This window comes from Bradyrhizobium sp. AUGA SZCCT0222 (assembly GCF_018130205.1).
Classification (GTDB): Bacteria; Pseudomonadota; Alphaproteobacteria; order Rhizobiales; family Xanthobacteraceae; genus Bradyrhizobium.
The window spans coordinates 1-56,171 of the sequence record NZ_JAFCLX010000020.1; the positions used below are offsets into that span (position 1 = coordinate 1).

General features: G+C 62.5%; 55 protein-coding genes and 3 tRNA genes (1 of these 58 running past the window's edge). 37 read left to right on the top strand and 21 right to left on the bottom strand.

The window, feature by feature from the left end:
* Positions 1–452: 452 nt before the first annotated feature.
* Complete coding sequence (locus tag JQ629_RS18810) at positions 453–1,646, bottom strand: GNAT family N-acetyltransferase (protein ID WP_212413932.1); 1,194 nt, start codon at positions 1,644–1,646, stop codon at positions 453–455.
* Between the two features lie 129 nt (positions 1,647–1,775).
* On the opposite strand from JQ629_RS18810, the gene JQ629_RS18815 reads away from it, so the two are divergent.
* Positions 1,776–2,828: a polysaccharide deacetylase family protein gene (locus JQ629_RS18815; RefSeq protein WP_502753133.1), complete on the top strand. Its 1,053-nt coding sequence runs from the start codon at positions 1,776–1,778 to the stop codon at positions 2,826–2,828.
* Between the two features lie 9 nt (positions 2,829–2,837).
* Here JQ629_RS18815 and JQ629_RS18820 read toward each other — a convergent pair whose 3' ends face one another.
* Positions 2,838–3,044, bottom strand: coding sequence for a DUF2842 domain-containing protein (locus tag JQ629_RS18820; RefSeq protein WP_192733494.1), 207 nt, complete (start codon positions 3,042–3,044; stop codon positions 2,838–2,840).
* 107 nt (positions 3,045–3,151) lie between these two features.
* On the opposite strand from JQ629_RS18820, the gene JQ629_RS18825 reads away from it, so the two are divergent.
* Positions 3,152–4,243 carry a COX15/CtaA family protein gene (locus tag JQ629_RS18825; RefSeq protein ID WP_212413934.1) on the top strand — a complete coding sequence of 364 codons (1,092 nt, stop codon included), beginning with the start codon at positions 3,152–3,154 and terminating at the stop codon, positions 4,241–4,243.
* A 119-nt stretch (positions 4,244–4,362) separates the two neighbouring features.
* The gene (locus tag JQ629_RS18830; protein WP_212413935.1) at positions 4,363–5,175 is read left to right on the top strand and encodes an FTR1 family iron permease; all 813 of its coding nucleotides are present in this window, start codon (positions 4,363–4,365) and stop codon (positions 5,173–5,175) included.
* 3 nt (positions 5,176–5,178) lie between these two features.
* Here JQ629_RS18830 and nadC read toward each other — a convergent pair whose 3' ends face one another.
* From nadC to JQ629_RS18870, 8 genes are all read right to left on the bottom strand, one after another.
* Entirely contained in the window at positions 5,179–6,048 is an 870-nt protein-coding gene (gene nadC / locus JQ629_RS18835; protein WP_212413936.1) for a carboxylating nicotinate-nucleotide diphosphorylase, read from the bottom strand.
* On the bottom strand, positions 6,045–7,598 hold the full coding sequence (locus tag JQ629_RS18840; protein WP_212413937.1) for an L-aspartate oxidase: 1,554 nt from the start codon (positions 7,596–7,598) through the stop codon (positions 6,045–6,047). The genes nadC and JQ629_RS18840 overlap by 4 nt, the downstream gene beginning before the upstream one ends.
* Complete coding sequence (gene nadA / locus JQ629_RS18845) at positions 7,595–8,581, bottom strand: quinolinate synthase NadA (RefSeq protein ID WP_212413938.1); 987 nt, start codon at positions 8,579–8,581, stop codon at positions 7,595–7,597. Before nadA ends, JQ629_RS18840 begins: the two co-directional genes overlap by 4 nt.
* A 54-nt stretch (positions 8,582–8,635) precedes the next feature.
* The gene (locus JQ629_RS18850; protein ID WP_249135145.1) at positions 8,636–9,652 is read right to left on the bottom strand and encodes an NUDIX hydrolase; all 1,017 of its coding nucleotides are present in this window, start codon (positions 9,650–9,652) and stop codon (positions 8,636–8,638) included.
* A complete protein-coding gene (locus JQ629_RS18855) occupies positions 9,624–10,160 on the bottom strand; it encodes a hypothetical protein (protein ID WP_212413939.1) in 537 nt (178 codons plus the stop codon). The genes JQ629_RS18850 and JQ629_RS18855 overlap by 29 nt, the downstream gene beginning before the upstream one ends.
* 202 nt (positions 10,161–10,362) lie before the next feature.
* Entirely contained in the window at positions 10,363–11,643 is a 1,281-nt protein-coding gene (locus tag JQ629_RS18860) for an O-acetylhomoserine aminocarboxypropyltransferase (protein WP_192733486.1), read from the bottom strand.
* Between the two features lie 263 nt (positions 11,644–11,906).
* Positions 11,907–12,488, bottom strand: a complete 582-nt coding sequence (locus JQ629_RS18865; protein WP_212413940.1) for a CoA-binding protein — start codon at positions 12,486–12,488, stop codon at positions 11,907–11,909.
* Positions 12,489–12,621: 133 nt separating this feature from the next.
* On the bottom strand, positions 12,622–13,446 hold the full coding sequence (locus tag JQ629_RS18870; RefSeq protein WP_212413941.1) for an enoyl-CoA hydratase: 825 nt from the start codon (positions 13,444–13,446) through the stop codon (positions 12,622–12,624).
* A gap of 96 nt (positions 13,447–13,542) precedes the next feature.
* On the opposite strand from JQ629_RS18870, the gene JQ629_RS18875 reads away from it, so the two are divergent.
* From JQ629_RS18875 to JQ629_RS18900, 6 genes are all read left to right on the top strand, one after another.
* Positions 13,543–13,971, top strand: coding sequence for a PaaI family thioesterase (locus JQ629_RS18875; RefSeq protein WP_212413942.1), 429 nt, complete (start codon positions 13,543–13,545; stop codon positions 13,969–13,971).
* Between the two features lie 154 nt (positions 13,972–14,125).
* Entirely contained in the window at positions 14,126–14,590 is a 465-nt protein-coding gene (rplM, locus tag JQ629_RS18880; protein WP_212032288.1) for a 50S ribosomal protein L13, read from the top strand.
* Position 14,591: 1 nt separating this feature from the next.
* Entirely contained in the window at positions 14,592–15,068 is a 477-nt protein-coding gene (rpsI, locus tag JQ629_RS18885; RefSeq protein WP_212413943.1) for a 30S ribosomal protein S9, read from the top strand.
* A 238-nt stretch (positions 15,069–15,306) separates the two neighbouring features.
* Positions 15,307–16,524, top strand: a complete 1,218-nt coding sequence (locus JQ629_RS18890; RefSeq protein WP_212413944.1) for a GGDEF domain-containing protein — start codon at positions 15,307–15,309, stop codon at positions 16,522–16,524.
* Positions 16,525–16,738: 214 nt separating this feature from the next.
* Positions 16,739–16,936, top strand: coding sequence for a hypothetical protein (locus JQ629_RS18895; protein ID WP_249135146.1), 198 nt, complete (start codon positions 16,739–16,741; stop codon positions 16,934–16,936).
* A gap of 226 nt (positions 16,937–17,162) precedes the next feature.
* Positions 17,163–17,465 carry an antibiotic biosynthesis monooxygenase family protein gene (locus tag JQ629_RS18900; RefSeq protein WP_192733478.1) on the top strand — a complete coding sequence of 101 codons (303 nt, stop codon included), beginning with the start codon at positions 17,163–17,165 and terminating at the stop codon, positions 17,463–17,465.
* Positions 17,466–17,467: 2 nt separating this feature from the next.
* Here the strand turns inward: JQ629_RS18900 and JQ629_RS18905 are convergent, their stop codons facing one another.
* Positions 17,468–18,574, bottom strand: a complete 1,107-nt coding sequence (locus JQ629_RS18905; RefSeq protein ID WP_212413945.1) for an AI-2E family transporter — start codon at positions 18,572–18,574, stop codon at positions 17,468–17,470.
* A 244-nt stretch (positions 18,575–18,818) separates the two neighbouring features.
* Between JQ629_RS18905 and JQ629_RS18910 the strand changes: the two genes are divergently transcribed.
* From JQ629_RS18910 to JQ629_RS18930, 5 genes are all read left to right on the top strand, one after another.
* Positions 18,819–19,520 (top strand): hypothetical protein, encoded by a 702-nt coding sequence (locus JQ629_RS18910; RefSeq protein WP_212413946.1) that lies wholly within the window; start codon positions 18,819–18,821, stop codon positions 19,518–19,520.
* Between the two features lie 224 nt (positions 19,521–19,744).
* The gene (locus JQ629_RS18915) at positions 19,745–20,515 is read left to right on the top strand and encodes a gamma-glutamyl-gamma-aminobutyrate hydrolase family protein (RefSeq protein ID WP_212413947.1); all 771 of its coding nucleotides are present in this window, start codon (positions 19,745–19,747) and stop codon (positions 20,513–20,515) included.
* Between the two features lie 61 nt (positions 20,516–20,576).
* On the top strand, positions 20,577–21,644 hold the full coding sequence (locus tag JQ629_RS18920; protein WP_212413948.1) for an extracellular solute-binding protein: 1,068 nt from the start codon (positions 20,577–20,579) through the stop codon (positions 21,642–21,644).
* 244 nt (positions 21,645–21,888) lie between these two features.
* On the top strand, positions 21,889–24,195 hold the full coding sequence (locus JQ629_RS18925) for a hybrid sensor histidine kinase/response regulator (protein ID WP_249135147.1): 2,307 nt from the start codon (positions 21,889–21,891) through the stop codon (positions 24,193–24,195).
* 179 nt (positions 24,196–24,374) lie between these two features.
* Positions 24,375–26,138: a caspase family protein gene (locus JQ629_RS18930; RefSeq protein ID WP_212413949.1), complete on the top strand. Its 1,764-nt coding sequence runs from the start codon at positions 24,375–24,377 to the stop codon at positions 26,136–26,138.
* 114 nt (positions 26,139–26,252) lie between these two features.
* Here JQ629_RS18930 and glnA read toward each other — a convergent pair whose 3' ends face one another.
* Positions 26,253–27,662: a type I glutamate--ammonia ligase gene (gene glnA, locus JQ629_RS18935; RefSeq protein ID WP_212413950.1), complete on the bottom strand. Its 1,410-nt coding sequence runs from the start codon at positions 27,660–27,662 to the stop codon at positions 26,253–26,255.
* A gap of 156 nt (positions 27,663–27,818) precedes the next feature.
* Positions 27,819–28,157, bottom strand: a complete 339-nt coding sequence (locus JQ629_RS18940; protein WP_027537227.1) for a P-II family nitrogen regulator — start codon at positions 28,155–28,157, stop codon at positions 27,819–27,821.
* 365 nt (positions 28,158–28,522) lie between these two features.
* Here JQ629_RS18940 and JQ629_RS18945 point away from each other — a divergent pair, with 365 nt between their 5' ends.
* Both JQ629_RS18945 and JQ629_RS18950 read left to right on the top strand, forming a co-directional pair.
* Positions 28,523–30,022 carry an NAD(P)H-hydrate dehydratase gene (locus JQ629_RS18945; RefSeq protein ID WP_212413951.1) on the top strand — a complete coding sequence of 500 codons (1,500 nt, stop codon included), beginning with the start codon at positions 28,523–28,525 and terminating at the stop codon, positions 30,020–30,022.
* Positions 30,000–30,461 (top strand): GNAT family N-acetyltransferase, encoded by a 462-nt coding sequence (locus JQ629_RS18950; RefSeq protein WP_212413952.1) that lies wholly within the window; start codon positions 30,000–30,002, stop codon positions 30,459–30,461. The genes JQ629_RS18945 and JQ629_RS18950 overlap by 23 nt, the downstream gene beginning before the upstream one ends.
* Positions 30,462–30,472: 11 nt before the next feature.
* Here JQ629_RS18950 and JQ629_RS18955 read toward each other — a convergent pair whose 3' ends face one another.
* From JQ629_RS18955 to JQ629_RS18970, 4 genes are all read right to left on the bottom strand, one after another.
* Positions 30,473–30,820 carry a helix-turn-helix domain-containing protein gene (locus tag JQ629_RS18955; RefSeq protein ID WP_249135148.1) on the bottom strand — a complete coding sequence of 116 codons (348 nt, stop codon included), beginning with the start codon at positions 30,818–30,820 and terminating at the stop codon, positions 30,473–30,475.
* A complete protein-coding gene (locus tag JQ629_RS18960) occupies positions 30,810–31,145 on the bottom strand; it encodes a type II toxin-antitoxin system RelE/ParE family toxin (protein WP_249135149.1) in 336 nt (111 codons plus the stop codon). Before JQ629_RS18960 ends, JQ629_RS18955 begins: the two co-directional genes overlap by 11 nt.
* A gap of 117 nt (positions 31,146–31,262) precedes the next feature.
* Positions 31,263–32,345 (bottom strand): enolase C-terminal domain-like protein, encoded by a 1,083-nt coding sequence (locus JQ629_RS18965; protein WP_212413953.1) that lies wholly within the window; start codon positions 32,343–32,345, stop codon positions 31,263–31,265.
* A 10-nt stretch (positions 32,346–32,355) separates the two neighbouring features.
* Positions 32,356–33,684 (bottom strand): multicopper oxidase family protein, encoded by a 1,329-nt coding sequence (locus JQ629_RS18970; RefSeq protein ID WP_212413954.1) that lies wholly within the window; start codon positions 33,682–33,684, stop codon positions 32,356–32,358.
* 137 nt (positions 33,685–33,821) lie between these two features.
* Between JQ629_RS18970 and JQ629_RS18975 the strand changes: the two genes are divergently transcribed.
* The 7 genes from JQ629_RS18975 to JQ629_RS19005 all read left to right on the top strand — a co-directional run bounded on the left by JQ629_RS18975 (position 33,822) and on the right by JQ629_RS19005 (position 41,949).
* Positions 33,822–33,906: transfer RNA gene (locus JQ629_RS18975), tRNA-Leu, on the top strand.
* Between the two features lie 165 nt (positions 33,907–34,071).
* Positions 34,072–35,433 carry a trigger factor gene (tig, locus tag JQ629_RS18980; protein ID WP_212413955.1) on the top strand — a complete coding sequence of 454 codons (1,362 nt, stop codon included), beginning with the start codon at positions 34,072–34,074 and terminating at the stop codon, positions 35,431–35,433.
* A 253-nt stretch (positions 35,434–35,686) separates the two neighbouring features.
* Positions 35,687–36,322: an ATP-dependent Clp protease proteolytic subunit gene (locus tag JQ629_RS18985; protein WP_192733466.1), complete on the top strand. Its 636-nt coding sequence runs from the start codon at positions 35,687–35,689 to the stop codon at positions 36,320–36,322.
* 429 nt (positions 36,323–36,751) lie between these two features.
* Positions 36,752–38,026, top strand: a complete 1,275-nt coding sequence (clpX, locus tag JQ629_RS18990; RefSeq protein ID WP_027537232.1) for an ATP-dependent Clp protease ATP-binding subunit ClpX — start codon at positions 36,752–36,754, stop codon at positions 38,024–38,026.
* 323 nt (positions 38,027–38,349) lie between these two features.
* Positions 38,350–40,776 (top strand): endopeptidase La, encoded by a 2,427-nt coding sequence (gene lon, locus JQ629_RS18995; protein WP_212263556.1) that lies wholly within the window; start codon positions 38,350–38,352, stop codon positions 40,774–40,776.
* Positions 40,777–40,882: 106 nt separating this feature from the next.
* Positions 40,883–40,958: transfer RNA gene (locus tag JQ629_RS19000), tRNA-Val, on the top strand.
* Positions 40,959–41,088: 130 nt separating this feature from the next.
* Positions 41,089–41,949, top strand: a complete 861-nt coding sequence (locus JQ629_RS19005) for a class I SAM-dependent methyltransferase (protein ID WP_212413956.1) — start codon at positions 41,089–41,091, stop codon at positions 41,947–41,949.
* A gap of 90 nt (positions 41,950–42,039) precedes the next feature.
* On the opposite strand, the gene JQ629_RS19010 is transcribed toward JQ629_RS19005, so the two are convergent.
* The 3 genes from JQ629_RS19010 to JQ629_RS19020 form a co-directional block, all read right to left on the bottom strand.
* Positions 42,040–42,207, bottom strand: a complete 168-nt coding sequence (locus JQ629_RS19010; protein WP_212413957.1) for a hypothetical protein — start codon at positions 42,205–42,207, stop codon at positions 42,040–42,042.
* A gap of 120 nt (positions 42,208–42,327) precedes the next feature.
* Positions 42,328–43,584, bottom strand: coding sequence for a peptidase T (gene pepT / locus JQ629_RS19015; RefSeq protein WP_212413958.1), 1,257 nt, complete (start codon positions 43,582–43,584; stop codon positions 42,328–42,330).
* A 169-nt stretch (positions 43,585–43,753) separates the two neighbouring features.
* Positions 43,754–44,053, bottom strand: coding sequence for an HU family DNA-binding protein (locus JQ629_RS19020; RefSeq protein WP_212208117.1), 300 nt, complete (start codon positions 44,051–44,053; stop codon positions 43,754–43,756).
* Between the two features lie 227 nt (positions 44,054–44,280).
* Between JQ629_RS19020 and JQ629_RS19025 the strand changes: the two genes are divergently transcribed.
* Positions 44,281–44,357 (top strand) — tRNA-Asp (locus JQ629_RS19025).
* Between the two features lie 161 nt (positions 44,358–44,518).
* Here the strand turns inward: JQ629_RS19025 and JQ629_RS19030 are convergent.
* A complete protein-coding gene (locus tag JQ629_RS19030; protein WP_212413959.1) occupies positions 44,519–44,719 on the bottom strand; it encodes a hypothetical protein in 201 nt (66 codons plus the stop codon).
* Between the two features lie 803 nt (positions 44,720–45,522).
* Here JQ629_RS19030 and JQ629_RS19035 point away from each other — a divergent pair.
* The 13 genes in view from JQ629_RS19035 to JQ629_RS19095 are tightly spaced (at most 18 nt apart) and all read left to right on the top strand, a layout consistent with a single transcriptional unit that may run on beyond the window.
* Positions 45,523–45,888 (top strand): NADH-quinone oxidoreductase subunit A, encoded by a 366-nt coding sequence (locus JQ629_RS19035; RefSeq protein ID WP_192733458.1) that lies wholly within the window; start codon positions 45,523–45,525, stop codon positions 45,886–45,888.
* The gene (locus JQ629_RS19040) at positions 45,879–46,475 is read left to right on the top strand and encodes a NuoB/complex I 20 kDa subunit family protein (protein ID WP_192733457.1); all 597 of its coding nucleotides are present in this window, start codon (positions 45,879–45,881) and stop codon (positions 46,473–46,475) included. Before JQ629_RS19035 ends, JQ629_RS19040 begins: the two co-directional genes overlap by 10 nt.
* 12 nt (positions 46,476–46,487) lie before the next feature.
* The gene (locus JQ629_RS19045; RefSeq protein ID WP_212413960.1) at positions 46,488–47,099 is read left to right on the top strand and encodes an NADH-quinone oxidoreductase subunit C; all 612 of its coding nucleotides are present in this window, start codon (positions 46,488–46,490) and stop codon (positions 47,097–47,099) included.
* Between the two features lie 2 nt (positions 47,100–47,101).
* Positions 47,102–48,292, top strand: a complete 1,191-nt coding sequence (locus JQ629_RS19050) for an NADH-quinone oxidoreductase subunit D (RefSeq protein WP_212263546.1) — start codon at positions 47,102–47,104, stop codon at positions 48,290–48,292.
* Positions 48,292–49,260, top strand: a complete 969-nt coding sequence (locus tag JQ629_RS19055) for an FkbM family methyltransferase (RefSeq protein ID WP_212413961.1) — start codon at positions 48,292–48,294, stop codon at positions 49,258–49,260. Before JQ629_RS19050 ends, JQ629_RS19055 begins: the two co-directional genes overlap by 1 nt.
* 3 nt (positions 49,261–49,263) lie before the next feature.
* Positions 49,264–49,875, top strand: a complete 612-nt coding sequence (nuoE, locus tag JQ629_RS19060; RefSeq protein WP_212413962.1) for an NADH-quinone oxidoreductase subunit NuoE — start codon at positions 49,264–49,266, stop codon at positions 49,873–49,875.
* Complete coding sequence (locus JQ629_RS19065; RefSeq protein ID WP_212413963.1) at positions 49,872–50,087, top strand: hypothetical protein; 216 nt, start codon at positions 49,872–49,874, stop codon at positions 50,085–50,087. Before nuoE ends, JQ629_RS19065 begins: the two co-directional genes overlap by 4 nt.
* A gap of 18 nt (positions 50,088–50,105) precedes the next feature.
* Positions 50,106–51,431, top strand: coding sequence for an NADH-quinone oxidoreductase subunit NuoF (nuoF, locus tag JQ629_RS19070; protein ID WP_192733451.1), 1,326 nt, complete (start codon positions 50,106–50,108; stop codon positions 51,429–51,431).
* Between the two features lie 5 nt (positions 51,432–51,436).
* Entirely contained in the window at positions 51,437–51,925 is a 489-nt protein-coding gene (locus tag JQ629_RS19075; protein WP_212413964.1) for a hypothetical protein, read from the top strand.
* A gap of 7 nt (positions 51,926–51,932) precedes the next feature.
* On the top strand, positions 51,933–54,008 hold the full coding sequence (gene nuoG, locus JQ629_RS19080) for an NADH-quinone oxidoreductase subunit NuoG (RefSeq protein WP_212413965.1): 2,076 nt from the start codon (positions 51,933–51,935) through the stop codon (positions 54,006–54,008).
* A gap of 10 nt (positions 54,009–54,018) precedes the next feature.
* Entirely contained in the window at positions 54,019–55,059 is a 1,041-nt protein-coding gene (nuoH, locus tag JQ629_RS19085; RefSeq protein WP_212413966.1) for an NADH-quinone oxidoreductase subunit NuoH, read from the top strand.
* Between the two features lie 13 nt (positions 55,060–55,072).
* Positions 55,073–55,561, top strand: a complete 489-nt coding sequence (nuoI, locus tag JQ629_RS19090) for an NADH-quinone oxidoreductase subunit NuoI (protein ID WP_212263767.1) — start codon at positions 55,073–55,075, stop codon at positions 55,559–55,561.
* Positions 55,562–55,570: 9 nt separating this feature from the next.
* Positions 55,571–56,171, top strand: partial view of an NADH-quinone oxidoreductase subunit J gene (locus JQ629_RS19095; protein WP_212413967.1) — the 5' portion only. The gene runs 38 nt beyond the window's last position; only the first 601 of its 639 coding nucleotides appear in the window; the start codon lies at positions 55,571–55,573; the stop codon falls past the right edge of the window.

The following is a 56,171-nucleotide window of genomic DNA, read 5'->3' on the forward strand; positions in this document are numbered from 1 at the left end:
AGCTGAAACGGCAGTGACGGAGTCAACCAAGAACTCGTCTCCGGGGAGATCACGGCATAAGCCGTAAAGCCATTGCGCAGGGAAGGCCGGGTGTTCTCCGCTGCCCTGTATGCTCGTGTGCAGCCTACTTAGTGCAAACCGCACACGAGACCGCGGGTGCAGCGCGCACCCGGTCTTCCCTGCGCCCTCTCTATGAGAGGGTGGGAAGTTTCTGGCAAAGCTCGGGCGCAATGCGTCGCGAGAATGCGAAGGCGTGTTCAGTGCACAGTGCGGCAACAAATTCCGCCGTCGTCCCGGCCTTGAGCCGGGACCCATAACCACAGGAAGCAGTTTTGCGAAAGGTCTCTGTTACCGAGCTTCTATTGAGAGATCACGCGGTATGGGTCCCGGCGTTCGCCGGGACGACGAAAGAGAAGCGCCGACATTCTCGCAACTCGTTCTCTTGCGCCGCGTTAGCTGAACGCATTCCGCAGCTTCTGCGCCATCTCGAGCAGGGCCGGATTATGCTTCACCATGCGCTTGGTACGGTTCAGGCCCGACATCACGCCCGCGGCGAGCTTGCCGCGCTGGCTCAGCGAGATAAAACTGTCGAAGATCGGTTCGTCGTCCTTGCAGAACAGCCGCTTGTAATCGTCCGATCCGATGCCGAGATCGAAGGCGCGATAATCTTTGGCTGCGAAGTGATCGATGATGTCGCGCATCAGGATCAGGCCGGGGCTGTATTTCGAATTGGCCGACATCGTATAGGTGTTGAACATCATCGAGAAGCGATGGCCGTCGTCGACGCCGGTGAAGATCGCGATCACTTCGTCGTCGCATTCGAGCGCGTGGATATCGATGACGCGGTTGCCGCCGGCCACTTGTGCCGCGCAGGCGCTGCGGATGAAATCCTCGATGCCGGGCTCGGCGAATACGTCAGGCAGTTTCTGCTCGGCCATCCGCAGCGGCTTGATGCGGAAGAACCAGTCGAGCAACCGCGTGATGTCGGCGTCGGTGGTGGCGACGTAGTAGCGATAGCCGGGCAGGGCCTGCAGCTTGCGCGCCTTGCCCTTCAGGCGCTGCCGGAACGACTTGCTGATCAGCGTCGTGGGCTCAGCACCGGGCTCCATCTTCAGGAGCGGGCAGTCGTTGGCAGAGGGTTGATGCGGCAGCAGCGCGATCGGGTTCGGCAGATCGCGCCAGCGTAGCGGCTGTTGATGCAGCGCCAGCACGTCGGCCTCGGCGCGTTGCGCGATGGCCGCGATCAGGCCCTCGATATCGGCCCGCGTTGCGGTCGCGGCAAAATCCTTGTCCCACAGCGCCATGTTGAAGGTCGAGTGCTTGCCGCCCATGAAGCTGGCGCAGCGCGCGCCATAGACATGCCTGACCGCGAGCGGCAGCAGCATCAGCGGCCGGCGCTCCGCGTCGTAGGCGATCACGATGAAGGGGGTGAGGCCTTCGCGCGCGCCGACATTGCGCTGCCAGGCGCTGACGAAGTCGAAACGCTGAAAGGGCGTCGAGGATTGCTGCTGTGCGTTTTCCAGAGCGCGCCAGATCGCTTCGGCGCCTGCGAGATCGCGGATGATGTCGATGCCGGCGATGCGCCCCGGTTTCGACCAGGTTTGCGTATCCGCCGTTCCGTTTTCAATCGCGGCAGCCATGGTCATCGCAGAACCCTGTAGGAAATTGTTTACAATTTTCGGCTTTGGCGCGACCTTCGCAGGGAAATGTCAACAAAGAGTAATAACAATGCGGGCGCGGCGAGGCACCGCGCGACCGTGTTTGGGGGCGGGACGTTGGGTCAGGACGTCGGGTTTTTGAAGCGGGCCCAAATGGAGCTCGCTTATTTCAGCGGCTACGCGCGGCTGAAGCAGCGCGGAAGCGGCGGCGCCGGTGTCGTGCTGCGGTTCGAACGCGTGCGCGGGCGGCAGCCGCGACGGTTCCAGCCGCTCAAAGCTGATGAAATCACCCCGCAATTTCTCGACCGGCTGATCCGGGCTGTGAAGCGCTGGAAATATGACATCGTCTCGATGGACGAGGTGTGCCGGCGTGCGGTCACGCTGCCGACGGCCAATCGGTTTGTCGCGCTGACATTTGACGGCGGCTACAAGGACGTGATGACGGCGGCCTATCCGGTGCTGGCGAAGCACGCTGTTCCCTTCACCATCTACCTCCCGACGGCGTTTCCGGACGGGCTCGGCGAGGCATGGTGGCTGGCGCTGGAAGAAATGATCGCGCGGGAAAACCGCATCAGCCTCGTGATCGATCGCAAAGAGCGGCATTTCGCGACGCGAAGCGCTTCCGATAAATATCAGGCGTTTGATTTTTTTTCGAGCTGGATGCGGACGCTGTCGCCGCCGGATCTTTCATTCGCCATCAACGATCTCTGCAAGCGCTATTCGGTCGATCTTGCGGGCCTGTCGCGCGGCGCGTCGATGGACTGGGACGACCTGACCAGGCTCGCGGCCGATCCGAACGTGACGATCGGCAGCGCCACGGTGAACTATCCGGTTCTGTCGAACCTGAAAGACGCCGACGCCCAGCGCGAGATGACGATGGGCAAGGCGGTGGCGGAAGCCGCCTTCCACCGCACCATCAAGCATTTCGCCTATCCGTTCGGCGATCGCGACGCCTTTCGCCGGGCGCACGTGGCGATGGCGCAGGAGATGGGTCTCGCCAGCGCGGCAACCGTGCTGCCGGGCGTGGTCGCTTCGAAGGGATATACCAATCTGCACGCTTTGCCGCGCGTCGCCTGGGACGGACGGCAGCGTTCGCTGCGCATGATGCGGGTGATGCTGTCGGGGGCGTTTCTTCCGCAGGTAAAGGCGAAACGAACCAATTGGGGGTGAGTGCAAAATTCAGGCGTCGGGCCGCGACATCCAGCTGATGATCGGCATCGCCGGCAGCACCCATCCAAGGCCCGCCACGACGTAGAAAATCGATTGCAACAGCCCGGAATTGGCCAGCCAAGGCGTCTGCGCGATGGTCATGCCGAGCAGAGACCAGACCACGACGAGCACCAGCAAAAAGATGGTTCCGACGAATTTGCGGGTACGGATTGTCATGGCGGATATGTGAAGCCTTTACTGAGCTTAGAGCCTGTTGCGCGCGGGAAGGGGCGGACTATAAGGGGCGCAGCAATTCAATCAAGCATGGGCATCAACAGGGTTCAATGACCGGTATTTCCGCCAACGAGGGGCTGCCAAACCGCGCCGTCAGATGGTGGCTGTTTGCGGTCGCGGCCCTGATCGCGATCATGGTGCTGGTCGGCGGCGCCACGCGGCTGACTGAGTCCGGATTATCGATCGTCGAGTGGAAACCCGTCACCGGAACCTTGCCGCCGTTGACGGATGCGCAATGGGCGCAGGCGTTCGAGGGCTACAAGACCATTCCGCAATACCGCGAACTCAACGCCGGCATGAGTCTTGGCGAGTTCAAGACCATCTTCTGGTGGGAATGGAGCCACCGGCTGCTCGGGCGCGTGATCGGCGCGGTCTATCTGCTGCCGTTCCTGTTCTTCCTCTGGCGCGGCATACTCGGGCCTGAGCTGAAGCGGCGGTTGTGGGTGATCTTCGGCCTCGGCGCGCTGCAGGGTGCGGTCGGCTGGTGGATGGTCGCCTCGGGGCTCACGCACCGGATCGAGGTCTCGCAATATCGGCTGGCGACGCACCTGGTGCTGGCGCTGGTGATCTTCGCGGCGATCGTCTGGACGCTGCTGCGGTTGGCAGACCGGCCGCAACCCACCGCGTCTTCGCGGCTCAAAATCACCAGCGTGGCGCTACTGGCGCTGACCTTCGTGCAGATCTATTTCGGCGCGCTGGTCGCGGGCCTGCGTGCGGGCAGGGTATACAACACCTGGCCGCAGATCGACGGCGCCTTCATTCCATCCGCAGCAAGGCTGTTCTTCGAAGATCCATGGTGGCGCAATCTGTTCGACAACACGCTCACGGTGCAGTTCGAGCATCGCATGACCGCCTATGCGCTGCTGGCGCTGGCGGTGCTGCACGCTATCGATGCGGTCGCCTCGCGCGCCGGGACGGCCGTGGTCCGCGGCGCCTGGTGGCTGGTCGTTGCGATCGTCGTGCAGGCGGTCCTCGGCATCCTCACGCTGCTGCATCAGGTGCCGATCGACCTGGCCCTGGCCCATCAGGCGGTCGCGATGGTCGTCCTGACGCTGGCGATTTTTCAGACCGAGCGCCTGGTCGCGCGCCGTACGGAACCGCGCCGCGAAGGATTGGTTCAGCCGGTGGGGCAGCCCGGCTGAAAGGGAGAACTCTAAAGCTATTCTAATCTAATGCGATGGCTTGACGCGCTTGTGTCGGGCGTCGCGCTTTACTTGAAATATCCGGACGATAAAACGAACCGGAAATCAGGGTTTCCATCATGTCCTCAGCATTCATCCAGGCCGCAATCATCCTGCTCCGCGAGGGGCTTGAAGCCATGCTGGTGATCGCGGCGCTTGCGGGCTATCTGAGAAAGGCCGGCTCTGCGCACCGTGTCGGCGCGCTGTATGGCGGCGCACTGGTGGCAGTCGGCGCCAGCTTCATCGCCGCCTGGGCGTTCGCCGTGTTCAATTCCGGCGACCACAGCGACGTTCTTGAAGGCGTCATCATCCTGTTCGCCGCCGCCTTGATGCTCTATGTCAGCGGCTGGCTGATGGTGAAGCAGGATCCGCGCGGCTGGCAGGATTATCTGGCGCACAAGGCCGACAGCGCGCTGGCGCAGGACACGGTATGGGCGGTCGGCGCACTGGCCTTCCTCGCCGTGTTCCGCGAGGGCGCCGAAACCGTGCTGTTCATCAATGCGCTGGCGAAGACCGAAGGCGGCTGGAGCGCAGGCCTGTTCGGCGGGCTCGCGGCCGCGACGGTCGGGCTTGCCGTGCTGTTCTATTTCATCAACATGATCGCGCAAAAGCTTCCGCTGCGGCCGCTGTTCGTCATCACGTCCGCTTTCCTGTTCGCGATGGCGATCAAGTTCATCGGCGAGGCCGTGCAGGAATTCCAGGAGCAGGCGATCATCACGGTCACCGAGGTCAAGGGCAGCGCGTTCTTCACCGCGATCGGGCTCAATCCGAGCGTGGAAGCGCTGTCGATCCAGCTCCTGGTCATTCTGTTTACGCTCGCGACCTATTCGGTGTTCCAGCGCAATGCTCGCCTGATGCGCGAGGAAAAAACCTCGGTGCGCGCGGCCGAGTGATCCTCAAGCGGCCTGCCTCTTGAGATCGAGATAGTCGAGCCCGATATCGAGCGCGGCCGAGCTGTGCGTGATCCAGCCGGCTGAAATCAGGTCGACGCCGGTCGCCGCGATCGCCTTGGCGGTGGCGGCGGTGATGCGGCCGGAAGCCTCGGTGATCGCCCTGCCGCCGGTCATGGCCACGGCCTGCCTGAGCTCCTCGTTCGACATGTTGTCGAGCAGCACCGCGTCGACGCCGAGTGCCAGCACCTGTTCGAGCTGCGCCAGCGTGTCGACCTCGACCTCGATCTTGACGAGGTGACCGGCATGGGCCTTCGCGCGCTCAATGGCGGTGCGGATGTCGCCGGCCAGCGCGATGTGGTTGTCCTTGATCAGGATGGCGTCGTCGAGGCCAAAACGATGATTGCCGCCGCCGCCGGCGCGCACCGCATATTTTTCCAGCGCGCGCAGCCCCGGCGTCGTCTTGCGGGTGCAGACGATCTGCGCCTTCGTCCCCTTCGCGGCGGATACCAGCGAGGCGGTGGCCGTTGCAACGCCGCTGAGGTGACACAGGAAGTTCAGCGCCGTCCGCTCGCCGGTCAGCAAACCGCGTGCGGGGCCTTCGATGGTCGCTATGACTTCGCCCGGCGCGACGACGCTGCCGTCGGGCCGCTCCGCACGGAGCGTGATGGCTGGCGACGCGAACTGGAAGGCGCAGCGCGCGATGTCGAGGCCAGCCACGACGCCGGGCTGCCGCGCGCGCAGCACCAGCGCGGCCTGCTGGTCGGCGGGAACGATCGCATCAGCCGTGATGTCGCCGGCGCGGCCGAGGTCCTCCAGGAGGGCGGTTCGCACGATCGGTTCGTACATGATGGGCAGGAGGGAATTGAGGGTCATGATTGGGCACTCCCAAGAGACAGGGTGTCGGATTCCACAATCTCGCGAGCGGCGTCCAGCGCCTCGGAAAGCGAGATTGATGACGGCGTGGCCGACGGCAGTGTGTCGGGATAATCGGTACGAAAGTGTCCGCCGCGGCTCTCCTCGCGCTGGTATGCGGCGACGGCGATCATCAATCCCACCAGCGCCGGGTCGGATGCCGCGCCATCTCTGTGGGCGATCGGGAAGAGGCTATGAACCAGCCGACCGGTTGCGCTGCGGTCGCGGAGCACGCCGAGGCCTTGCGACATCATCGGCCGTAGGGGCGATGGATCGGAGGCGGGCAGGGGCGCAAGGGGCGCACGCGCCTTCAATGGCCCGCGGCTTGCTCTGCTGACGCTTCCGGCAACCCACTCGGCGCAGACGATGGCTTCCATCAGCGAATTGCTGGCGAGACGATTGGCGCCGTGCAACCCGGTGCGGGCGACCTCGCCGCAGGCCCAGAGGCCGCCAACCGTGCTGCGGCCCTCGAGATCCACGGCAATGCCGCCCATGTGGTAGTGCACGGCGGGCCGCACCGGAATCGGATCGGTCGCAGGATCGATCCCGGCCATCTTGCAGAACGCGGAGATGACGGGATAACGCCCGGCAAAATCCTTGCCCGGATGCTTCCGTGCATCGAGGAACACCCGATGCCCTTCGGCGCGGCGTCGCCAGACGGCACGCGCGACGATGTCGCGGGCTGCGAGCTCGGCGCCGGGCTCATCCGCCATGAAGCGCTCGCCGGTCTCGTCGATCAGGGTTGCGCCGTCGCCTCTGATAGCCTCGGTCAGCAACGGCATCGGCCGCGAGGGTCCGTCGAACGCGGTTGGATGAAACTGGATGAACTCGATATCCGAAAGCTTCGCGCCCGCGTGCGCGGCCAGCGCGAGGCCTTGGCCGAAGCAGCCGGCCGGATTGGTGCTGTCGAGAAACAGCCCGCCGATCCCGCCGGTCGCGATCACGACGCGGCCGGTATCGATCACCAGCGGGCCGTGCGTGTTGACGGCGAGCACGCCCTTGACGGCGTTGTCCTCGACGATCAGCCGGCGCGCCTCGACACCCTCGAGAAGCGTGATCGACGGACAGCGGCGTACCGCCGCGATCAATGCCCGCATGATCTCCCGGCCGGTGCCGTCGCCGGTGGCATGAATGATCCGGTTGCGGCTGTGGGCGGCTTCGAGGCCGAGCCTCCAGCGTCCATCCGGCCGCCGGTCGAAGGCGACGCCGAGTTGCACGAGATGTTCGACCGCCGATGGCGCCGCGTGGACGATCCGGCTTGCAGTGGTTTCGTCGCAAAGCCCGGCGCCGGCAGCGATTGTGTCGGCGAGATGCAGCGCAGGGTCGTCGTCCGCGCCCATCGCCGCGGCGAGCCCGCCTTGCGCCCACAGGCTGGAGGCTTCCGCCCCCAATGGGGCCTTCGACACCACCAGCACCGGCTCCGGCGCCAGTTGCAGCGCCGTCATCAATCCCGCGGCGCCGCCGCCGATGATCACCGGCCGGTTAGCCAGCGCTGAAATATCCGTGCTCATATCGCCAGCATCCTCTCGACGGCGCGCCGCGCGGGGGCGGCGATCGCGGGATCGATCGTCACCTGGTGCTGATTGGTCTCCAGCGCATGGCGGATATTTTTCAGCGTGATCCGCTTCATATGCGGGCACAGATTGCAGGGCCGGATGAACTCGACATCGGGATGCAGCACCGCGACGTTGTCGCTCATCGAGCACTCGGTCAGCAGCACGACGCGGGGCGGGCGCTGCTGTTCGACATAGCCGGACATCGCCGCCGTCGAGCCGGAGAAGTCAGCTTCCGCCACCACCTCGGGCGGGCATTCCGGATGCGCCAGAACAGTGACGCCGGGGTGGTTCTCCCGGATCTGCCTGATGTCGTCAGGCGTGAAGAGTTCATGCACTTCGCAGTGGCCCTTCCACGCGATGATCTTCACGTCGGTCTGTCTGGCGATGTTCTGCGCCAGATATTCGTCCGGCAGCATGATGACGCGCTCGACGCCGAGCGACTCCACGACCTTGAGCGCGTTGCCCGAGGTGCAGCAGATGTCGGATTCCGCCTTCACGGCGGCCGATGTGTTGACATAGGTGACGACGGGCGCGCCGGGGTAGCGTTGCCGCATCAGCCGCACGTCCGCCGGGGTGATCGAATCCGCGAGCGAACAGCCGGCCGCAAGATCAGGGATCAGGACGGTCTTCTGCGGATTGAGCAGCTTGGCCGTCTCGGCCATGAAGTGCACGCCGGCGAGCACGATGATATCGGCGTCAACCTTGGTGGCTTCGCGCGCGAGCAGCAGGCTGTCGCCGACGATGTCGGCGACGCCGTGGAAGATTTCCGGCGTCTGGTAGTTGTGCGCCAGGATGACCGCGTTGCGCTTCCTCTTGAGGTCGAGGATGGCGTCGACATCACCGGCGAAGGTCGCCCATTCGGGCGGCGGGATCACGCGCTTGACCCTCTCATAGAGCGGCGCGGTGCGGGCGAGGGCGTCGAAACTGAGACTGGCCATTTATACTCTCCATGAGCATATCATGGCTTATACTTATCCTGAGCATAACCTAAGTCAAGTGCGCGAGAGCGGCAGCTTGGTGCCGGCGACGGCCCGTTCGGCCAGGACGGCGTGGCGGAAGCGGAACAGCTTGGCGGGGCGGCCGACGGTGTCGGCGGCGATTGCGCCAGTTTCCTCAACGAGTTGCTGTTGTTCCATCAGGCGGCGGAAGTTCTGCTTGTGCACCAGCCGTCCTGCAAGCGCTTCAACACTGCGTTGCAGTTGCAGCAGGGTGAATTCCGCCGGCATCAGTTCGAATACCACGGGGCGGTATTTGATCTTGGCCCGCAGCCTGGCGATTCCGGTCGCGAGAATTCGGCGGTGATCGGCCGTCATCGGTCGGCCGGGCACCCGCGTGGCCGCGTTGCCGCCTTCGCGAACCGCTTCGGGAATTAGCGCTGCCTCAAAGAGCAGTTCGTAGCGTTGCAGCACGAGTTCTTCATTCCACTCGCGGTCTTCGAACCCGAAGGTGATCGCGGCACGCTGCCAGCGCTCCCGCTGCAGCGCTGTGGAGGGGGCGGATTTCGCCCATGCGCGCAGTCGCGGCGTCAGCAGTTTCGCCAGCAGAGAAGGCGGCCCTTCGCGATGATCTTCCCAGGGGAAATAATCATACCAGCCGGACCAATGGGCCTCCGCCCCCTCGCCAATCTCATCCTCGCGGGTCAATCCCAAATAGCTGATCGAGATGCTATGCGGTGACCGGGCATCGCCGGTCCGTCCGCGATCGGCGAAAGTGTACAACTGCTCGACATAGCCGAGCGGATGGCCGGTTTGCGCTTCGACCCACGCCCGCAAACCCGATTGCAGCGAGCGGTGCTTGAATTCGAAAGGCCCGCTCGGCAGCGCACCCGCATTGGCGATCGTCATGATCTTGGGTTGGCCGTCGGTCACCGCGACCAGCACGGCGACCAGGTCGGCGGTGATCGCGCGCGCGGAATCCGGTGTTTTAGTTTTTCGCGGTGGCCCTGCCACGTCCAAAAGTCCGTTTCTGTTGCAGTCGCGGCTAGCGATAGCCGTAGACGCCGCCAGCATAAGGCAGGCGGCTCCAGTAGGGCGTGTAGGGGCCGCCGTAATAGGGGCCATCATAGCTGTAGGAGTGACTGGTGCCGTAATAGCCCGGAAGGGTGTTGGAGCCCGGCAGCAACGGCACACCGTACACACGCGGCGCATAGGGGACGACGCCGACCGGTGTGAACAGCACGTCCGGATCTTCTTCCTCGACCACCACCAATTGCCGGCCGCGGCGCACATATAGAGGCGCCGCCGCGGGGGCGACCGTGGTGCGGTAGTTGTAGTGCGCGCGGGGCAGGCCCGGCGGCAACTGCCTGGCAGCGCGAACCGCGGCGCGCTTGGCGGCGGCGGGGTTATCGGCGCGCTTCGTGGCGGCTGGGCTTTTGGGGGATGTGGTAGCGGCCGGGGTGTCGGCAGGCTTTGCTGCTGCGGTGCCATCGGGGGCCTTGGCGGCACCGGGGCTCTCGTCCGCGGCAGCAGTTCCGATCGCGAAAATCGCGACCAGAAATGGCGTCATCCAGCGCAGCATGGTTTGCTCCGAATCATCAAGGGCGGCTCAGCGCCACTTTATGCCGGAATGACCGTTAATGAGAGGCTTGTGATGGTCAGTACCTAAGGGCAAGCCGTCATGCCTGGCCTTGTGCCGGGCATCCACGTCTTGCTTGGTCTTAGCGCGAAGACGTGGATGGCCGGGACAAGCCCGGCCATGACGACTTGATGGGCGCAAACCGTTACGCCGTCAGCGCCTGCTCCAGATCCGCGATCAGGTCTTCCTTGTCCTCGATGCCGATCGACAGCCGGACCACGTCGGGGGCGGCGCCCGATTTCACCTTGGCGGCGTCGTCGAGCTGGCTGTGCGTGGTCGAGGCCGGGTGGATCACCAGCGAGCGGGTGTCGCCGACATTGGCGAGGTGCGAGAACAGTTTCAGGTTCGACACCAGGTTGACGCCGGCGTCATAACCGTCCTTGAGGCTGAAGGTGAACACCGCGCCGGCACCCTTCGGTGCGTATTTGCGCGCAAGGTTGTTGTACCTGTCGCTGGCGAGACCCGCATAGTTCACCGCGGCGACCTTCGGATGGCCGGCGAGAAATTCCGCGACGGCCTTGGCGTTCTCGCAATGCTTCTGCATGCGCAGCGGCAGCGTCTCGATGCCGGTGAGGATCATGAAGGCGTTGAACGGCGATAGCGCCGGGCCGAGGTCGCGCAGGCCGAGCACGCGGCAGGCGATCGCGAAGGCGAAATTGCCAAAAGTCTCCTGCAGCTTGATGCCGTGATATTCGGGGCGCGGCTCGCTCAGCATCGGATACTTGTTGTCCTTCGACCAGTCGAAGGTGCCGGCATCGACGATGATGCCGCCGAGCGAATTGCCGTGGCCGCCCAGAAATTTCGTCAGCGAATGGACGACGATGTCGGCGCCGTGGTCGATCGGGCGGATCAGATAGGGGGTGGCAAGCGTGTTGTCGACGATCAATGGCACGCCGGCCTTGCGGGCGACGGCGGCGATCGCCTCGATATCGGTGATGCTGCCGGAGGGGTTGGCGATCGACTCGATGAATATCGCCTTGGTGTGCGGCGTCACCGCGCGTTCGAAACTTGCGATATCATCGGAATCCGCCCATGCGACGTTCCAGCCAAAGCTCTTGAATGCATGCGTGAACTGGTTGATCGATCCGCCATAGAGTTTGCGCGCGGCAATGATCTCGTCGCCGGGCATCAGCAATTGCTGGAACACCACCACCTGGGCGGCGTGTCCGGACGCGACCGCAAGCGCGGCGGTGCCGCCTTCGAGCGCGGCGACGCGTTCTTCCAGCACGGCGTTGGTCGGATTGCCGATGCGGGTATAGATGTTGCCGAAGGCCTGCAGGCCGAACAGCGACGCAGCGTGATCGGCGTCGTTGAAAACAAAGGACGTGGTTTGATAGATCGGCGTCGCCCGCGCGCCGGTGGTCGGATCAGGCTGCGCGCCCGCATGCACGGCAAGGGTCGAAAATCCCGGGTGGCGATCGGTCATTCTATGCATCCTGTTTTTGGTTCGTCGAAAATGCGCGGCATGCTGATCGCAAGCCGCGTCCGCCGTCAAGGCGACCGTTTCACATATCGTGGATTAGGAACGGACGTGCTTCAGGGAGCCTGTAGACGGGCGGCGCTCCGCGCCGTTGGCCACGTTTGGGAAACAATCGTTTCGCATTTGCGTTACGGCAGAGCCTGGTCGGCTCTGTTTTTTGTTTTGACGCGTTTCCTGGCGCGAACCGGTGCCCACTTCGCTTGAAAACGCTATGGCTCGCTCTTGTTTTTCGCGGCGCGGTCGGATGCAGCGGTTTCACCGCCGCCGACGCTCATCCGGTTCAGCGACAGACGCATGCCCTGCGTCGGGATCGGCGCGCGCTTGGAGCTGAGCGTTCGCGAATTGACGCCCATCCAGGAAATCTCTGATGACAGCCGTCCATATTCGATCTTCGGGCAGCGGTTCATCACGACCTGGATGCCGGCGGCTTCGGCTTTTTCCGCAGCGGCGTCGTCGCGCGCGCCGAGCTGCATCCAGATCACCTTCGGCAGCGGCGACAATTTCAGGGCTTCATCGACCACAGGCATGATGTGGCTGGAATTGCGGAAGATGTCGATCATGTCGATCGGGCGGTCGATATCCCCGAGCGAAGCGACGAAGGGTTTGCCGAGCAGGCTCTTGCCGACATGGCCGGGATTGACCGGGATCATGTCGTAGCCGCGCTGTGCCAGATATTTGAACGCGAAGTAACTCGGCCGCACGTTGACCGGCGAGGCGCCGACCATCGCGATCGATTTCACGCTGTTGAGGATCGCGCGGATGTAATTGTCGTCGTAGGCGTCGTGGTTCATTGAAAATCTTTGTCCGTTGGGCTCCGTCATTCCGGGATGGTGCGTTAGCACCAGACCCGGAATCTCGAGATCCCGGGTTCGATGCTTCGCATCGCCCCGGGATGACGGCTTCGCGGCTCGCGCCGCTGCGCCATCATCTATCCTGCCATTTCGGCTCGCGTTTCTCGATGAAGGCGCCGATGCCTTCCTCGGCGTCGCGCGCCATCATGTTTTCGGTCATCACCTCTGCCGCGTAGCGATAGGCGTCGGCGAGGCTCATTTCGGCCTGGCGATAGAAGGCCTCCTTGCCGAGCTTGACGGTGTAGGCGGATTTCAGCGCAACCTTTTGCGCCAGTGCAATCGCCGCATCGCGTTCGGTGCCGGGTGGAACCACGCGGTTGACGAGGCCGAGGCCCTGCGCCGTCGTGGCGTCCACCGGCTCGCCGGTGAGCAGCATTTCCATCGCCTGCTTGCGCGGCACGTTGCGCGACAGCGCCACCATCGGCGTCGAACAGAACAGCCCGATGTCGACGCCGGGCGTGGCGAAGCTTGCGGCTTCGGAGGCGACCGCCAGATCGCAGCTCGCGACCAGCTGGCAACCGGCGGCGGTGGCGACACCCTGAACCGCGGCGACCACCGGCTTCGGCAACTGCACGATCGCCTGCATCATCGCGCTGCAGGCATTCATGATCTCTGCGAAATAGGCGCGGCCGCGATCAGCGTCGCTGCGGCGCGCGGTCAGTTCCTTCATGTCGTGGCCGGCCGAAAACGCCGGGCCGTTGGCGGCGATGACGAGTGCGCGCACATTCTTGTCGCCGTGAATGTCCTTCAGCGCCGCATGCAGTTCGGCGATCAAGCCCTCCGACAGGCTGTTGCGCGCCGCTGATCGGTTCAAGGTAAGCACGGCGACGGTGCCGACCCGCTCGCGCAGCAGGATCGGCGATTGAGGGGCGGGCGCGCGGGCGGTCTGGGGCGACATCTCAAAAATTTCCGCTCAATGGTTTTCTTGGGTTTTGTTTGGGCTTTGATGACAACTTAATGTAACAGGCGATCTGAAGCGAGGGCAGGGGTCAGCATGGCGGCAGCGAAAATGAGCGTGGCTGAACTGGAGAAGTTCCTCCACGACGAATTCCCGCAGGCGTTCAAAGGCGGCGATATCACGATCGAAAGCGCGGATGGCGAAACCTGCCTGCTGCGCCAGCGCTACAACGAGAACATGCTCCGCCCGGGCGGCACGGTGTCGGGCCCGACCCTGATGGCGATGGCCGATTTCGCAATGTATGTGCTGCTGCTGTCGGCGATCGGACCGGTTGGGCTCGCGGTGACCACCAATCTCAACATCAATTTCCTGCGCAAGGGCCAGCCCGGACAGGACGTGCTGGCCGCAGCGCGGCTGTTGAAGCTCGGCAAGCGGCTGGCGGTGGGGGAGGTCAACCTGCTGTCGGGCACGTCGCCCGATCCGATCGCACACGTAACGTCGACCTATTCCATTCCAAACAAATAGGCTTTTATACGGTAATATAACACCATATTTGTAAGTAATTGTTTTTGCTGTTGTAATTATCGCCATTCGGCATTGACGCGCCGCGCGCGGTTCTCTAGAAACCGCGCAGTTCGGCGCAGCCTGCGCCGCAGTCCCCTTTCACGGATTTCCTCACATGAAAACCTTTTCGGCTAAGCCCGCCGAGGTGACGAAGAAGTGGGTGCTGATCGACGCCAAAGGTCTGGTGGTCGGACGGCTCGCTACCCTGGTCGCCATGCGCCTGCGCGGCAAACACCTGCCTACCTACACGCCCCACGTCGATTGCGGCGATCACGTCGTCATCATCAATGCGGCGCACGTCGTCCTGACCGGTCGCAAGCGCGACCAGAAGGTCTACTACAAGCACACCGGCTTCATCGGCGGCATCAAGGAACGCACGGCGAAGTCGATCCTCGAGGGTCGTTTCCCCGAGCGCGTCGTCGAGAAGGCCATCGAGCGCATGATCCCGCGCGGTCCGCTCGGCCGCGTGCAGATGGGCAATCTGCGCGTTTACCCCGGTGCCGAACATCCGCATGAAGCCCAGCAGCCCGAGACGGTTGATATCGCTTCGATGAACCGCAAGAACATGAGGGCCGCATAAGATGTCCGATACCATGCAGTCGCTCGACCAGTTGTCGTCCCTGAAGACGGCTTCGCCGGACGCGCCGAAATACGTCAAGAAGGTCGACAAGTTCGGCCGCGCTTACGCCACCGGCAAGCGCAAGGACGCGGTGGCCCGCGTCTGGATCAAGCCGGGCGCCGGCAAGATCCTGGTCAACACCCGCGAGGTCGAAGTCTATTTCGCGCGTCCCGTTCTGCGCATGCTGATCCAGCAGCCGCTGGTCGCAGCTGCCCGTGCCGGCCAGTACGACGTCATCTGCACGGTCGCCGGCGGCGGTCTGTCGGGCCAGGCGGGTGCCGTGCGTCACGGCATCTCCAAGGCGCTGACCTGCTTCGAGCCGGATCTGCGCGGCGTATTGAAGAAGGGCGGCTTCCTGACCCGCGACTCCCGTACCGTGGAGCGCAAGAAGTACGGCCGCGCCAAGGCGCGCAAGTCGTTCCAGTTCTCGAAGCGCTAATTGCTTCGCTAAAATTTGCAGCGATTGCTGCATTCATCAACGAGGAAAAAGGGCGCTTATCAGCGCCCTTTTTGTTTTTTGGTTTAGAGATGAATTAACGCAGATTTTCGCGAAAACTTTCGTGCGCGTACACACGAATTTGGAACCCGCCAGTCTTAGCGTGCCAGAACTGCGGGGGCGCAGCATCACATTTCCAAATGCGCTCGCAGCTTTGCATCACGCTTTCACGGTGGGGCTCATGTCGTTCGATACGTCCACGCTATATCTGTTCGCGACCATGGTTGCGGGCATGCTCGGGGCCATGCTCATTTTCTTCGGCAAGCAGGAAAATGTCCCGGCGCTGAAATGGTGGGGCACGGCCTATCTGCTCGGTGCGGCCTCGGTCGCGATCTGGACCGTCGGCGGCGCCAGGCTTGGCGAGCCGCTGACATTGGCGTTGAACGCGGTCGGTTTCATCGCCTGCGGCATGGTCTGGAATGCCGCCCGCGTATTCCTCGGCCGCAAGCCCAATCTGCCGGGACTGGTGTTCGGCGCGATCGCCTGGGTCGGCGTATCCGTGGGCTTGCCGTGGCTGGATCCGGCGATGCGCCTGACCGCCGGTGCGGCCATCGTTGCGATCTACGCGGCGCTCACGGCCTCGGAATTGTGGAGCGAGCGGCGGCGCAGCATGCAGAAGCGCTGGCCGACCATTGCGGTGCCTGTCATGCACGGCTGCGTGCTGATGCTGCCGATCCTGCTCGGCGATCTGCTGCGTCCACACGACGAAACCTTCTACAGCAGCATCTGGGTGACGGCGTTTTCGATCGAGCTCGTGCTCTATGCGATCGGCACCGTGTTCGTGATCTTCATGCTGGTGTCGGATCGTGCCGTGACCGTGCACAAGACGGCAGCGTCGATCGATCCCTTGAGCGGCATGTTCAACCGCCGTGGCTTTGCCGAGGCCTGCGCGCGGGTGATCGAACGCGAGGCCAACGCCGGCCGGCCGGTGACGGTGATGATCTTCGACATCGACCATTTCAAGGGCATCAACGACCGTTTCGGTCATCCGGCGGGTGACGAAATCCTCAAACTGTTTGCCACCGTCGTGGTCAATAATCTGCGCATCAGCGATCTGTCAGGCCGCATCGGCGGCGAGGAGTTCGCCGCGCTGTTGCCGTGTGCGCTGGAAGAGGGCGTGCTGGTGGCCGAGCGCGTGCGTGAAGCGTTCGAGGCGTCCGGAATCGTGTGCGAGGAAGGGCCGGTCGATACCACCGTCAGCATCGGCGTGGCCGGCGGGCCGGCGGGCACCGAACTCGAGGTGCTGCTGGCGGCGGCCGACACCGCGCTCTATCAGGCCAAACGCAGCGGCCGCAATCGCGTCGAGGCAGCGGAAGAGCTGCCGCTGTCGCTGGAACACTGGCGGCGCAAGACCGCAGGCCTTCCGGCGCCGGCCCGTGCGCAGGCTGCCGCGACCTAGAGCTGATCGGTTTTGATTTGATCAGAACCGAAGCTCCAGACTCTTGTTTGACGCGTTTTCTTGACGCGAACCGGTAGCCATCCCGCATCAAGTGCGGGACAGGCTTTCGCTTGAAAACGCGCTGCAGGAAAACGCGGCGGTAACCTCTCGTTTACCATTCTGTCCATATTATTTACTTATGGAGATACGCTCGCGAAACCCCCAGGCTGCCCTGATGTCGCTCGAAGCGGCCGCAGTCTCCGCCCGTGGCGGCTTCGCCTGCATGTTCTCCAGTTCGGAAGAATTCGAGACGGCGCTCATAACCGAGCGTCGGGCGCAGGGCCGTTACGATCAGCGCAGAACGCGCTGGCCTGCCATCCTGTTCATCGGTTGCGCGATGATGGTTGTGGGCGCAGTGTTGCTGTTCAACTGAGGCTGACTTTCGGGATGCTGATGCCGGGCGCCGCGAGGCGCCTTTTGCTTTGCGCCGGGCTGGGTTAGAGCGTTTTCCAGCGAAAGCCCGTCCCGCACTTGATGCGGGATGGATACCGGTTCGCGGCAAGAAAACGCGTCAAAACAAGAATCTGGAGCCCCGTTCCGATTCCATCGGAACGGAAAAGGCTCTAGAGACGATTGTTCCCAGCAGAAGGCCTTCATCAATGATCACCGAAATCGCACAGATCGACGTCAAGCCCGGCACCGAGAAGGATTTTGAAGCCGCGGTGGCCAAGGCGCGTCCGCTGTTCCTGCGCGCCAAGGGCGGCAAGGGGTTTGAGCTGCACAAGTCGATCGAGAAGCCGCAGCGCTATCGCCTGATGGCGCAATGGGAAACGCTGGAAAATCACACCGTCGACTTCCGCGGCTCGGAAGATTTCACGGCATGGCGCGGCCTGGTCGGGCAGTACTTTGCGGCGCCGCCCGAGGTCGAGCACACCGAGACGGTGCTGACGTCGGCAGGCTAGGCCTACGCCATCGTCCTTTCGGCCTTGAAATGGTCGATCATGACCTTGGCGATCGCCATCAGGGGAAGCGCCAGCGCCAGCCCCCAGATGCCGAACACGACGCCGAGCAGGATCTGGAACGCGAACAGCGTGGCGGGCGGAATATCCAGCGCCTGACGCTGGATGATCGGCGTCAGCACGTAGCTTTCCAGCGCGTGCACGCCGAGGAACAGGATGAACGCGCTGAGCGCCGCGACCCATCCTGAGGCGAGGCTCGCGAGCACCACGATCAGCCCACCGAGGATCGCACCCACGGTTGGAATGAAGGCGAGCAGCCCGGCCTGGATGCCGAGAATGAACGAGCTGGGGATGCCGATGATGGCAAGTCCGACCCAGGTGACAAAGAACACCGCGGCCATGGTGATGATCTGCGCGATCAGCCAGCGCTCCAGCGTCCAGCCGATGCGGTCGATGATGATGGTGGCACGGGCGCGGTGCTTGGCCGGCGCCATGAACAACAGCCCATTGCGGTAAACGCTCGGCTGCACGGCAAAGGCGAGGCCCAGAAACAGCACGATAAAGAAGTTTCCGACCGCGCTCACGGTGCCCAGGATCAGCTTCAGGCTCTGGCTGAAAATGGCGCCGCCGCTCGAAGCAATCGTGCTCGCGCTGGGAAGGCTATGCGGCGTTGTTGGCGCCGCCGGCGCAGACGCATCCGAAGCCGCATTGAGGCTGCCGAAGTCGAAAAAGCTGGTATCGACCCCATTCCTGTCCAGGAAGGCTTTGAGGTCGACCAACTGCGACTTGATCGTGTCGCTCAACACCTTGGTTTGTTGCGCGATGGTGGCGCCGCCGAGAAAAAGAATACCCGACAGGAGCCCGGCCAACACCAGGCCCACGACGGTTAGCCGCAGCGAATGAGGAAGTTTGACGACACGGCCGAGCATATTGGCCATCGCGGTGAGGGCGACGCCGAGCAGCACGCCGGCAAAGATCAGGAACAGGGTTGCGGCGAAATACCAGGTGAACAGCAAGAGTGCCGTGAACAGCACGACACCGATGCCTCCGACCGAGATCGCCCACGCCAGATCGTTGCGGGCCAAAAGACGATCGTCAGCCGGACCTGTCACGTTGATTCCTTCCTGCAGAATATCCTGCGCCAGTCTTTCGCGAAAATTCGCCCGGGATCAAGCGGCGAGGCACGCGCCGGTTTGACGCTGCCACGCCCGGTGTGCCAAGCGGTGCAGGCTAACTTCCAGCGAAGTGGACGCCGGTTCGCGTCAAGAAAACGCGTCAAATCAAGAATCTGGAGCTCCGTTCCGATTCCATCGGAACGGAAAAGGCTCCAGCGACAGGCACGTCGGCGAGGATGAGATGAATTTCAAATGGTTGGGGCCGGTTGCGCTGCTGGCGGCGATCTATATCGGCGACCAGATCAGGATCAACCGTCCCAGCCACAAATATCGCTTGACCGTCGAAGTCGAGACCCCCGATGGACGCAAATCGGCGAGCGGAATCGTGGCGGTCCACCCCTATCGCGGCTACAGCGGTATCGGCCCAACCCGCACCGTGGGAGATGCCGTCTTCGTCGATCTCGGCGGCGGCAAAAATCTCGTCGCGCTGCTGGCGCATATCGACAAGAAACTCGAACTCGAGGGCATCAATTACGTAGCCCTGCGCGCCTATACGGCCGCCGCCGGCGACGGCAAGCGCGTGTCGTTCAACGAAATGAACCGCCAGACCGGCATCGTGCCGGTAACGGGCGCGCTGACCCCTGTGCTCGTGACGTTTGCCGATCCGGCCAATCCCGGGACCGCGCGCAACGTACAGCCTGACCAAGCGGAGGCTGTACTGGGGAAGGGATATCGCCTCCACGGGATATCAGCCGAGGCCGTGCCTAACGGGTTCTGGCCGCTCGATTTCGGCGGCGCGCTGGGCGAGCCGGTGACCCGCGCCATCCAGGCGAAACTGCCGTGGCTGAATGGCGCCGACAATTCCGCCGCGACCGCGCTTCGGGCGGCGGGTCTGCCCGGCGTCGAGGCTGTTGATGCCAGGGAAGCCTTTACGCGGAAGTAGCTTGCCTTTGCCGCGCGTCAGGCCGCCCCACGAGCCAAAATGCGTGCCTTGCGCCTATTCTGACGCCGGGCTTGCCGGCACGGCCTGGGATTCGCGCGGAGCTGCAAAGCAGAAGTGGGCAGCATATCATGTTGATCCGGCACGTTCTCGCAGGCATGATCGGTCAAAATCATGGTTCAACCTAGAAGATCCTTGCGCAGGACGATGAAAGCAGAAATTTGGCGATGAGACGGCCCGTGGTCGGTGTGATCGGGAACGCCCATCGCATCGAAAATCGTTTCACAACCCAGATGGTCGGAGAGCGCAATCTCCGCGCTGTAGCCGACGTGTCGGGCGCACTGCCGCTGATGTTTGCGGGATCGCCGGAGATTACCGATATCGGCGCCTTGCTTGACGCCGTCGACGGGGTGGTGCTGACAGGCGCCCGTGCCAATGTCCATCCGACCCGCTTCAAGACCGAGCCGCATGAGAGGCACGAGCCCTACGATATTCACCGCGACGACGTCGCCCTTGCGCTGGCGGAAGCCTGCGTCGCCCGCGGCGTGCCGATCTTCGGTATCTGCCGCGGCTTGCAGGAAATGAATGTCGCCTTTGGCGGCTCGCTGCACCCGGAGATTCGCGAAATTCCCGGCCGCATGAATCACCGCATGCCGCGGCTGGAGAACGGCGAAATCCACCCCGATCCGCTCGTCATCTTTGCCGACCGGCATGACGTCCATCTCACGCCTGATGGCGCCTTTGCCAAGCTGCTCGGCTGCGAAACCATTCGCGTGAACTCGCTGCACGGGCAAGGCATTCTCGATCCCGGCGAGCGCGTCGTCATTGAGGGCGTGGCGGAAGACGGCACCATCGAAGCGATCCGGATTGCCGATGCAGCGAGCTTTGCGCTCGGCGTGCAGTGGCATGCGGAGTACGATCCGCAGCGCAATCCGATCAACCGTGCGCTGTTTGAGGCGTTCGGCGAGGCGCTCAAGGCGCATCAGCGGGCGAGCTAGCAAGCGCTTCGAACGAACAGGCGGCCGAACAACGGTCGGGCGACAAAGGGGGAGGGGTGCGATGCGGGACCGCCGATGGTCGAGACGCGACCTGTTGAAGGCGTCGACGGCTTCCGTTGCCGGGCTCATATTCGCCGAGCCGGTCAAAGCCGCGGCGCCGCCGCCTTCCGAAGTGACGCCCGCGCTGATCGAAGCTGCCAGGAAAGAGGGCAAGGTATCGTTCTATACGGCGCTTGAACTCAACACCGCCGAGCGGGTGGCGCGGACGTTCGAAGCCAAATATCCGGGCATCAGCGTCCGGGTGGAGCGTTCCGGCGCGGAGCGGATCTTCCAGCGCATCGCGCAGGAGCAGGGCAGCGGCATCAACGCCGTTGACGTCGCCAACTCGACGGACCCGGCGCATTATCTCGACTGGAAAAAGACCAACTGGCTCGCGGCCTACCTGCCGGCGGAGGTCGCCAAACATTTCCCGGCCGATCAGATCGACCCCGATGGCATGCACGCGACATCCTGCGCCTGGCTGGAGGCGATCGGCTACAACACCAATCTCGTCAAGCGCGAGGAAGCGCCAAAGAGCTATGCCGATTTGCTCGACCCGAAATGGCAAGGCAAGATCGTCAAGGGTCATCCCGGCTACAGCGGCGCCATCTTGACGGCGACCTTCGTGCTGACGCGCGATCTCGGTTGGGTCTATCTGGAGAAACTCGCGCAGCAGAAGGTCATGCAGGTGCAGTCGGCCGCCGATCCACCGAAGAAGATCCTGCTCGGCGAGCGTGCCATCATGGCCGACGGCAACGACTACAATCTGGTGCTGGCCAAGGACCAGGGCAAACCGGTCGAGGTGGTCTACCCGACCGAGGGGGCGCCGTTGATCATCGTTCCCTCCGGAATCTTCCGCGGCGCCCCCAATCCGAACGCGGCAAGATTATTTCAGAACTTCTTTTTCAGCGCCGAAACCCAGCAGATGCTGGTCGAAATGTTCGCACACCGCTCGTTTCATGCGCAGGTGAAGGAGAAGGGCGAGCACATCCCGCTGGCGAATCTGAAATTGCTCAAGGCCGATCCCGCCGCCGTGCAAGCGCAAAGCGAGGAGATCAAGGCGCGTTACACCAAGATATTCGGGGTATAATTTGATTCGAAGTATCCGTTTCTCCGGGACGTTGTCCGTAATTCTACGGAATCGAAAATCTGGGATCGCGGCTGAGAACTCGGCTAAGCATTGGGGTAGCTGAGGACGCCGAACAAAAGGCATGCATTGACGACATTGGCGCGCAGCGCCGGACGCGCTTTCATACTCGCACCTATTGTCGCGGCCATTTCCTGGGCGGCTTTCTGGCGGTTTTCTTAGTGATTTTATTGGGCAGTTGGTCGTTATGACTTTATGGAGCCGTCTTGCATTCGCGATGGTGTTCCTGGTTGTGGGCACCATTTGCGCTCTTGCTTTGTTCGGTGATGGTTTTGGCCGCACGACATTCATCGTCGGAGTGGCCGCGATTTTGGTCGCGCTGGTGCTTGCGGCCGCCATCGCGGGCTCGCTGTCCCGACAGTTGACCCAAATGACCCGGGCGGTCGAAGGGTTGTCGCGCGGCAAGCCGGTTGCGATGCCTTCCGAAGGTAGCCGGGAGATGGCCCCGCTATCAGCGGCTTTCGCCGAATTATCGGGCCAGCTCGGCGCCAGGCCAAACCTGGTGGAAAACACGGTCGAAAGCATCCGCGATTGCGTTGTCGTGGTCGACGAGAATGCGGTGGTCGTCGTTGCCAACGGCGCAGCCCGCCAGCTGCTGGGTGTGGACCGCGGCTTCGACAGCCTGACGGGGGTAAGAAAATTCGCCTGTTTCCTTGTCGACGGTACCACGCCGCTGCCGATCCCGGATTCGCCGCTGGCGCGGGCGCTGCGCGGCGAACATGTCGATGATTTCGAACTCATGGTGCAGTCCGAAGGATCCAGCGCAAAAGCCTACATCGTCGCCAACGCCCGGCCGTTGCGCGACGAACGCGGCAGGCTTTCCGGGGCGGTGACCGTGCTCCGCGACGTCACCGAACAAAGGCGCGCCCTGCAGGCTCTGGTCGACAGCGAACAGATGGCGCAGACCATCGTGAGCACCGCGCTCGACGCCTTCGTCCAGACCGACGAAAACGGCTTCGTTCTCGAATGGAGTCCGCAGGCCGAAGCCTTGACCGGGTGGACGCGGGCGGAGACGGTTGGTGTGAAGCTGGTCGAGCTGGTGTTTCCCGGACACCTTCGCGCGGCGCACCGGCAGCGGATCGCCAAATTCCTGCGTGAGACCGCCGGCGGCGCCATGGGCATGCGCTATGAGGCGCCGGCGCTGCACCGGGACGGTCACGAATTTTTCGTCGAAGTGTCGCTCACGGCGCTGCGCCGCGGCGACGGTTACATCATCAACTCCTTTGTCAGGGACGTCACCCAGCGGCGCCTCGCCGAGGAGCGACTGATTCAGGCGCAAAAGATGGATACGGTCGGGCAACTGACCGGTGGCATTGCCCATGACTTCAACAACATGCTCACGGTGATCACAGGCACGATCGAAATTCTGGCCGATGGCGTCAAGGACATTCCGCACCTGGCATCGATTACCAAGCTGATCAGCGACGCCGCCGACCGTGGTGCAAACCTCACCGCCAGCCTGCTGGCGTTCGCCCGCAAGCAGCCGTTGCAGCCGGCCGAGATCGACGTCAATGATCTTGTTCGCGAAGCCGTTCGATTGCTCGCGCCAAGTCTCGGCAAGAATATCGAAATCGAGGCCGCCTTGAGCGACGACGCGTGGCCGGCATTCGTCGATCGTAGCCAACTCTCCTCCGCGGTCGTCAATCTCGCCATCAATGCCCGGGACGCCATGGCAAATGGCGGAAATCTGACCATTGCGACCGGCAATATCACCCTGGGCGTGCCCGAGGCCGTGGCCCGCGGCGTCGAGCGCGCCGGCGATTATGTCGCCGTTGAAGTGAGCGACACCGGCACCGGGATTCCGCAGCCCATTCTCGACAAGATATTTGAACCGTTCTTTTCCACCAAGGAGGTCGGCCAGGGAACAGGGCTCGGGCTCAGCATGGTGTTTGGCTTCGCCAAGCAGTCGGGCGGAAGCGTCGACGTGCGCAGCGAGGAGGGAAGCGGCACGACGTTCACGATCTATCTACCCAAAGCCGACACCAGTGCGCTTCAACCGTCGACACGCGACGAGGATCTGCCGGTGCAGGGCGGCAGCGAAACGATCCTGTGCGTCGAGGACGACCGCAAGATCCGCGACTATGTGACGATGCAGCTCGAGAGCCTCGGCTACAAGGTGATCGTGGCCTCGAATGCCGACGAGGCCCTCGCCATCGTCGATCGGGGCGCCGCGTTCGATCTGCTGTTCACCGACGTTGTGATGCCCGGCAGCATGAACGGCAGGCAACTGGCCGAAACGCTGATGGCCGGGCGTCCGTCGCTCCGGGTGCTCTTCACCTCCGGCTACAGCGACGGCGCGCTGCCGCTAAAAAACCGCGCGGGGCACGGGATTCCGCTTTTGACCAAGCCTTATCGGCGCGCGGAGCTGGCGCGAACGTTGCGCCGTTGCCTCGACATTGCGGTCGATCCGGCCGGCGATCCGATACCGACGCCTTATTCCGTGCAGCCGGAGCTCGAGCGTTTCCTGCGCAAATATCCGCCGAAGGAGGGGTAGAGTTTATTCGAGGTGCCCAAGGCGAGGCGTCGCGCGCAAACAAAGATTCACTTCGGACAACATAGGCTTCCACATCAAACTGTGAGTTAGCTCACACAATATGTGCAATTTCTAGTTTTTCTGTTGCCGGGGGTACCCGGATGATAGCTTCGAATTTATTGCTGGTTAGGACCGTACCGATGCGCACCGTTAGAGCAGCCGCCTTCGTCGTCACTTCAATTTGGCTTCTCATTCAGCCGGCATTTGCTGAGAATCGGATCGCGCTCGTCATCGGGAACGGCTCCTACGAAAAGGTACCGGAGCTACCAAATCCGCCTCGTGACGCAGCGGACATTGGGCGTGCTCTTGAACGATTGAATTTCAAGGTCACGCAAACAAAAGACGCGACCGCGCACGAAATGCGAAAGGCCATCGTCGATTTCGGCCGCGCTGCCGAAGGCGCGGAAATGGCCGTCGTGTTCTATGCCGGACACGGTATGGAGGTGGGTGGCGAAAATTGGCTGATTCCGGTCAATGCCGAACTGCGTAGCGATGCTGACATCGAGAGTGAAGCCGTCAGTCTGCGCTCGATTAGTCTCCAGGTTTCAAAGGCGCGGCAGCTGGGTCTCGTTATTCTTGATGCATGTCGTAATAATCCCTTTGCTGCAAAGATGAAGCGCTCGCTCAGCACCCGGGCGGTGGCTCGCGGGTTGGCTCCGACAGAACCCTCCGACAACGTGCTGATTGCATATGCCGCTCGGGACGGCACAACAGCGAGCGACGGCGAAGGCCGTAACAGCCCTTTTACGATAGCCCTTCTTCGACACATTGAGACACCTGGACTCGAAATCTCCTTCCTGTTTCGCCGAGTCCGGGATGACGTCATGGCGGCAACCAAGCGCGAACAGCAGCCGTTTGTGTATGGATCACTGTCGAAGGAGGAGATTTATCTTAGAGCTCCCGCTGCCAGCGCTCCAACACGGCCTGCCGCTGGTCAAGTTGCGGCAGTTCCGGCGGAAGATGAGCAATTTTGGCAAGCTGTGCGAACGTCAACGGTAGCTGGCTTGTACGAGGAATTTCTCTCCAGATATCCAAAGAGCAGTCACGCCGCTGAAGCTCGTCAACGGATTAAGGACTTCAGATCCAAAGAGGTTGCTGCAGCATCTCCCACGACTGTCTCTCCTCGACTAGAGGACAATGCGGGCACGATCAAAGCAGGCGAAAATTCAGGTGCGCGGCCGTCCGACCGAAACCTGTTTTTGGCCGAAGACAGTCAAAAAGTGGCAGCGATTGGGGTGGCTCAGCGATTCGATATGCCGAAGTTCACTATCTCGCCCGCTCAGGACGATCCTCTCGGCGCTGGCTCCAGGTTTGTCGGAGTGTGGTCCAGCAAGCACGGCTGGGCAAATGGCAAGGGTCGTAACACTATGATGATCATCACAGAAGTTTCCGCTACCGGCATGGCACGCGGATACTATCTTTGGGGGCCCCCCACAAAGCATTCATGGACACGGGATGCGGCGGGGCACAAATGGTTCGCCGAGTACATTGTGAACGACAAGTTTTCCATCAAGACGGTTCCGGAGATCAATGTAAAACTAGACAACAAGAACGTTCTTACATTGCTCACAGCCAAATCAGACAAGCCCGCTGATAAGAGCAGCATCGAGCTTCGCCCAATCTGGCAACTCGTAAGATTGCGTGGGGATGCCGAACCATCGGCCAAGCGTAATCAGGCTCCGCAAAATGGTCCAGTACCCAAACAGGAGCCTTCAGAGCGGCGATCCGCGATATCAGAGCCCACGATCAAGCCGAAACCCGCGGGCCCGAAAGTTGCGCAAGAGAGCGATCCACGACAGGGCAAGGTCGCCGGTACGTCTATGGAAGACCGCTATCGGGCATGTCGAAAGCTGGTTAAGGGTTTCGCCCAGCGGGACGCGTGTGCGCGCAACGGAGGCATATGAGTTTCAGCCCGTGGGGCAGATGAGTTAACCCGTCCACATAACAAAAGGCGCCCCGTTCGGAGCGCCTTTCGCGTTTGTGAAACCGTGACATCAGGGGCGCGAACGCCGCGAAAATCACAGCGAATAGTACATGTCGAATTCGACCGGATGCGGGGTCATCTCGAAGCGCTCGACTTCGGTCATCTTCAGCTCGATGTAGCTGTCGATGAAGTCGTCGTCGAACACGCCGCCGTTCTTGAGGAACGCGCGGTCCTTGTCGAGGTTTTCCAGCGCCTCGCGCAAGCTGCCGCACACCGTCGGGATCTGCTTCAGCTCTTCCTTCGGCAGGTCGTAGAGATCCTTGTCCATTGCCGGGCCCGGATCGATCTTGTTCTTGATGCCGTCGAGGCCGGCCATCAGCATCGCGGCGAAGCCGAGATACGGATTGGCCATCGGGTCGGGGAAGCGGACCTCGACGCGCTTGGCCTTCGGGTTGGCGGTGTAGGGGATACGGCACGAGGCCGAACGGTTGCGCGCGGAATAGGCGAGCAGCACGGGCGCTTCGTAACCGGGGACCAGACGCTTGTAGGAGTTGGTCGACGGGTTGGTGAAGGCGTTGATCGCCTTGGCGTGCTTGATGATGCCGCCGATGTAGTGGAGGCAGGTCTCCGAGAGGTCGGCGTATTTGTTGCCGGCGAACACCGGCTTGCCGTCTTTCCAGATCGACTGGTGGACATGCATGCCCGAGCCGTTGTCGCCATAGATCGGCTTCGGCATGAAGGTGGCGGTCTTGCCGTAGATGTGCGCGACCTGATGGATGCAATATTTGTAGATCTGCATCTGGTCGGCCATCAGCGTCAGCGTGTCGAACTTCATGCCGAGCTCGTGCTGGGCGGAAGCGACTTCATGGTGATGCTTCTCGACCTTGACGCCCATCTTGGCCATCGCGCCGAGCATTTCCGAGCGCATGTCCTGCACCGAATCCTGCGGCGGGACCGGGAAGTAGCCGCCCTTGGTGCGGATGCGGTGACCGAGATTGCCGCCTTCATATTCGGTGTCCGAATTGGTCGGCAGTTCCGAGGAGTCGAGCTTGAAGCCGGTGTTGTAGGGCGTGGACGAAAAGCGCACGTCGTCAAATACGAAGAACTCGGCTTCCGGTCCGACGAACACGGTGTCGCCGACGCCCATCGACTTGACCATCGCCTCGGCCTTCTTGGCCATGCCGCGCGGGTCGCGGTTGTAGGGCTCGCCGGTGGTCGGCTCCAGCACGTCGCAGGTGATGACCATGGTGGTTTCGGCGAAGAAGGGATCGATCGTCGCGGTGACCGGGTCGGGCATCAGGCACATGTCGGATTCGTTGATCGCCTTCCAGCCGGCAATCGACGAGCCGTCGAACATGGTGCCTTCGGCAAAGATTTCCTCGTCGATCATGCCGATGTCGAAAGTCACGTGCTGCCACTTGCCGCGCGGGTCGGTGAAGCGCAGGTCGACGTATTTTACGTCGTTGTCCTTGATCGATTTCAGGACGTCTTTGGCGGTCTTCATGAATACCCCTTTTGGTTTCCAGGACTCTGCGACAACGACATTTTCGCAAACAACACGCACACACAGACAGAGTGGTGAGATATCGCAAACGAAATCAGGCCGCCGAAGCAGCCCTTTTCTTGTTTTTCAGTCGCAAAATGCGGGATAGCACCCGGCTTAGATAGCGTCCAGCCCGGATTCTCCGGTTCTGATCCGGATCGCTTCTTCGATGTTGGAGACGAAGATTTTGCCGTCGCCGATGCGGCCGGTCTGGGCGGCGCGCCGGATCGCATCGATGGCTTTCTCGACCAGTTCGTCTGATATCACGATCTCGATTTTGACCTTGGGCAGGAAGTCCACAATGTATTCCGCACCGCGATACAGTTCGGCGTGGCCTTTTTGCCGGCCGAAACCCTTGGCCTCGGTCACGGTGATGCCCTGCAGTCCGACCTCCTGAAGCGCCTCTTTCACCTCGTCGAGCTTGAACGGCTTGATGATGGCTTCGATTTTTTTCACTGAGCGCCTCCCGGGCATTTCAAATTGCAGAGCAGATAGTTTCGATGTCGCGCGTGGCGCCGTCTGGTCGTCGATCCCTGATCAGGGCCCGAAACGCTCGCAATTGCCGCGAACGACGACGGCCCTGAACCGGCTTCCTTACCGGCTTCCCCAAAAGCAGGGTCTATGCCAAGTTGTTAATGCGCCTGATTTTGGAATGTTATCAGACTTTTAACGGGCAATCGGCAGAGGTCGAACCGGACACTGCATGATACCCAAGCCTACCAAATAGGCAAATCGATCAATTGGTATGCAGCTATTGGAAAATTGGCTGCGGCCGGTATCGGAAATGCCTCCGGAAAAGGCTGATAGATCGAGGATTCGGCATGGAAGTTCTAACCACCACTGAGATGGAGCGTGCCGACCGAATGGCCATTGCCTCCGGCACGCCCGGCTTCGCGCTGATGATGAGCGCGGGCCAGGCCGTTGCCGAAGCCGCGATGGAACTGGTCGAGGAGGGTCCAATCGTGGTGGTTGCCGGCCGCGGCAACAATGGCGGCGACGGGTTTGTCGCTGCGGCCGAACTGGCCGCGCGCGGCCGCGAGGTTTCGGTGATCCTGCTCTGCGAGCGGGACAGTCTGACGGGCGACGCGGCACTCGCGGCCAAGGGCTGGAAATACCCGGTGCTGCCGTTCAATCCGCAGGCGATCGGGAAGCCGGCGCTGATCATCGATGCGCTGCTCGGCGCCGGTCTCAACCGTCCCGTCAAGGGCGATCCGCTCGACATGATCGAGGCGATCAACGCCAACGGCGCGCCGGTCCTCGCCGTCGATCTGCCGAGCGGTATCAACGGCACCACCGGCGCTGTGATGGACGTTGCGATCAACGCCGTCGAGACCGTAACGTTCTTCCGCAAGAAGCCGGCGCATCTGTTGCTGCCGGGACGCATGCATTGCGGCCGCGTCCGCGTCGCCGACATCGGCATCGATGCGCATGTGCTGGGCGAAATCCAGCCGCAGACAACGGAAAACGTCCCGCAGGCCTGGCAGGGATGCTTTCCGGTGCCGCGTATCGATGGCCACAAATATGCGCGCGGTCACGCTGTCGTCGTTTCCGGCGACATGGCCTCAACAGGCGCGGCGCGGCTGGCGGCGCGTGCCGCGCTGCGGGCCGGCGCTGGCCTCGTCACGCTGGCCTCGCCGCGCGAGGCGCTGGCGGTCAATGCTTCGGCCCTGACCGCGGTGATGATCCGCGCGGTCGATAGCGCGGTCGAATTCGCTGATGTGCTGAACGACAAGCGGCTCAATGCCTGCGTGATCGGGCCGGGCGCCGGAATCAGCGCCCGCACGCGCGATCTCGTCCACACCGCCTTGTCGGCGAAACGTCACCTTGTGCTCGATGCCGACGCGCTGACGAGCTTTGCGCAAGAACCGGAGCGTCTGTTTGAATCGATCAAGGCGTCCAGCGATCCTCAGGTCGTGCTGACCCCGCACGAGGGCGAGTTTCCGCGGCTGTTCAGCGACATCAGCAACAAGCATCCGGGCCGCTCCAAACTCGAACGGGTGCGTGACGCCGCCTTGCGCTCTGGCGCGGTGGTGCTGCTGAAGGGGCCGGATACGGTGGTGGCGTCGCCCGATGGCCGCGCCAGCATCGCCGCCAACGCGCCGCCCTGGCTCGCCACCGCCGGCGCCGGCGACGTGCTGGCGGGGATCATCGCAGGGTTATTGGCGCAAGGCGTGCCGGCCTTCGAGGCCGCCTCTGTCGGCGTCTGGATGCACGGCGAGGGCGCCCGCGAGGCGGGACCCGGCCTAATCGCGGAAGATCTGACCGAGGTGCTGCCCGCGGTGTTCCGGCGGCTCTACGATGAGTTCGGGATTGAGTATTAGGCAACTCGAACTGGCCGACATGGACGCTGCGGCGCGGGTCCATCGTACAAGCTTCGACCATGCCTTGCCCTGGCTCACCGGTCTGCACACGCCCGAGGAAGATTGCTGGTTCTATCGCGAGCGCATGTTCAGAACCTGCAAGCTGTGGGGAGCCTTCGATGACATTGCGATGACCGGCGTGATCGCGTTCCGCGACGACAGGATCGAGCAGCTTTATGTGCTGCCGGAAGCGCAGGGGCGGGGCGTCGGGAGCGAATTGCTTGACGTCGCCAAGCGAGCTTCCGAGCGGCTGCAGCTATGGACGTTCCAGCGCAACGCACCGGCGCGCCGCTTCTATGAAGCGCGAGGCTTTGTGCTGGTCGAGCAAACCGATGGCGCCGGCAATGAAGAGAACGAGCCGGACGCACGCTATCTCTGGACGCGCGAAAGGCGGTCGTAGGGGACAACCAGCTAAAGGATGGCTTCAATACCCTTGCGGCGGATAACGTCGAGCAACACGAGGGCGGGTCCGCTTGGACGCTTTTCACCGCGTTCGAGCTTGGACACGTAGTCCGCCGTCAAATTCAGGTAGGTCGCAAAAACGGCCTGACTGACGTGGCACTTCTCGCGGAGGGCCTTGATTTCCTCGCCTGTAAGGGGGGCTGTAACAGTTGGCGCAACGCCGGTGTGCCGCATGGTGATCTTTTCATGCGCGGCCTTGGTCAGAAGCCCGCTTTTGCGCATGTCGCGCACGGTTTCCAGCAATTCCTGGGTTAGCCGGCTCGCCTTTACCTTCGCTTTTTTTGCTTTAGTTGCCATATTTCACCTCGATCAAAGTTCCATCTTTCAAGGCTTGTGCAATTGTTTTGTCGTCAGCGTTCAAGAATGACGCGCCAATTTCTCGCAACGTCACCAATTCGGCCTTGTCGATGTTCTCGCGCTCGTTCTTGGCGAATGCGAACAGAAAGATGGCCCGATCGGAACGAATTCCGATGATCATGCGGAAGCCACCTCGCTTGCCCTGTCCCGGCCTGGCGACCCGCTGTTTGATGATTTGACCGCCAAGGTCAGCATCAATCGAGCCTCGGATAGCCCTTTCGACGGCATCGACGAGGCTGTCATCGCTGGTGCCGTTTTGCCGCAAACTTCGCGAGCGTTCTGGTCTTGAAAATCCGCACAGCTCTTCTCTAGCTCTACAAACTATAGTTCTTTGAGCTATCTTTCAAGGAAATTAGCGCCGCCCACTTCGTGGACGATGGCGTCACACGAGATATTTCGCCACCGCCGCCTCGTTCCATTCCAGCCCGAGGCCGGGACCTCGCGCGGTAACCGTGCCGTCGATGATCTCGGCGGGGTGGGCGAGGATGACACCGGCGAAATCGAGGAATTCGAGCCAGTGCACTGAGGGCGTCACCGCCAGCATGTGGGCGCTGGCTTCGGCGAACAGATGGCTCGACATCGGAATGTTGGCGGCTCCCGCTTGCGCTGCGACTTGCAGCCAGCCGGTGACGCCGCCGCATTTCATCAGGTCGGGCATGATGAAGTCGCTGGCGCTGGCTGCGATCGCCTCGGCAAAGCCGCGCGGGAACCACCAGTTCTCGCCGGCCTGGATCGGCGTCGGCGACGTCTCGCGCACCTTGGCATGCCCCAACAGATTTTCCTGCGGCACCGGCTCTTCGATCCAATGCAGGTCATAAGGGGCGAGGCGGGCGATGCGGCGGCTGGCTTCCGCGGGATCGAGCGACTGGTTGAAGTCCAACATCAATGCGATGTCCGGGCCGAGCAAAGCGCGCACGCCCTTGACCATCCGCTCGTCATTGGCGGCGTCGCCATCGCCGCCCTTGATCTTGATGCCGCGAAATCCCTGCTCCAGCGAGCGGCGCAGCGCCTTCTCATCCGCGATCGGATCGACCACGCCATAGCTGTCATAGGCCTTGATCGGCCGCGGCGCGCCGCCGAGCAGCTCGGCCAATGGCCGACCCGCAATTTGGCCGAGCGCGTCCCAATAGGCCATGTCGAGCCCGGACACCGCCATGCCGACGAGGCCCTGCCAGCCGAGCAGGCGGAATTTGGCGTCCATCGCCTTCATGAGATCGTATGGCGCGACCGGACGGCCGACGAGGTCGCGGCCGATCCCCTCGATCAGATGCACCAGCGGTTTCACCGTCAGTTCGGTGTAGGCGAAGATGTAAGCGTGACCGGTAACGCCCTGATCGGTTTCGACATCGATCAGCACCATGTGGGCGGCTTCGATGAGGGCGAATGCGGTCTTCACCGGTCGCGCGATCGGCACCACGAGGCCGCGGGCGGTGACGCTGCGAATGGCGGCAACGGTTTTGCTCATGCTGGCTTCCTCACTCCACACTGTACCATCGCACCAGCCGGGGGGCGGCCCAATCGGTCGCGACGGATTCGATCAGCCAGCGTCCGGCATATTCAGCGGCGAAGGCGATGCGCTGGGTTTGGCCGGGTTCGATGGCCAGCGTATCCAGCCAGAACGGCTTCCAGCCGTCATCGAGCCGGTCGAGCAGCCGGAAATGGTGGCCGTGGAGGTGGAAGACCGTCGGGAGCGCGCCGCGGTTGGTCAGGGCCAGCACAACCGTGCGTCCCGCTTTGGTACGGAACGCGGGCGCTGTGGTCGCGGCGAAGCTCGGCGGCGGCACCCAGTCGCCTTGTGGCCCGCCAAGGGTCAGTTCGGCCCGGGTTGAGCCCTTCAGGTCGAGGCGCTCCGGCAGGCCGTTGGAAGGTAACGGCGGCGCCGGGGAAAGCGGGGCGGCGCGGACCGGCGGTTCGCCCGAGACGATCAGCCTGCCGATCGGGCGGGCCTCCTTGCCGTCGTGGACCAGAATCGCTGCGGTGGTCCCGGCGGGCGCCGTCATATCGATAAATGCATCGACGCGGCCGCCAGGGGGTAGCACCAGTGCGCCGTTGCGTGCCTGGAACGGCTCGGAAGGTTGACCGTCGATGGCCATGACGCGGACGTCGATATTCTCGATTTTGGCCGCGATAACAGACCGCTGGCAGCCATTAATGAAGCGAATCCTGATCCGTTCATTGGTTCGCGCTGTAATATCGAGCGAAAGCCGGCCGTTGGCCGTCAAGACGGTTGCGGCGTCCTTGGGGGCGATTCCGGGCGCGATCGCTGACCCGTCCGGGCGCAGCCGCCAGTCCTCGACCAGAAACACCTCGTCGCGATCGACGGCGACGGTCTCGCTTTCCCGGACCACCAATGCGCGAGCCCGCGATGGCCGTGCCTGGCCGTCGCCGAGAAGGGTCAGATCGCACAGCAGCGTCCCGGCATGTCGCAGCGGCAGTTGCAGAGTTTCCTTCACCCCGGCCGCGAGCGGCGCGCGGGCCGTCAGCGATTCGGCGCTCGCGACCCCGTCGAGCCCCCGCCAATTGAGGGCAACGGGCTGCGGCAGCTCATTGGCGAGCGTGACTTCAACGGTATCGCCGCGTTTGAATCTCATTTCCGAACCGGCGAGTGACCAAACCGGCGTCTCCGGCGCCCCTGGCCGAAGCGCAACGACATCGGCTTTGGCTTGCAGCGCCAGCGCGGCGCGGCCTTGAGCAGAGCCAATGGCGGGCCATATCGGGAGCAGGGCGGCAGCGCCCAGTCCGGCCATCAGCTCGCGTCGGTGCAGCAGGGGTTTGGGGCTTGCCATGAGACCGATGCGGACCATTTTCTGGCGACCCTGTCCAGCTGTGACGCCTTGCCTCGGGCGAGGGGGCGGAATGGCCATTTTTTTGCTGCGGACACGTGGGCGCATGTTATAAGCCCGCCGCTCGCGGCATCGCGGCCGGACTGGATGCTTTTTACGCGGGCGTGGCGGAACTGGTAGACGCGCTGGATTTAGGTTCCAGTGACGAAAGTTGTGGGGGTTCGAGTCCCTCCGCCCGCACCAAGCGCTCTATTCAAGCGTTTGCATGATGAATACTGGAGGGCCTGTTTCCCCGGTTGGGGAGTTGGGTCAGCCGAACCACCGGCGCAGGCTTTAAGGGCCCCGCGTCGACCCAATTGACAATGTCGGGGCCATCAGGCCCTGCCGAAACGGAAGAAGATTGACGCCATGCAGGTCACCGAAACCCTCGTCGAGGGATTGAAGCACGAGTTCAAGATCAGCGTTCCCGCATCGGATCTCGATGCCAAGGCCGGCGCCAAGCTGATCGACCTCAAGGACAAGGTGAAGCTCAACGGCTTCCGTCCCGGCAAGGTGCCGGTGAGCCACCTGAAGAAGGTCTATGGCCGCTCTGTCATGGCCGAGACCATCGACCAGACCATCCGCGACACCAACACGCAGATCTTCACCGATCGCGGCTTCCGCCTTGCGACCGAACCGAAGATCACGATGCCGACCGAGGAAAAAGAGGTCGAGGAGCTCCTCTCCGGCAAGAGCGATCTCACCTACACGGTGGCAATCGAGGTGGTGCCGACGATCCAGCTCGCCGACTTCAAGAGCTTTACCGTCGAGAAGCCGGTCGTCGACGTGTCCGACAGCGATGTCGATGACGCCATCAAGCGGATCGCCGACCAGAGCCGCCCCTATAACGCCAAGAGCGAAGGCGCGAAGGCCGAGAACGGCGATCGCGTCACCATCAACTTCACCGGCCGTATCGACGGTACGCCGTTCGAGGGTGGTACCGGCGAGGGCATCCAGGTCGTGATCGGCACCGGCCAGTTCATTCCGGGCTTTGAAGAGCAGTTGATCGGCATCGGCGCGGGCGAGACCCGCACGCTGAAGGTTGCCTTCCCGAAGAACTATGCGAGCGAAAAGCTCGCCGGCCAGCCCGCCGAGTTCGAAACCACCGCCACCGCCATTGAAGCTCCCGGCGAGACCACCGTCGATGACGAGTTCGCCAAGACGCTCGGCCTCGAATCGCTCGACAAGCTGAAGGAAGCCGCGCGCGAGCGCCTGGTCACTGAATTTGCCGGTGCGACGCGCCAGCGCGTCAAGCGCGCGCTGCTCGACCGTCTCGACGAGAGCCACAAATTCGAGGCGCCGCCGTCACTGATCGCTGAAGAGTTCAATCTGATGTGGAACTCGATCAAGGCCGAAATGGAATCCAGCGGCAAGACCTTTGCCGACGAGAACACCACCGAGGACGCCGCCAAGGAAGAGTACCAGAAGATCGCCGACCGCCGGGTCCGGCTCGGCCTCGTGCTGTCGGAGATCGGCGAGAAGAACAAGATCACCGTCACCGACGACGAAGTCAGCCGCGCCGTGATCGAGCGGGCGCGGTCGATGCCGGGCCGCGAGAAGGAAGTCTGGGACTACTATCGCAACAATGCCAATGCGCTGGCCCAGCTTCGTGCGCCGATTTATGAAGACAAGGTGGTCGATTTCATCCTCGAACTCGCCAACGTGACCGAAAAGAAGGTTTCGCGCGAAGACCTGTTCAAGGACGAGGACGCTGAGAAAACTGCCGCTTAATCCCGGCACCTGATGTTAATGATGAACGGCGAAAGCGGCGGGGCTTCGGCATCCGTCGCTATGAGTTCGCCTGCGAATCAGTTTGAACTCGTCTAATCCAGCTCGCAATTGCTCGGCCTTGTGGCCGGGAAATTGGCTCATATCTGTTCTGTGAGTTGTCTTTGAAGTTCTGCATCACGGGACGTTCGTCCACTTTTGGCAAATCAGCCGGCTTGCCGATGGATGTTCGCCCCTGCCAACCTTTGGGTGACTAATGCGCGATCCCGTTGAAACCTACATGAACCTTGTGCCGATGGTGGTCGAACAGACCAACCGCGGTGAACGCGCCTACGACATTTTCTCGCGCCTTCTGAAGGAACGCATCATCTTCCTGACCGGTCCGGTCGAAGACGGCATGTCGACGCTGATCGTCGCTCAGCTGCTGTTCCTGGAAGCCGAGAATCCGAAAAAGGAAATCTCGATGTACATCAACTCGCCGGGCGGCGTGGTGACATCGGGCCTGGCGATCTACGACACCATGCAGTTCATCCGCCCGCCGGTGACGACGCTGTGCACCGGGCAGGCGGCGTCGATGGGATCGTTGTTGCTGGCGGCTGGCCACAAGGACATGCGTTTCTCGCTGCCGAATTCGCGCATCATGGTGCATCAACCCTCCGGCGGCTTCCAGGGCCAGGCCACCGACATCATGCTGCACGCGCAGGAGATCCTGAATCTCAAGAAGCGGCTCAACGAGATCTACGTGAAGCACACCGGCCAGACCTACAAGGCGATCGAGGAAGCGCTGGAGCGCGACAAGTTCCTGACCGCCGACATGGCCAGGGACTTCGGTATTGTCGACAAGGTGATGGATAAGCGCCCGGAAGAGCCGGCGATGACCAAGACCCCGTAAGGTAACGGGTGGAGGTACCCACGCGTTGACCTTGACAGGTGGGCCCAATCGGCAAATTACGCTCTAAGCGGCTGCTTATGCCCGAACGTAGGCAGAAAGTTCCGCTTTCGTGCTGGTTTGGCGGCGTGGTAATCGCGCAACGCTTGGGTGATTTCGGTAACTTCTCCCCGTGCGAAGGCCGAAAATCACGGTATTGTCACGGTGGCCGCGCCGAGCCCGGTTAGCGAATTCTTGATAGTCGGGTGTCAGCATGGTTGGCTGTGAGGGATCGGGTAGGATCGCGGGGATTCGAGTAAACCGTGATTCGAACGGCGCGTACTGAGTTAAGGTCTTTTTTGGTACGGAATTTGCTCTATCTACTTGCAGGTCCGGTTTGGTACCGGAATGGGTCGATCGAGTGACGGGATCGAACGGCGGACGGAGAATAGAATGAGTAAGGTCGGCACGAGCGACTCCAAGAACACGCTGTATTGCTCGTTCTGTGGCAAGAGCCAGCATGAGGTCCGCAAACTGATCGCGGGACCCACCGTCTTCATCTGCGACGAGTGCGTTGAGCTCTGCATGGACATCATCCGTGAGGAGAACAAGTCCTCGCTGGTGAAGTCGCGCGACGGCATTCCGACGCCGAAGGAAATCTGCAAGGTGCTGGACGACTACGTGATCGGCCAGAGTCACGCCAAGAAGGTGCTGTCGGTCGCCGTCCACAATCACTACAAGCGGCTCAATCACCAGACCAAGCACAACGACGTCGAACTCGCGAAGTCGAACATACTGCTGATCGGTCCGACTGGTTCGGGCAAGACGCTGCTGGCCCAGACGCTGGCGCGGATTCTCGACGTGCCGTTCACGATGGCGGATGCGACCACGCTGACCGAGGCCGGCTATGTCGGTGAGGACGTCGAGAACATCATCCTGAAGCTGCTGCAGTCGGCCGACTACAATGTCGAGCGCGCGCAGCGCGGCATCGTCTATATCGACGAAATCGACAAGATCAGCCGCAAGTCCGACAATCCGTCGATCACCCGCGATGTCTCGGGCGAGGGCGTGCAGCAGGCGCTGTTGAAGATCATGGAAGGCACCGTTGCCTCCGTGCCTCCGCAGGGCGGCCGCAAGCATCCGCAGCAGGAATTCCTGCAGGTCGACACCACAAACATCCTGTTCATCTGCGGCGGCGCCTTCTCAGGGCTGGAGAAGATCATCTCCGCACGCGGCCGTTCGACCTCGATCGGTTTCGCGGCGCAGGTCCTGGCGCCGGAAGACCGCCGCACCGGCGAAATCTTCCGCCATGTCGAGCCGGAAGACCTCTTGAAGTACGGCCTGATCCCGGAATTCGTCGGCCGCTTGCCGGTCGTCGCGACGCTGGAAGATCTGGATGAGGCTTCGCTGAAGAAGATCCTGACCGATCCGAAGAACGCGCTGGTCAAGCAGTACCAGCGGCTGTTCGAAATGGAGAATATCGAACTCACCTTCGCCGACGAGGCGCTTGGCGCGGTCGCCCGCAAGGCGATCGAGCGCAAGACCGGCGCGCGGGGCTTGCGTTCGATCCTCGAAAGCATCCTGCTCGAGACCATGTTCGATCTTCCGGGTCTGGAAGGCGTCGAAGAGGTGGTGATCTCGCGCGAAGTGGTCGAGGGAACTGCCCGGCCGCTCTACATCTACGCGGACCGTTCCGACCGCGCCGTCGAGAGCAGCGCCAGCGCCTGATAGGCCCTGGTCCGGGATGGATCTCTGTCCCAAACAGGAGGGCTGCCGGGACATTCCGGCGGCCACAGCGGCGTAGTTATTTCGCAGCAATCCTTTTGCGTTTAGCCCCATTTGGCGGGCATTTTTCGTGACTTGACACCCCCGTACCCGATAGCCACCTAATGCTGTCGGTGGCGAAGCTCATGCTTGAGATTCGTCGCCAAACGATCCGGAAAAACAGGCTGCGAAGGTGGCTTGCAGCCCCGGAACCTCCCGGCACCTTGTGGCGGTTGCGCACAACAGGCGGACTGCGTGCAAGGGGGCACAACAAAAGGAATTAGGCCATGACGACCGCCAAACCCCGGCCATCTATCGTCCACGGCGAAAGCCACTCTTATCCGGTGCTGCCGCTCCGCGACATCGTCGTATTCCCGCACATGATCGTGCCTCTGTTCGTCGGCCGCGAGAAGTCGATCCGCGCGCTCGAAGAGGTGATGAAGAACGACGCGTTGATCCTGCTCGCGACGCAGAAGAACGCGTCCGACGATGATCCGAGCCCGGATTCGATCTACGAAGTCGGCACGCTCGCCAGCGTCCTGCAGCTGCTCAAATTGCCCGACGGCACCGTGAAGGTGCTGGTCGAAGGCTTGGAGCGCGCACGCGTCCAGAAATATTCCGACCGCAGCGAATATTACGAAGCCACCGCGGTTGCGCTCGCCGATACCGATGCGACCTCCGTCGAGGCCGAGGCGCTCTCGCGTTCGGTGGTGTCCGACTTCGAAAGCTATGTGAAGCTGAACAAGAAGATCTCCGCCGAAGTCGTCGGCGTGGTTCAGGCGATCACTGATTTCGCCAAGCTGAGCGATCAGGTCGCCCAGCATCTCGCCGTCAAGATCGCCGATCGCCAGGGCATCCTGGAGACGTTGTCCGTCACGCAGCGCCTGGAGAAGGTGCTGGGTCTGATGGAGAGCGAGATCTCGGTGCTGCAGGTCGAGAAGCGCATCCGCTCGCGCGTCAAGCGCCAGATGGAGAAGACCCAGCGCGAGTATTACCTGAACGAGCAGATGAAGGCGATCCAGAAGGAACTCGGCGACGACGAAGGTCGCGACGAGCTCGCCGATCTGGAAGAGAAGATTGCCAAGACCAAGCTCTCCAAGGAAGCGCGGGAGAAGGCGCAGCACGAACTGAAGAAGCTGCGCCAGATGTCGCCGATGTCCGCGGAAGCCACCGTCGTGCGCAACTATCTCGACTGGCTGCTGTCGATCCCGTGGAACAAGAAGTCCAAGGTCAAGAAGGACCTGGTGGCCGCGCAGGAGGTCCTGGACAGCGACCATTACGGGCTTGAGAAGGTCAAGGACCGGATCGTCGAGTATCTGGCGGTGCAGTCGCGCGCCAACAAGCTGACCGGACCGATCCTGTGTCTGGTCGGACCTCCCGGCGTCGGCAAGACCTCGCTCGGCAAGTCGATCGCGAAGGCGACGGGCCGCGAGTTCGTGCGCGTGTCGCTTGGCGGTGTGCGCGACGAGGCCGAGATCCGCGGTCATCGCCGCACCTATATCGGCTCGATGCCCGGCAAGATCATTCAGTCGATGCGGAAGGCGAAGACCTCGAATCCGCTGTTCCTGCTCGACGAAATCGACAAGATGGGCGCCGATTTCCGCGGCGATCCGTCGTCGGCGCTGCTTGAGGTGCTGGATCCGGAGCAGAACGGCACGTTCGCCGACCACTATCTGGAGGTCGATTACGATCTGTCGAACGTCATGTTCATCACGACCGCGAATACGCTGAATATTCCGGGGCCGCTGATGGACCGCATGGAGATCATCCGGATCGCCGGCTATACCGAGAACGAGAAGGTCGAGATCGCGCGCAAGCATCTGATCCCGAACGCCATCTCCAAGCATGGCCTCGATTCCAAGGAATGGTCGATCGACGACGATGCGCTGCTCTTGATGATCCGCCGCTACACCCGCGAAGCGGGCGTGCGTAACCTGGAGCGTGAGCTCTCCACACTCGCCCGCAAGGCGGTGAAGGAGCTGATGATCTCCAAGAAGAAGTCGGTCAAGGTCACCGAGAAATCCCTCGAGGAATTTTTGGGTGTGCCGAAGTACCGCTACGGCGAGATCGAGAGCGAGCCGCAGGTCGGCATCGTAACGGGCCTGGCCTGGACCGATGTCGGTGGCGAGCTGCTCACCATCGAAGGCGTCATGATGCCCGGCAAGGGCAAGATGACGGTGACGGGCAATCTGCGCGACGTCATGAAGGAGTCGATCTCGGCGGCGGCGTCCTATGTCCGCTCGCGGGCGATCAACTACGGCATCGAGCCGCCATTGTTCGACCGGCGTGACATCCACGTCCACGTTCCCGAGGGCGCAACCCCGAAGGACGGACCGTCGGCGGGTGTCGCGATGGCGACCGCCATCATCTCGGTCATGACCGGCATTCCGGTCCGGCACGATGTCGCCATGACCGGCGAGATCACGCTGCGCGGCAGGGTGCTGCCGATCGGCGGCCTCAAGGAGAAGCTGTTGGCGGCCGCACGCGGCGGCATCAAGACGGTGTTCATCCCCGAGGACAACGCCAAGGATCTCACGGAGATTTCCGATGCGATCAAGGGCGGTATGGACATCATCCCGGTCGCCCGGCTCGATGACGTCGTCGCCAAGGCATTGGTGCGCCCGCCGGTGGCGATCGTCTGGGAAGAGGACAGCAAGGTGCCGGTCAAATCCGACGCTGCGGATGACGCCGGTGGCGGCCTGACAGCCCACTGAGACCAGACAATGTGACAAAGCGGCGTCCCGTCCCGGGGCGCCGCTTTTTTGTTAGGGCATCCCCGCTTGCGCCAAGGGGCAGGGCGGCGCTAAACAGGCGACTTAAGGGCGATTAGCTCAGTTGGTAGAGCGCTTCCTTTACACGGAAGATGTCGGCGGTTCGAGTCCGTCATCGCCTACCAGCCTTCGCGCTTCGCGCTACGGCTGGGCAAGCCAGCCAGGGTGCGAAGCGCGAAGGCTGTCTCGCCGTAGCTCGAAGAGCGAAGGCGGACTGTTCGTTGGACGACGCCTTTCATACGCGCGAGACACCACATGGACGCCCCCAGAGGCCACGAGCAGAACGCCGACCAGATAGCCTACTGGAACGGCCCGGCCGGGCAGCGCTGGGCTGATCGGCAGGCGGAGCAGGACGTCGTGCTCGGGCCGGTCGCCGACCTTCTGATCGATCGCGCGAAGCCCAAACCGGGCGAGCGGGTTATCGATATCGGCTGCGGCAGCGGCGTCACCACGATTGCGTTTGCGAAAAAGGTTGCGCCGTCAGGCCACGCGTTCGGCGTCGACATATCAGGCCCGATGCTGGAACGGGCGCGGGCGAGCGCGCCGAAGGATTTGCCTGTCGACTTCGCGCTGGCCGATGCCACCGTCTATCCGTTCGACCCCGCGAGCTTTGATCTATTGGCGTCGCGGTTCGGCGTGATGTTCTTTGCCGACCCGGTGGCGTCGTTTGCCAACATGCGCAAGGCGCTGCGACCCACGGGCCGGCTGGCATTCGCCTGCTGGCGCGAGCCGCGCGAAAACCCGTTCTTCATGGCGCCGTTGCAGGCTGCCTATAAACACGTGCCAAAGCTACCGCAGCAGGGGCCGGAAGATCCCGGGCCGTTTGCGTTTGCCTCGGAAGCGCGCGTGCGCCGCATCCTGAGCGAAGCCGGCTTTGCGGGAGTGGAAATGGAAGCCTGTCCGCTGTTGCTGGACGCCGCGATCGGCCGCGGCGTCGATGGGGCGGTGCAGGGTTCGCTCGAAATCGGCCCGGTGAGCCGCGCGCTGGACGGCCAGCCGGAGGAGCTTCGCGTTGCCGCGGCCAATTCGATCCGCGAAGCGCTGACGCCGTTTGCCAAAGGGGACGCGGTGCTGCTACCGGCCTCGGTCTGGATCGTGACCGCGCGCGCCGGATAGTGCCAGCGCGGCGCGCTGCCCGCCGCGCCCATGCTACTGTGCATGGGGTTGTTTTCGCGATTTTGTGTCCGGGCCCTGCGGGCCAGCCGGCTACTCGACCGGCTTGCAATATTCCGTCGAAACCGTTGCCGATTGCCGGGTCTCGGAAACGAAGCAGAAATAGAGCTTTGCGCCTTTGCGCAGAAACAGTCCGGCGCCGCCGCTCGGCGTCGCCGAGGTCCCGGCGATTGCATAGTCCTGCGCGAGCAGGGAGCTCACGGTGACTTTTTCGGCCGAGGGTGCCGCAGTCTGCGCCAGGGAAGGCGCTGCGCCAGACGTGAACAACCACACAACACAGATCGAACTTCTGATTTTCACACTATCGCTCCCGCTCGTCAGCTAGGCCTTTTCTTCCCAGATCATCGCCAGATGCACGATGGTCTGCACGGCCTTTTCCATGTCTTGCACGCTGACCCATTCCAGCCGCGAGTGGAATGCGTGTTCGCCGGCAAAGATGTTGGGGCAGGGCAGCCCCATGAACGACAGCCGTGAGCCGTCGGTGCCGCCGCGGATCGATGAGCGCACCGGCGTCAGGCCGGCGCGGCGGATCGCCTCGATTGCGTAGTCGACGATTTCGGGGTGGCGGTCGATCACCTGCTTCATGTTGCGGTACTGGTGCTTGACCTCCATCCGGTAGGTCGAGCGCGGATAGTCCTTCATCACGTCCTTGACGATGCCCTCCAGCAGCGCCTCTTTTTCCTTCAGGCCCTCGTCGGTGAAATCGCGCACGATGAAGCCGATAGTCGCTTTCTCCAGCGCGCCGGAAATGCCGATCGGATGCAGAAAACCTTGCTTGCCTTCGGTGGTCTCCGGCGAGCAGGTTTGTTTCGGCAGGCGATCGACGATGGCGGCGGCGATCTTGATCGCGTGCTCCATCTTGCCCTTAGCGAAGCCGGGATGGGTGCTGACGCCCTCGATGGTGATGGTGGCGCCATCGGCCGAAAACGTCTCGTCCTCGATATTCCCCGCGGTTTCGCCATCCATCGTGTAGGCGAAGTCGGCGCCGAGCTTTTTCAAGTCGACCTTGTCGACGCCGCGGCCGATCTCTTCGTCCGGCGTGAACAGGATCTTGATGGCGCCGTGCTTCACTTGCGGATTGTCGATCAGGAACTGCGCGGCATCCATGATCTCGGCAAGACCGGCCTTGTTGTCGGCGCCCAATAGCGTGGTGCCGTCTGTCGTGACGATGTCGTTGCCGATCTGGTCGGCCAGCGCCGGATGATCGGCGAATCGAATCACCTGCGTCGTATCAGCCGGCAGCACGATGTCGCCGCCACGATAGTTGCGCACGATCTGCGGCTTGACGTCCTTGCCGCTGCAATCCGGCGAGGTGTCCATGTGCGAGCAGAAGCAGATCACCGGCACCTTCTTGTCTGAATTGGCCGGGATGGTCGCGTAGACATAGCCGTGCTCGTCGAGATGGGCGTCGGAGAGGCCCATCGCCTTGAGTTCGGCCGCCAGCACGCGGCCGAGGTCTTTTTGCTTCTCAGTGGAAGGGCAGGTCGGCGACGCCGGATCCGACTGGGTATCGATCACGACATAGCGCAGGAAGCGCTCGGTGACACCGTGGGTAAAGGCGAGGGGAGAAGCCAGCATGATAACCACAACCGGATTTGGAGAAACGACGGCGCTCTATAACAGAAAAGCGCCATTCCGGGCTTCCGGAACGGCGCTTGAATGTCGGACCTTAAAGCGCGTCGCTTGGAAGCGTTTTCGAGCGAAGTGGGTACCGGTTCGCGTGAAGAAAACGCGCCAAAACAAGAATCTAGACGGCTTCCTTGAGTTCCTTGGCCGCGCGGAAGGCAACCTTCTTGCTGGCTTTGATCTGGATGGCTTCGCCGGTGGCGGGGTTGCGGCCCATGCGGGCGGCGCGCTTGCGAACCTGGAGAATGCCGAGACCGACGATGCGGATGCGCTCGCCCTTCTTCAGGTGCTTGGTGATCATGGTGACCATGTCGCTCAGAATCGACTCAGCCTGCTTTTTGGACAATTCCTGGTCCTCGGCGATTGCCGCTGCCAGATGCTTCAGCGTGATCGTCGCCGGAGTCGCTGCTTTCTTCGCCATATTCGGCCCTCCTCGGTGATGAATGGCTTTACGGAAACTTAGGCGTATCAGGCCTTAAACGATTCGGGTGGCGGGTGCCTACGCTGTTTTGCCTGCAAATAGGCCACTATTTGCATCGGCATCGCAAAAAGGCCCATTTGACAAGGGGATTCGCAACGTCCTTGACTAAAACGGGGAGGGCCTTTAAGTCCTCGCTTCTGCGCGGATCAAGACGTGATTACGCATCCGCGGGAGTAGCTCAGTTGGTTAGAGCGCCGCCCTGTCACGGCGGAGGCCGCGGGTTCGAGTCCCGTCTCTCGCGCCATTTTTCAATGGCTTAAAGACAAATCCCCCAATTGTCGGACTGGAACTCGGTTGCACTCAAACGCGGCCCGATAGTTCCAGCGTGCGGCAGAAGTGGCTGCGCAGCCAACAAAAAAGCCGCCCGAAGGCGGCCGTCTTGCCGGTGCTGAGAACAAATCCCCTTTAGCGGACCGTCGAGGTTTGCGAGCTGGTGATGACCACCGGCTTGCCTGCCTTCATGACCTGGGTCTGGGCCGTCTGGGTGTATTCCGGATTGGTGCGTGCCGAGATGCCGAAAGCAGCCACCGCGATACCAGCCACGAGCGCGACAACCACGATCTTCAGGTGGGTCGAACGGTCTGCCGAGTGAATTGAGTGGTTCATGTGATGCCTCCGAGGCGTCTATGCGCCATCTGATGGCAAGAGGTGTACGCCCCGTCTGTTTCGGGACGGTTTCGTGGATTCCCTGAAATGGTTTCGTCCGGCGGGTTTTCGAGGCGATTTTGCGCCTTTTCGGCGTCCTTAGGCGGTTCGCCTGTTGTCGCGGCGAAGGCGCAGGTCGGCGACGGGGCTTGAAATATAAGCAATAACAATAGGATAAGCCGAGATCGTCTGTGTCGCCCGTTTGTTTGCCACAGCAGTGCGCCGAGTCGTGACCTCGGCCGACAGAAGGGAATAGCGCGGCGCCTGCGCCATAGTCGTTCTTCAGTTCGTCCGTTGATCATGCCGACCGCGAGCGCGCCGACGCCCCGGCCAAAGCAGGTTGGCGGTCAATCAGGATGATCGCGGACGCCAGCGCTCGCATGCTCGGCTTGGCGATGGTGTATGCGATCGCAAAATCGGCCCGAGGCGGAAGCCGACGCCACGGTTTTGAAATCCTGCGTCAGCATGCACATCGCGAACACCGGTGCGGCGAGCCCGGACATTCTGTTGGTTGATCGGTACACCAATTGCGCGCCGCATGAGCAGGGTTCGGATGGATGGATTGCGCGAGGAGCACGGCGCGAAACGCTGGCCAGGGTGGCGATGGGTGCGCCCTGCTTTCCTGAGTTGTCCACGACGTGGTAGCGCCGGTTAGACCACAAAATAGCTTGTCTTGCGCCCTCTGTTGCGCTGCGCTAAGCCTCAAGAATAATTCCAATCAGCGAATCTGCGGCTGTCCGAAACCGCAGGAAAAGGTCCCGCCGATGAACGGCATCCTGCAGAATTACCTTCCACTTATCGTGTTTGTCGGGGTGGCAAGCCTGATCGGTCTGGCGCTGTTGATTGCCCCGTTCCTCGTCGCGTTCCAGCAGCCCGATCCGGAAAAGCTTTCCGCCTATGAATGCGGATTCAACGCTTTCGATGACGCCCGCATGAAGTTCGACGTCCGCTTCTATCTGGTGGCGATCCTTTTCATCATCTTCGACCTCGAGGTGGCATTCCTGTTTCCGTGGGCGGTGGCTTTCGGCAAGCTCGGCGCCACCGGCTTCTGGTCGATGATGGTGTTTCTCGCCGTCCTCACGGTCGGCTTTGCCTACGAATGGAAGAAAGGCGCGCTCGAATGGGATTGAGCCCCACCGCCGTATCGCATGGGTCTTCGCCGGTGATCGCACCGGCCGCGACCGGCATTATCGATCCCTCGACCGGCAAGCCGGTCGGCGCCAATGACCCGTACTTCCTCGAGGTCAATCACGAGCTTTCCGACAAGGGCTTCTTCGTCGCCGCGACCGACGATCTCATCACCTGGGCGCGCACCGGCTCGCTGATGTGGATGACGTTCGGTCTGGCCTGCTGCGCCGTCGAGATGATGCAGGTGTCGATGCCGCGTTACGACGTCGAGCGCTTCGGCTTTGCGCCGCGCGCTTCGCCGCGGCAGTCCGACGTCATGATCGTGGCGGGTACGCTGACCAACAAAATGGCGCCGGCGTTGCGCAAGGTCTACGACCAGATGCCGGAGCCGCGCTACGTGATCTCGATGGGGTCGTGCGCCAATGGCGGCGGCTATTATCACTATTCCTATTCGGTCGTGCGCGGCTGCGACCGGATCGTGCCGATCGACATCTACGTGCCCGGCTGCCCTCCGACGGCGGAAGCGCTGCTCTACGGCGTGTTGCTGTTGCAGAAGAAGATCCGGCGCATCGGCACCATCGAACGCTAAGGTTTCAGGTCAATGGACGACGGCAAGCTCGACGCCTTGGGGCAGACGATTGTTAGCGCGCTTCCGGGTGCGGCCAGCGCCCATGCGGTCGCGTACAACGAGCTCACGATCACGGTCGACGCGACCAAGATCGTCGAGGTCGTCAAATTCCTGCGCGACGATCCGGGCCTCCGTTTCGTCAGCATCATCGACGTCACGGCGGTGGATTATCCCGGCCGCGAAAAACGCTTCGACGTGATCTATCACTTCCTGTCGCCTGTGCTGAACGGTCGCCTCCGCGTGCGCGCCGAGGCCGACGAGACCACGCAGGTGCCCTCGATCATCGACGTGTTTCCCGGCGCCGACTGGTTCGAACGCGAATGCTACGATCTCTATGGCGTGATCTTCACCGGCCATCCCGACATGCGCCGCTTGCTGACCGATTACGGCTTCGACGGCCATCCGCTGCGCAAGGATTTCCCGCTCACCGGCTTCGTCGAGGTGCGTTACGACGACCAGGAGAAGCGGGTGCTGTACGAACCCGTCCGTCTCAACCAGGAATTCCGCAAGTTCGATTTCCTCTCGCCATGGGAAGGCGCTGACTATCCGCTGCCCGGCGATGAGAAGGCGGAGCCGAAGGCCTGACCATGAACGAACAGAATCTTCGAAATTTCACGATCAACTTTGGACCGCAGCACCCTGCAGCCCATGGCGTGCTTCGCCTCGTGCTCGAACTGGACGGTGAGGTCGTCGCCCGCGTCGATCCGCACATCGGCCTCTTGCATCGCGGCACCGAAAAGCTGATCGAGCAGAAGACTTATCTGCAGGCGATCCCGTATTTCGACCGGCTCGATTACGTCGCGCCGATGAACCAGGAACATGCGTTCTGCCTCGCGGCGGAAAAGTTGCTGGGCATCACGGTGCCGCGCCGCGGGCAATTGATCCGGGTGCTCTATAGCGAGATCGGCCGCATCCTGTCGCATCTGCTCAACGTCACCACGCAGGCGATGGACGTCGGCGCGCTGACCCCGCCGCTGTGGGGTTTTGAAGAACGCGAAAAGCTGATGGTGTTCTATGAGCGCGCTTCCGGCTCGCGCATGCATGCGGCGTACTTCCGCCTCGGCGGCGTGCATCAGGATTTGCCGCCAAAACTGATCGACGACATCGACGCCTGGTGCGATCCGTTCCTGCAGGTCGTCGCCGACCTCGAAACGCTGCTCACCGGCAACCGCATCTTCAAGCAGCGCAACGTCGATATCGGCGTGGTGCCGCTGAAGGAAGCCTGGGAGTGGGGTTTCTCCGGCGTGATGGTGCGCGGCTCCGGTGCTGCCTGGGATCTGCGCAAGTCGCAGCCTTATGAATGCTATGCCGAGATGGATTTCGACATTCCGATCGGCAAGAACGGCGACTGCTACGACCGCTACTGCATCCGCATGGAAGAGATGCGCCAGTCGGTGCGCATCATGAAGCAGTGCATCGCCAAGCTGCGGGCGCCGGACGGGCAGGGGCCTGTCGTCGTCGAGGACAACAAGATCGCGCCGCCGCGTCGTGGCGAGATGAAGCGCTCGATGGAAGCGCTGATCCATCACTTCAAGCTCTACACCGAGGGCGTCCGCGTGCCGGCCGGCGAAGTCTACGCCGCGGTCGAGGCGCCGAAGGGCGAGTTCGGCGTCTACCTGGTCGCCGACGGCAGCAACAAGCCCTACAAGTGCAAGATCCGCGCGCCGGGCTTTGCCCACCTGCAGGCGATGGACCACATCTGCAAGGGCCATCTGCTCGCCGACGTCTCGGCCATCCTCGGCTCGCTCGACATCGTGTTCGGAGAGGTCGATCGGTGATGGCGCAGCCGCCAATCCAGTTTGACCGGGCTTCGGGTGCGCTTGAAGGCGCCAACCCGTGGGAACGGCTGGCTGCCGTGGCGCTGACGCTGGGATCGAAAATATCGTCGAATTTTTCGCATCGCGGCTACAACATGTGCGCCAATCTCCTGCGCAGGACGCTGCCCGTGCGCGACATCGACGTCCGGCTGAATTCGGACGCGACGTTCGCATTCCCCTATGGCGACGGGTACTGGAGCAAGCTGCTCAACCGCACGTTCGCCTATGAGGACGAACTCGAATTGCTGTTCAAGCATTCCGCCGACGTCGACTACACGCTGCTCGATTGCGGCGCCAATTACGGCTACTGGTCGGTGCTGGTTTCGAGCAAGCCATTCGGCTCGCACAAGGCGATCGCGATCGAGCCGTCGGGCCAGAATTTCCCGAAGCTGGCCAACAACGCGAGACTCAACGGCAACCGCTTCGAGGCGATGAAATGCGCGATCGGCGCCGCGCGCGGCACCGCGCGATTGAGCGGCACCAAGCATGAAGCCTTCAGCATCGCCGGCGACCAGAGCGCTGGCGAGGAAGTGCCGGTCATCGCGCTCGACAATCTGATCGACGACGGCAAGGTCGCTGCCAGCGGAAAATTCCTGATCAAGCTCGACGTCGAAGGCGTCGAGATCGAGGCCATGAAGGGCGGCAAGCGGCTGCTGGAAGCCGACAGCGTGATCCTGTGCGAGGAGCACGGCAACGATCCCCAGCATACCGTGTCGCGCTACATCCTCGACCAGACCCCGCTGAAGCTGATCGTCTACGATCCGCGCAGCAATCGCCTTGAAACCGTGACCGACCTTTCCATCCTCGATCGTATCAAGGTTTCAACCCACGTCGGCTACAACGTGTTTGGCACCGCAAGCGCATTCTGGCTCGACCGGATCAATGCGCTCAATGCGAAAGCCGCAGCCCCGCGCGCAATGAGAGACTGAACGATGTCCGTCCGCCGCCTTGCACCAAAGGAACTGCAGCCCGCGAGCTTTGCGTTCTCCGACGAGAACCTCGCCTGGGCGAAGAAGCAGATCGAGAAGTATCCGCCCGGACGCCAGGCGTCGGCGGTGATTGCGATCCTGTGGCGCGTGCAGGAGCAGCATGAGGGATGGGTTTCGGAAGCCGCGATCCGCGCGGTCGCGGATCTCCTGGATATGCCCTACATCCGCGTGCTCGAGGTCGCGACCTTCTACACCATGTTCCAGTTGCAGCCGGTCGGCAAGAAAGCCCATGTCCAGGTCTGCGGCACCACGCCGTGCCGCCTGCGCGGCGCGGAAGACATCATCAAAGTGTGCCAGAGCCGCATCCATCACGATCCCTTCCATTTGTCGAAGGACGGCAATTTCAGCTGGGAAGAGGTCGAGTGCCTCGGCGCCTGCGTCAACGCGCCGATGGTGCTGATCTGGAAGGACACCTACGAGGACCTGAACAAGGAAAACTTCGGCAAGGTGCTGGACGGCTTTGCCTCCGGCAATCCGCCAAAGCCTGGACCGCAGATCGACCGTCAGTTCTCGGCGCCGGTGGGTGGCCTGACAACGCTGAAGGAAACCACATGACGCGCGATCGCTTGTTGCGAACGGGTGGGCCGGGGAGGGCCGCTGCGATGAAAACCTGGCAGTTGATGACCCTTCACGCCCTGGCGGCGGCCACGTTCATTTTTCTGCTGCAGCGCTACGCGCTGAGCGCCTCGCTTGATTCCGCTTTGTTGTGGGCGCTGACCTTCGGCGGATGCGCCGCGGGGCTCGCCTATTCACAGTCCAAACGTTGATCCCGGGAAGTTCTGGTCATGCTCGACGACAAGGATCGCATCTTCAAGAATCTCTACGGCCTGCACGATTGGGGCCTTGAGGGTGCACGCCGCCGCGGCGCCTGGGATGGCACCAAGGCGATCATCGACAAGGGCCGCGACTGGATCATCAACGAGATGAAGGCCTCCGGCCTGCGCGGGCGCGGCGGCGCGGGTTTTCCGACCGGGCTGAAATGGTCGTTCATGCCCAAGGAATCCACCGACGGCCGGCCGAGCTATCTCGTCGTCAATGCCGACGAGTCCGAGCCCGGCACCTGCAAGGACCGCGAGATCATGCGGCACGATCCGCATCTTCTGGTCGAAGGCTGCTTGCTCGCGAGCTTCGCGATGAACGCGCATGCCTGCTACATCTATGTACGCGGCGAATTCATCAGGGAGCGCGAACATCTGCAGGCCGCGATCGATCAGGCCTATGACGCCAAGCTGGTCGGCAAGGACAACCTCAATGGCTGGCCGTTCGACATCTATGTCGCGCACGGCGCCGGCGCCTATATCTGCGGCGAAGAGACCGCGCTCTTGGAAAGCCTCGAAGGCAAGAAGGGCCAGCCGCGGCTGAAGCCGCCATTCCCGGCCAATGTCGGTCTCTATGGCTGCCCGACCACCGTCAACAACGTCGAGTCGATTGCGGTGGCTCCCGATATCCTGCGCCGTGGCGCGGCATGGTTCGCCGCGATCGGCCGGCCCAACAATGTCGGCACAAAACTGTTTTGCATTTCCGGCCATGTCGAGCGGCCCTGCAACGTCGAAGAGGCGATGGGGATTCCGTTCCGTGAATTGATCGAGCGCCATTGCGGCGGCATTCGCGGCGGCTGGGACAATCTAAAGGCGGTGATCCCCGGCGGCTCGTCGGTGCGCATGGTGCCGGCCGAACAGATCATCGATACGCCGATGGATTTCGACAGCCTTGGCAAGCTGCGCTCCGGCCTCGGCACCGCAGCTGTCATCGTGATGGACAAATCGACCGATTTGATCCGGGCGATCGCGCGGATTTCCTATTTCTACAAGCACGAGAGCTGCGGCCAGTGCACGCCGTGTCGCGAAGGCACGGGGTGGATGTGGCGGGTGCTGACGCGCATGGCCGACGGCCGCGCCCACAAGCGCGAAATCGATATGCTGCTTGAGGTGACCAAGCAGGTCGAAGGCCACACCATCTGCGCGCTAGGCGATGCCGCGGCGTGGCCGATCCAGGGCCTGATCGCGCATTTCCGGCACGAGATCGAGGAGCGTATCGACCAGTATTCGCACAAGGCAGATATCGACGATATCGGCGTGCGCGACCCCGTCAACATGGTCGCGGCGGAGTAATGTCCATGTCGCAACCGAGCTTCTGGTGGCAGAAATACGGAACGCTGGCGCAGATGGCGCAGGCGACCGTGGCGCTGCTCGGCTTTGTTGCGATCCTGCTCCAGATCAACGAGATCCGCACCGGCAACCGCGCGACCAGCGCGCGGCAGGCGTTTCTGGGCTACACCGACCTGGCGTTCAAGAATCCGAAGTTCGCGCAGCCGGACTACGACAAGATCAAGGCTTCCGGCCGCGACGAGCACGTTCAGTACGAGAGCTTCGTCACTTACTTCCTCTACGCCTGCGAGGAAGCGATCGGCGCGTTCGCGGGAAAGCGCGAATGGCAGGCCTCCTGCGATTACGATTTGAAGCCGCATCTGCCGTTCCTGTGCGAGAAGAACGCGGCGCAGCCGGCCTATCTGGCCACCTATGGCGCCGAGACCCAGCAATGGATCAAGGCGTCGCTGAAGACATCAAGCGTTACACCACCCGACTGCAAGCTCGGAAAGACTTGAGAGCGCAATGACCAAACTCATCGTCGATGGCAAAGAGATCGATGTCCCCCCGGAGTACACGCTGCTGCAGGCATGTGAGGCCGCGGGCGCCGAAATTCCGCGATTCTGCTACCACGAGCGGCTGTCGATCGCCGGCAATTGCCGGATGTGCCTCGTCGAGGTGAAGGGCGGCCCGAAGCCGGTCGCCAGCTGCGCCTGGGGCGTGCGCGATTGCCGTCCGGGCCCCAAGGGCGAGCCGCCGGAAATCTCGACGCGTTCGCCGATGGTGAAGAAGGCGCGCGAAGGCGTGATGGAATTCCTGCTGATCAACCATCCGCTGGATTGCCCGATCTGCGACCAGGGCGGCGAGTGCGACCTGCAGGACCAGGCGATGGGCTACGGCGTCGACACCTCGCGCTTTGCCGAGAACAAGCGCGCGGTCGAGGACAAATATCTGGGCGCGCTGGTCAAGACCTCGATGAACCGCTGCATCCAGTGCACGCGCTGCGTCCGTTTCTCCGCCGAAGTCTGCGGCGCGCCGGAAATGGGTGCGACCGGCCGCGGCGAGGACATGGAAATCACGACCTACCTGGAATCGGCGCTGACTTCGGAGTTGCAGGGCAACCTCGTCGACATCTGCCCGGTCGGCGCGCTGACCTCGAAGCCGTATGCCTTTGCGGCGCGGCCCTGGGAGCTCGGCAAGACCCAGTCGGTCGACGTGATGGACGGCGTCGGCTCGGCGATCCGGGTCGATACTCGCGGCCGCGAGGTGATGCGGATCCTGCCGCGCATCAACGAGGCGGTGAACGAGGAATGGATTTCCGACAAGACCCGTCACATCGTCGACGGCCTGCGGACCCAGAGGCTCGACCGGCCCTATATCCGCCAGAACGGCCAGCTTCGCGCCGCCTCCTGGTCTGAAGCGTTTGCGGCGATCGCGGCCAAGACCGGCCGGATCGACGGCAAGCGGATCGGTGCGATCGCGGGCGACCTTGCCGCGGTCGAAGAGATGTTCGCGCTGAAGGAACTGCTGGCGAAGTGCGGCTCAAGCAATCTGGCGGTGCAGGGCGGCGACGCCTTCGACCCCAGCGCAGGCCGCGCGTCCTATATCTTCAACCCGACCATTGCCGGAATCGAGCAGGCCGACGCGCTGCTGATCGTGGGATCGAACCCGCGCAAGGAAGCCGCCGTCCTCAACGCGCGCATCCGCAAGCGCTGGCGCTCGGGCAGGCTCAAGGTCGGCGTCATCGGCGCCAAGGCCGACCTGACCTATGATTACGATTATCTCGGCGCCGGCACGGATTCGCTCGGTGATCTCGCGGCCGGCAAGCATTCCTTCGCTGAGGTGCTCAAGGGCGCCAAGAACCCGATCGTGCTGGTCGGCGCCGGATCACTGGCGCGCCATGACGGCGCGGCGGTGCTGGCGCTCGCTGCCAAACTCGCGGTCGACGTCGGCGCACTCAAGGACGGCTGGAACGGTTTTGGCGTGCTGCAGGATACGGCGTCGCGCGCGGGCGCGCTCGACATCGGCTTTGCGGCCGGCAAGGACAGCCTGAATCTCGCGCAAATGACGACGTTCGGCACGCTCGACGTGCTGTTCCTGCTCGGCGCCGATGACGTCAAGGTGCCGGACGGGACGTTCGTGGTCTATATTGGCACCCATGGCGATCGCGGCGCGCATCGCGCTGACGTCATTTTGCCGGGCGCGGCCTATACCGAAAAATCCGGCATCTACGTCAACACCGAGGGCAGGGCGCAGATTGCCAACCGCGCCGCGTTCCCGCCGGGCGAGGCGCGCGAGGACTGGGCGATCGTCCGTGCGCTGTCGGATGTGCTGGGCAAGAAGCTGCCCTATGACTCGCTTCAGGCGTTGCGCCAGGAGCTCTTCAAGGCCGTGCCGCATCTGATCCGGATCGACCAGATCGAGCCCGGTAAACCGGAAGAGGTGAAGGCGCTGGCCGGCAAGGGCGGCAGCGTCGACAAGACGCCGTTCAAGACGACCGTCGAGGATTTCTACCTCACCAACCCGATCGCGCGCGCGTCGGCGGTGATGGCGGAGTGTTCCCGGCTGGCGTCCGGGCAAATGCTGACGGCAGCGGAGTGAGCGTGACCTGATGGCTGAATTCTTCGCAAGCTCGTTCTGGACCGGTTTCCTCTGGCCGCTGATCATCATGGTCGCGCAGAGCCTGCTGCTGCTGGTCCTGCTGCTGATCGCGATCGCCTACATCCTGCTTGCCGATCGCAAGATCTGGGCGGCGGTGCAGATCCGCAGGGGTCCCAACGTCGTCGGCCCCTTCGGCCTGCTGCAATCCTTCGCCGACCTTTTGAAGTTCGTGCTGAAGGAGCCGGTCATTCCCTCCGGCTCCAACAAGGGCGTGTTCCTGCTCGCGCCGCTGGTCTCTTGCGTGCTGGCGCTGGCGGCCTGGGCCGTGATCCCGATGGATTTCGGCTGGGTGATCGCCAACATCAATGTTGGCGTGCTCTACATCTTTGCGATCTCGTCGCTGTCGATCTACGGCATCATCATGGCCGGCTGGTCGTCGAACTCGAAATACCCGTTCCTCGCCGCGCTGCGTTCGGCGGCGCAGATGGTGTCGTACGAAGTCTCGATCGGCTTCGTGATCATCACGGTGCTCTTGTGCGTGGGCTCGCTGAACCTGACCGACGTGGTGCAGGCCCAAAACACCAGATTCGGGCTGCTCGGCTGGTACTGGCTGCCGCTGTTTCCGATGTTCGTGATCTTCTACGTCTCGGCGCTGGCCGAAACCAACCGCCCGCCGTTCGACCTGGTTGAAGCGGAATCCGAACTGGTCGCGGGCTTCATGACCGAGTACGGCTCGACGCCGTATCTGCTGTTCATGCTCGGCGAATACGTCGCGATCACCACGATGTGCGCGTTGGCGACGATCCTGTTCCTGGGCGGCTGGCTGCCGCCGGTTCCCTACGCCCCGTTCACCTGGGTGCCCGGGATCATCTGGTTCGCGCTGAAAGTGTTCTTCATGTTCTTCATGTTCGCGATGGCGAAGGCGATCGTGCCGCGCTACCGCTACGATCAACTGATGCGGCTCGGCTGGAAGGTGTTCCTGCCGCTGTCGCTGGCGATGGTGGTGATCGTCGCCGGGGTCCTGCAATTCGCGGGGCTCGCGCCGAAATGAGGTCGCTATGAGCATCAATATCAACGCAACAGCCCGCTCGCTTCTCCTGACCGAGTTCGTATCGGCGTTCTTCCTCGCCATGCGCTACTTCTTCAAGCCGAAGCCGACGCTGAACTATCCGTTCGAGAAGGGCCCGATTTCGCCGCGCTTCCGCGGCGAGCATGCGCTGCGCCGCTATCCGAACGGCGAAGAGCGCTGCATTGCCTGCAAGCTGTGCGAGGCGATCTGTCCGGCGCAGGCCATCACCATCGAGGCCGGCCCGCGCCGCAACGACGGCACCCGTCGTACCGTGCGCTACGACATCGACATGGTGAAATGCATCTATTGCGGCCTGTGCCAGGAAGCCTGCCCGGTCGATGCCATTGTCGAGGGACCGAATTTCGAATTCGCGACCGAGACCCGCGAGGAACTGTATTATGACAAGGCGAAATTGCTCGCCAATGGCGACCGTTGGGAGCGTGAGATTGCAAAATCGATCGAACTCGACGCGCCGTACCGGTGAGGTGAGGGTATGATCCTTCCCGCGCTGTTCTTCTATCTGTTTGCCGGCATCTGCGTGGCGTCGGCGGTGATGGTGATTGTCTCGCGCAATCCCGTGCACTCCGTGCTGTATCTGATCCTGGCCTTCGTCAACGCTTCGGGCCTGTTCATCCTGATGGGCGCCGAATTCCTCGGCATGATGCTGATCGTGGTCTATGTCGGCGCGGTCGCGGTGCTGTTCCTGTTCGTGATCATGATGCTCGACGTCGACTTCGTCGAGCTGCGCGAGGGCTTCATGCAGTATCTGCCGATCGGGCTCGTGATCGGCGGCATCTTCGTGTTCGAGCTCCTGCTGGTCGTCGGCGGCTGGGCGATCAATCCGTCCGTGACCAAGAACATCACGGCGGCAATCCCGACGAATATCAGCAACACCGAGGCGCTCGGCCTCGTGCTCTATACGAAGTACATCCATTACTTCCAGCTCGCCGGCATGGTGCTGCTGGTCGCGATGATCGGCGCCATCGTGCTGACGCTGCGCCACAAGGTCAGCGTCAAGCGGCAGGACATCAACGTGCAGAATGCGCGGACACCGGAGCTCGCGATGAGCGTGCGCAAGGTGGCCGCGGGCCAGG

Bases quoted from the DNA above. Each gene is read 5' to 3' on its own strand.
- JQ629_RS18810 (WP_212413932.1), bottom strand. From the start codon at position 1,646: ATGACCATGGCTGCCGCGATTGAAAACGGAACGGCGGATACGCAAACC.
- JQ629_RS18820 (WP_192733494.1), bottom strand. From the start codon at position 3,044: ATGACAATCCGTACCCGCAAATTCGTCGGAACCATCTTTTTGCTGGTG.
- JQ629_RS18825 (WP_212413934.1), top strand. From the start codon at position 3,152: ATGACCGGTATTTCCGCCAACGAGGGGCTGCCAAACCGCGCCGTCAGA.
- JQ629_RS18830 (WP_212413935.1), top strand. From the start codon at position 4,363: ATGTCCTCAGCATTCATCCAGGCCGCAATCATCCTGCTCCGCGAGGGG.
- nadC (WP_212413936.1), bottom strand. From the start codon at position 6,048: ATGACCCTCAATTCCCTCCTGCCCATCATGTACGAACCGATCGTGCGA.
- JQ629_RS18840 (WP_212413937.1), bottom strand. From the start codon at position 7,598: ATGAGCACGGATATTTCAGCGCTGGCTAACCGGCCGGTGATCATCGGC.
- nadA (WP_212413938.1), bottom strand. From the start codon at position 8,581: ATGGCCAGTCTCAGTTTCGACGCCCTCGCCCGCACCGCGCCGCTCTAT.
- JQ629_RS18850 (WP_249135145.1), bottom strand. From the start codon at position 9,652: ATGCTGGCGGCGTCTACGGCTATCGCTAGCCGCGACTGCAACAGAAAC.
- JQ629_RS18855 (WP_212413939.1), bottom strand. From the start codon at position 10,160: ATGCTGCGCTGGATGACGCCATTTCTGGTCGCGATTTTCGCGATCGGA.
- JQ629_RS18860 (WP_192733486.1), bottom strand. From the start codon at position 11,643: ATGACCGATCGCCACCCGGGATTTTCGACCCTTGCCGTGCATGCGGGC.
- JQ629_RS18865 (WP_212413940.1), bottom strand. From the start codon at position 12,488: ATGAACCACGACGCCTACGACGACAATTACATCCGCGCGATCCTCAAC.
- JQ629_RS18870 (WP_212413941.1), bottom strand. From the start codon at position 13,446: ATGTCGCCCCAGACCGCCCGCGCGCCCGCCCCTCAATCGCCGATCCTG.
- JQ629_RS18875 (WP_212413942.1), top strand. From the start codon at position 13,543: ATGGCGGCAGCGAAAATGAGCGTGGCTGAACTGGAGAAGTTCCTCCAC.
- rplM (WP_212032288.1), top strand. From the start codon at position 14,126: ATGAAAACCTTTTCGGCTAAGCCCGCCGAGGTGACGAAGAAGTGGGTG.
- rpsI (WP_212413943.1), top strand. From the start codon at position 14,592: ATGTCCGATACCATGCAGTCGCTCGACCAGTTGTCGTCCCTGAAGACG.
- JQ629_RS18890 (WP_212413944.1), top strand. From the start codon at position 15,307: ATGTCGTTCGATACGTCCACGCTATATCTGTTCGCGACCATGGTTGCG.
- JQ629_RS18895 (WP_249135146.1), top strand. From the start codon at position 16,739: ATGTCGCTCGAAGCGGCCGCAGTCTCCGCCCGTGGCGGCTTCGCCTGC.
- JQ629_RS18900 (WP_192733478.1), top strand. From the start codon at position 17,163: ATGATCACCGAAATCGCACAGATCGACGTCAAGCCCGGCACCGAGAAG.
- JQ629_RS18910 (WP_212413946.1), top strand. From the start codon at position 18,819: ATGAATTTCAAATGGTTGGGGCCGGTTGCGCTGCTGGCGGCGATCTAT.
- JQ629_RS18915 (WP_212413947.1), top strand. From the start codon at position 19,745: ATGAGACGGCCCGTGGTCGGTGTGATCGGGAACGCCCATCGCATCGAA.
- JQ629_RS18920 (WP_212413948.1), top strand. From the start codon at position 20,577: ATGCGGGACCGCCGATGGTCGAGACGCGACCTGTTGAAGGCGTCGACG.
- JQ629_RS18925 (WP_249135147.1), top strand. From the start codon at position 21,889: ATGACTTTATGGAGCCGTCTTGCATTCGCGATGGTGTTCCTGGTTGTG.
- JQ629_RS18930 (WP_212413949.1), top strand. From the start codon at position 24,375: ATGCGCACCGTTAGAGCAGCCGCCTTCGTCGTCACTTCAATTTGGCTT.
- glnA (WP_212413950.1), bottom strand. From the start codon at position 27,662: ATGAAGACCGCCAAAGACGTCCTGAAATCGATCAAGGACAACGACGTA.
- JQ629_RS18945 (WP_212413951.1), top strand. From the start codon at position 28,523: ATGGAAGTTCTAACCACCACTGAGATGGAGCGTGCCGACCGAATGGCC.
- JQ629_RS18950 (WP_212413952.1), top strand. From the start codon at position 30,000: ATGAGTTCGGGATTGAGTATTAGGCAACTCGAACTGGCCGACATGGAC.
- JQ629_RS18955 (WP_249135148.1), bottom strand. From the start codon at position 30,820: ATGGCAACTAAAGCAAAAAAAGCGAAGGTAAAGGCGAGCCGGCTAACC.
- JQ629_RS18965 (WP_212413953.1), bottom strand. From the start codon at position 32,345: ATGAGCAAAACCGTTGCCGCCATTCGCAGCGTCACCGCCCGCGGCCTC.
- JQ629_RS18970 (WP_212413954.1), bottom strand. From the start codon at position 33,684: ATGGTCCGCATCGGTCTCATGGCAAGCCCCAAACCCCTGCTGCACCGA.
- tig (WP_212413955.1), top strand. From the start codon at position 34,072: ATGCAGGTCACCGAAACCCTCGTCGAGGGATTGAAGCACGAGTTCAAG.
- JQ629_RS18985 (WP_192733466.1), top strand. From the start codon at position 35,687: ATGCGCGATCCCGTTGAAACCTACATGAACCTTGTGCCGATGGTGGTC.
- clpX (WP_027537232.1), top strand. From the start codon at position 36,752: ATGAGTAAGGTCGGCACGAGCGACTCCAAGAACACGCTGTATTGCTCG.
- lon (WP_212263556.1), top strand. From the start codon at position 38,350: ATGACGACCGCCAAACCCCGGCCATCTATCGTCCACGGCGAAAGCCAC.
- JQ629_RS19005 (WP_212413956.1), top strand. From the start codon at position 41,089: ATGGACGCCCCCAGAGGCCACGAGCAGAACGCCGACCAGATAGCCTAC.
- pepT (WP_212413958.1), bottom strand. From the start codon at position 43,584: ATGCTGGCTTCTCCCCTCGCCTTTACCCACGGTGTCACCGAGCGCTTC.
- JQ629_RS19020 (WP_212208117.1), bottom strand. From the start codon at position 44,053: ATGGCGAAGAAAGCAGCGACTCCGGCGACGATCACGCTGAAGCATCTG.
- JQ629_RS19030 (WP_212413959.1), bottom strand. From the start codon at position 44,719: ATGAACCACTCAATTCACTCGGCAGACCGTTCGACCCACCTGAAGATC.
- JQ629_RS19035 (WP_192733458.1), top strand. From the start codon at position 45,523: ATGAACGGCATCCTGCAGAATTACCTTCCACTTATCGTGTTTGTCGGG.
- JQ629_RS19040 (WP_192733457.1), top strand. From the start codon at position 45,879: ATGGGATTGAGCCCCACCGCCGTATCGCATGGGTCTTCGCCGGTGATC.
- JQ629_RS19045 (WP_212413960.1), top strand. From the start codon at position 46,488: ATGGACGACGGCAAGCTCGACGCCTTGGGGCAGACGATTGTTAGCGCG.
- JQ629_RS19050 (WP_212263546.1), top strand. From the start codon at position 47,102: ATGAACGAACAGAATCTTCGAAATTTCACGATCAACTTTGGACCGCAG.
- JQ629_RS19055 (WP_212413961.1), top strand. From the start codon at position 48,292: ATGGCGCAGCCGCCAATCCAGTTTGACCGGGCTTCGGGTGCGCTTGAA.
- nuoE (WP_212413962.1), top strand. From the start codon at position 49,264: ATGTCCGTCCGCCGCCTTGCACCAAAGGAACTGCAGCCCGCGAGCTTT.
- JQ629_RS19065 (WP_212413963.1), top strand. From the start codon at position 49,872: ATGACGCGCGATCGCTTGTTGCGAACGGGTGGGCCGGGGAGGGCCGCT.
- nuoF (WP_192733451.1), top strand. From the start codon at position 50,106: ATGCTCGACGACAAGGATCGCATCTTCAAGAATCTCTACGGCCTGCAC.
- JQ629_RS19075 (WP_212413964.1), top strand. From the start codon at position 51,437: ATGTCGCAACCGAGCTTCTGGTGGCAGAAATACGGAACGCTGGCGCAG.
- nuoG (WP_212413965.1), top strand. From the start codon at position 51,933: ATGACCAAACTCATCGTCGATGGCAAAGAGATCGATGTCCCCCCGGAG.
- nuoH (WP_212413966.1), top strand. From the start codon at position 54,019: ATGGCTGAATTCTTCGCAAGCTCGTTCTGGACCGGTTTCCTCTGGCCG.